A 57,671-nucleotide genomic window follows, 5' to 3' on the forward strand; every position below is an offset into this window, starting at 1 on the left:
TTGTGCCGTGGATGTTCCCAGTGGTCTTGATGGGACGACAGGACAGGCGCTTGGAATGGTGGCCAAAGCCGAATTAACTGTGACGTTTTTTCGTAAGAAGCCAGGTCATCTGATATGGCCTGGTCGCTTCTTATGTGGAGATTTACTGCTTTGTGATATAGGAATACCAGAGAGTGTGCTCAAGGGGCTAGCCATCAACATCATGGAAAACCAGGTTGATCTATGGCGACAAGACTATCCTTGGCCTCAGCAAAACGGTCATAAATTTCATCGCGGTCATGTTCTTATCTATGGTGGTCAATGGATAACAGGGGCCAGTCGCCTAAGTGCCCGAGCATCACAACGTGTCGGTGCGGGGCTGGTTTCCTTGGCCGTTCCAGAAATCAGTTGGCCAATCTATGCGGCTTCCATGTTGTCTGTAATGGTGAAGCCTCTGGGAAAAAATCAATCAGAACAAGCCTTTCATCAAGTGTTAAACGACTCTCGTTTTAATGTGGTGGTGATTGGCCCAGGAGCTGGGTTGGATGGAAAAGACAAAGACCGTGTCAAACAAGCTGTGTTAGGGACTCTAAAATGTGGTCGAGCTTGTGTGTTGGATGCGGATGCACTGACAGCCTTTTCTGAACAGCCAGAAGTATTGTTTAGCGCCATTCATGGTCCCTGTGTCCTGACGCCTCATGAAGGGGAGTTTGCGCGATTGTTCCCTCATTTGTCGGAACCATCTGGAAAAGATAAATTGAGTAGAGCAAAACAAGCAGCACATGAAACTGGTGCCGTCGTCTTGTTAAAAGGTGCGGACACCATCATTGCCTCACCGGATGGGCGGGCCATTATTAATACAAATGCCCCCGCTGAATTAGCCACAGGTGGGGCAGGGGATGTGCTAGCTGGATTCATTGCTGGTTTGTTAGCGCAGGGGATGACGCCGTTTTATGCTGCTGCCGCTGCCGCGTGGCTGCACGGTGAAGTGGCGAATGAGATAGGAGTGGGGTTAATTGCAGAGGATCTTGCCGATGCCTTACCGAATGTTTTGCAGCGGTTAAAGGCATACCAAGATTAAATTCAGCTCGCTTTTAACACTACACCGTAAATTTATGCGTATCTAGTCTCGTTTATTATGAGTAGGTATTAATAAGCGTATCCAGCATGGACGCGGCCGCGACCGAGAGACTCGATCTCGGTTGGCAAATAACGCCGACTCGCCACTGGATTCTCGGTTCACTGATGTTTCGACAAATAGAACCTTGTTCAATGGCCTGTTGTCGGCACAGTTCCGGTACGACGGCCACTCCCATACCTTCGCTGACCATGCGTCCGACAGTCGTCAGTTGGTGAGCATCAAATGCGACATTGAGCTCAATTCCTACCTTATTAAGGGAGCTTTCGATCTTGGCTCTGACACTTGAAGGGCGCTGTAGCGTAATAAAGTCGTGTTCCAAAAGAGCCCGCCAAGAGATGGTGTCGTATTTTTCCAATGGATGGTTTTGCGGAAGAATGGCAATGAATCTGTCTTCGTATAATGGATAGAAAGATACATCCACAAGATTGCTTGGTTCAAAAGCAATGCCCAACTCAACTTGGTTATTACGAACCATTTCTACCACAACGTCGGATAACACATCATTAATGGCAACCTGAATATTAGGGTAGCTAGCATGGTAGTTTTGAATGGCTTTTGGTAATAGGGACGCGGCAAAAGATGGCATGGAAGCAATGGTGATTTTACCCAGTTGTAAGGCAAAGCGTTGTTTCATTTCATCTTCCGCATTCTCCCATTGAGCCAATAATCGTCTGGCGATTGGTAGTAATGCTTTGCCTTCTGGTGTTAAGGCGATATGGCGAGTTGTTCGAGTGAGTAACTTTCCGCCTAAGTCACCTTCTAAGCTTTTAATCGACAGACTCAATGCGGGTTGTGATAAATGCAGCTGAGTCGCCGCACTGGCGAAACTCATGGATTGCGCGACGGCTAAGAAAGCTCGAACTTGCTTGATGTTCATCTTGGGTCTCTGAATGGGTTAAATGACGTTGGAGACTGTAGTTTCATTTAATAATCTTATTAATAAATAGAAAAAACAAATTTAATTAATTTATCGTGTTGGGTCAAACTGGACGGAATTCAAAAATAATAAGATAGGAGATGCATAATGGCCGGTTTCGATAAGGTTGTCGCTTCTTATGAAGAAGCGATGGCGGGTTTGAAAGACAATATGACAGTGCTAGCAGGCGGCTTTGGCCTCTGTGGTATTCCTGAGAATTTGATTGCTGAAATTAAACGAAAAGGCAGTAAAGGTTTGACGCTTGTATCAAACAATTGCGGCGTCGATGGTTTTGGTTTAGGTATTTTGCTAGAAGATAAGCAAATTCAAAAAATGGTCTCGTCATATGTTGGTGAAAACGCTCTGTTTGAAAAGCAACTATTGGATGGTGAGCTTGAGGTAGAGCTGACGCCTCAAGGTACTTTGGCAGAAAAAATGCGCGCTGGTGGTGCCGGAATTCCTGCATTTTATACGGCAACTGGTGTGGGTACCCCCGTAGCCGAAGGCAAAGAAATAAAACAATTCAATGGTCGTGAATACTTGTTGGAAGAAGCCATTGTGGGTGACTTTGCGATCGTAAAAGGTTGGAAAGCCGACCGATACGGTAATGTTGTCTACCGTCACACTGCTCAAAACTTCAATCCTTTGGCCGCAACCGCAGGCAAGATAACCGTCGTAGAAGTTGAAGAAATTGTCGAAGTCGGGGAATTAGATCCCGCGCATATTCATACGCCTGGTATTTATGTCGATCGAGTCGTGCTCGGCACCTTTGAAAAGCGCATCGAAAAACGAACCGTTACGCCAACAGAATAAAAAGAGGTTTCCTATGTCACTTACAAGAGAACAAATGGCACAACGTGTTGCTCAAGAGTTACAAGATGGCTTTTACGTGAATCTTGGGATAGGTATTCCTACCTTAGTCGCCAACTTCGTGCCTAAAAATATGAGCGTAATGCTGCAATCTGAAAATGGTTTACTTGGTATGGGCGAATTCCCAACCGAAGACACTATAGACGCGGACATGATTAATGCCGGCAAACAAACCGTCACGACAGTGGAAGGTGCTTCGATTTTTTCTTCTGCTGAATCCTTTGCCATGATCCGTGGTGGTCATGTGGATTTAACCGTATTAGGCGCATTCGAAGTGGATGTGCAGGGTAATATTGCATCTTGGATGATTCCAAATAAACTGATTAAAGGCATGGGAGGCGCGATGGATTTAGTGGCCGGTGCTGAAAACATCATAGTCACTATGACGCATGCGTCTAAAAATGGCGATTCAAAACTACTCTCTAACTGCTCTTTGCCATTAACTGGTAAAGCTTGTATCAAGAAAGTGCTGACGGATTTGGCTTGGTTAGAGATTGAAGAGGGTGCTTTTATCTTGAAAGAAAGAGCACCAGGTGTGTCAGTTGAAGAGATTATTGAAAAAACTCAAGGTAAATTGATCGTACCGGATAATGTACCGGAAATGACTTTTTCCTAGTGTTGAACCACAAATAAGAATTATAGGAGCTTCTATGAAAGCTGTTATCGTTGCTGCGGCAAGAACCCCAATTGGTGCGTTTAATGGGGCTTTATCTTCTTTGAGTGCGGTGCAATTAGGCACTCAGTTATTGTCTGGCATGTTAGCCAAGCAGCCTGTTTTAAAAGATCACATTGAAGAGGTCATTTTGGGCCAAGTTTTGGCGGCGGGTTGTGGTCAGAATCCAGCACGACAAACAGCATTGCAAGCCGGTTTGCCTAAGCATGTTGGTGCGATGACCATTAATAAGGTTTGTGGTTCCGGTTTGAAAGCGGTGCAGCTAGCAGCGCAATCTGTATTGAGTGGTGATTCTGCCATGGTGGTCGCTGGTGGCCAAGAAAGTATGAGTCAAGCGGCTCATGTTTTGCCAAATAGCCGCAATGGTAAAAAAATGGGCTCATGGGAATTACTGGATACCATGGTGATTGATGGACTTTGGGATGCTTTCAACGATTATCACATGGGACAAACCGCTGAAAACATTGCCGATCGTTGGCATATTAATCGTGACGAACAGGACGCGTTTGCTGTGCATTCTCAACAAAAAGCCGCTCAAGCTCAAACGTCAGGGCGTTTTGCCGAAGAAATCCTTCCTATTTCCATTCCTCAGCGTAAGGGCGAGCCTGTCATTGTCGAAGCGGATGAACAAATCCGTTCTGATACTAGCCTAGATTCACTGGCGAAACTTCGCCCAGCCTTTCTGAAAGAAGGCACGGTAACCGCTGGTAATGCATCGACTTTAAATGATGGTGCCGCTATGGTCGTTGTGACGTCTGATGAAGAAGCAAAACGTCTAGGTCTGCCTATTTTAGCAGTAATTGAAGCGGCTAGTGCGGCAGGCGTGGAGCCTGAGATCATGGGAACCGGTCCAATTGTCGCGACTCAAAAGACCCTTGAAAAAGTACATTGGCAGATATCTGATCTGGATTTAATTGAAGCCAATGAAGCGTTTGCCGTGCAAGCCCTATGCGTCAATAAAGAATTGGGTTTAGACCCAGAAAAAGTCAATGTTAATGGTGGCGCTATTGCACTTGGCCACCCTATCGGTGCTTCGGGCTGCCGAATATTGGTCAGTTTGGTTCATGAAATGCCTCGTCGAGATGCTCATAAAGGGCTGGCGACCTTGTGTATCGGCGGAGGTATGGGCGTCGCTATGCTGGTCTCTCGATAAGGGGAGGCTAATTAAGTAACCAATAAAACCATCTAGCAAGGAGAAGGGTCTTGGTTCTTCTGCTTGCTTTTTTGTTGTCCAAAAAAATATAAAAATAGGATAAAACCATGGATGTATTAGAGCAAAAAAAAACAGGCTTACAAAAAGTAAGTCAATTCTTTGTCACACTTCTACAGCGTTATCTACCTGATCCTTTTATTTTTGCCATTGTCTTAACGATTGTGGTGTTTTTGTCTGTTATGCCAAGTACAGGGCAAGGCCCGATGCAAGTGGTCAACGCTTGGGCTGGTGGTTTTTGGAACCTGCTGAGCTTTTCTATGCAGATGGCTATGGTGGTCGTAACTGGTCATGCGATGGCCAGTGCGCCTGCCTTTAAGCGTAAGTTAGCGATGTTGGCGGGGGCCGCGAAAACACCAGGACAAGCCATTATTCTGGTGACTGTTATCAGTGCGATGGCTTGTTGGGTTAACTGGGGCTTCGGCTTGGTTGTTGGGGCGATATTTGCACGGGAAATCGCCACCCGAGTGCAAGGCGTCGATTATCGTTTGCTGATTGCTTCGGCTTACAGTGGTTTCTTATTCTGGCATGGTGGATTATCGGGTTCTGTTCCTTTGTCTATTGCTGGCGGAAAAAATATTGAGACCGTCACAAATGGTGCTGTAACGGCAGCGATTCCAACTTCTGAGACCATTTTTTCCACGATGAATTTGGTCATTCTAGCGGTTATGCTTGTCACTATTCCGTTATTGAATCGTTTGATGCACCCAGCGTCTCAAGATACCGTCGTAATTGATGCTGAGTTGTTAGAAAAGACAGAAACAGCGACTATTGAAAAGGAAAATATGACGCCAGCCGAGCGACTGGAAAATAGCCGAGCCTTGTCATGGATTCTTGGTGTGATGGGGTTTGTTTACATTGTTTATTACTTTTTCACCAAAGGTTTTGCGCTCAATTTAAACATAGTTAACTTTACCTTCTTGTTTTCTGCCATCTTGCTACATGGCACACCTAAGAGTTTGCTTAATTCGATTTCTCATGGGGCGCGTAATTGCTCTGGCATTTTGCTGCAGTTCCCTTTCTATGCAGGCATCATGGGAATGATGACGGCAACGGGAGATTCGGGTGTCTCACTGGCTGGTGTTATTTCACAGGCCTTCGTGTCTATTTCCAATGAAACAACTTTCCCTCTGTTCACTTTCTTGAGTGCTGGCATTGTGAATTTCTTCGTTCCTTCTGGTGGCGGTCAATGGGCTGTTCAAGCGCCAATTATGATGCCCGCCGGGGCGGCGCTTGGAGTAGATGCCGCGAAAACGGCCATGGCCATAGCCTGGGGGGATGCTTGGACTAACATGATTCAGCCTTTTTGGGCATTGCCTGCACTAGCGATTGCTGGGCTCGGAGCGAAAGATGTGATGGGATACTGTTTAATGGCGCTGATTGGTTCTGGCGTTATTATTTCTTTAGGCTTCTTAATTTTCTAAAGGCCCATTAACTTTAATGACAACAAGGGAAGGTGCGAATAAGTCTTCTGAAAGACCCGAAAGGCGTGGGTTAAGCTCTCTTGATTCTTTGTTAAGCTTGCTGCCAATAGACTTATATTGGACGGCGAAACTTGCCTCGAATAAAAGAGCGTTATTCCCATGCTGAAGCCAGTGAACTTGTTCGTACCTTCCCCAGCCTTTTCATTGTAAAAGCCACTGCTTGGATTACGAAAGCAGTGGCTTTTTTATTTTAAATCATTATCTCAAATTACAAAAAATAGAGAGACGGTAAGTCATTTAATTCTGTCTAATCTCCTTTGGTTATAGATGTTATCCTGCAAGGTATTTCATGGCGCTTCGCTTTATAATTAGCAACTAATTTTTAGGTTTGAATGGTTAGCAAATGACAGCGAAGTTCAATGTTAGAAGTACGTTAAAAGGGATATGCGGTTTTAAAATAGGCTTAGTGAGTCTTTTTTTAATGTGTAGTATGCAAGTCAATGCTACTGAAAATTTTATCTCTGCAACACTTGATAATGATGTATTCGTTGGTAAAGACAACGGCTACACCAATGGTATTTATTTTTCTCTTTATAATGTGGGACGTTTAAGGCCTAGCTTTTTGGTGAGTCCTTTACTCTGGAGTATGCCAAATGGCCGTATTTACAATACGGTAAATATAAACAGCATAGGGCAAACATTAACGACTGCGGAAGACATTACGGAAGAAAATCCACCATCAACCTCCTTACCGTATTCAGGTTTACTCAAGTATACCAATGCTTATGTTACCGTTGGTCCATATTATGCTGATTGGATTAGTACATCATTAGGCATCGTTGGCCCTGCGGCAAAGGGGGAGCAGACGCAAAATGGTGTCCATAGAGCCATTGGTGTTAAACAAGCGCAAGGTTGGGATACTCAGTTAAAGAATGAAGTTGTGTTTGGCTTCTCTCGTGGTCGTGCTTGGCGAGTTCTTGCGACAGGTTCAGATACCATGGATTTACTCGTTGGTGGACAGGTCAGCCTCGGAACCATTAGGAGTGGGCTCAATACTGGAGTGATGCTGCGCATTGGCCAAAATCTTCAGGAATCTTATTCCACGGTTTTATTAGCAAGCTCTCGGGCGTCCAATCCTATAGCCGTCAATAATAGCTGGTTTGTTTATGCCGGTTTCGCTAGTAATTATGTTTACAATCAAATTTTTACCGATGGAAATACATTTCGCGATAGTCGTTCAATAGACTATGACCATAATTACACGACCTTTTCCGCAGGGATTACTTACTCTGTTGGTGGCGGTGGCGCGTTGACGTTCGCCTATAACTCTTCCGTAGCAAAAAACGAAACGGAGGTCAGTCGTCAAACTGAAAAACTGAGTCGCTATGGAACACTAACACTTGCTTGGCAAATTTAGATTGTTGAGCATCATGTTGTGGGGCTAAGGGGAGGTGTGATTCAGAAGACTTATTCGTACCTTCCCTAGAAGAGTCATTGTTATTACATAAAGTCCTCTTTTTTGAAGGTTATATTAAATCTCTTGTTTCACTTTCATATTGTTATATCTCTTGTTTAGCTTATGTTGCATTCATTAAACTTATAATAGCTGGTAATTTTGGTAACATAAGCTACGAATGAGTCTTCTGAATTTCGCTCTTATCAGAGACAACGACAATATGGGTTGGCAATGCAAACGATTAAAAAAGTAAGTCTGGATGTTAGCAATAGTGTGGTGGTTGAACATAAAATAGGGTCAATGAGAACGGCATTTTCAGTGCGACAATTGATTTTGTGTTTGTCTGTTTTGTGTGTAATTCCTGCTTATGCAAAGAATGATTGGATGTCAGCAACCTTGGACAATGATTTTTTTGTCAATGAAGACAATGGTTATACCAATGGTTTGTATGTGTCGTCATATGAAATTGATGATACGCCAAGTTTTGAACCCAATAATGATGTGTGGGTAAAACCATTCATGTGGAGTATGCCAAGTGACCCAGCTTTAACCAGGGTAAAGGTGGATAGTTTTAGCCAAACCTTAATGACACCAAATGATTTGACCCTTAGAAACCCACCAGAAAGCTCATTTCCTTACGCGGGGTTATTGAGTTATACCAATACCTATATCTCAGTGAGAGCGGATCATGCTGATAAAATTAGTACGACGATTGGGGTGGTTGGTCCTTTGGCTTTAGGGAAACAGACGCAGAAAACCATTCATAAAATCATCGGTGCACAAGACCCGAAAGGTTGGGATACCCAGCTGAAAAATGAACCCGTGTTTATGATCTCAAGAAGTCGAACTTGGCGAACTTGGGTATCGAAAAGTGGCAAGATGGACTTTTTAATGGGCGGCGGTGTGAATGTCGGAACCATTAAGAGTGGTGTCAATACGGGGATGATTTTGCGTTATGGGAACCGTATGGAAAACTCTTTTGCGAGTGTTTTATTATCCAGCTCTCGTATCTCAAATCCGATCGCCGTAGACCATGGTTGGTTTGTTTTTACAGGCGTTTTGTTTAATTACGACTTTAATCATATCTTTATGGATGGCAATACTTTTCGGGACAGTCGTTCGATTGATTACGACCACAGCACCAGTATCTTCTCTTCGGGGCTGAGTTATTCTTGGGGTGACGCGTCTCTAGCCTTTGCGATTAATACTCCCTTTTCCATCAATGGCGACGCTCGTGACAGTGAACTGGATAAATATTTCCGTTATGGCACCTTAACCTTTGCATGGGCATTATAGTGTCACCTCAGTGAGTAACATGAGCCCCAGAATGAAAGTTCTGTGACTGGGGGCTCGATAATCATAGTATTTTATTAAACTAAGGATGCTAAATACGTTTTCCACTCAGTAGGTTTACCATAGTAAGCGCTATGAGGCAGACGTATGAACTGACCATCTTTTTCGATGATTAAGGTAGGGAAACCGCTGACTTGTAACTGGCCCATTAGTGTATGACTCTGCTGAATGAGTTTGATCATAAAGGGTTTGGCTTTGGTCATGCGAGTTTGCCATTCTTTGCTATCCAAATTTAATGAAACCGCTAAAGTTTGCAGTACCTCAGGCTTATCAAGCTCTTTACCTTCTTGGTAATGGGTTTGTTGAATCGCTTTAAGCATAGTGTGTGCTTCGATCCCCATCTCTACTCCCACTAAAAATGCTTGGGTTGGCAAATAGGAGTCCAGAATCAATGTACCAGCACTGGTTATTCTGGCTTTATAAGCGTCACCAAAGTGTGCGTTTGTCATGGCCGCAATTTGAGCATCGGCATGCAAAATGTGCTGTCTGAATGATGGCTCAATCGCACGTTTTGGAATCATACCACCAGGGTGATAAGCGATTTCGAATTCGGACGAGTCGGCGAGGATTCTGATTAATTCCGTTGCGCCGTAACACCAGCCACACATAGGGTCGAAGAAATAATGCGTTTTTACCATGTGATTTCTCCTTTATGGGCTTTCTTGGCTGCATGCTGCGCATTCGCCTTTAAGAATCCCGTTTTAATGAGCATGGCTTCTGTTTCATTGTACAGCAGAGCAGAGGCGACCAATGTCATCCGTTTTTTCATTTTGTTCTCCATAGGGGAATGGTGAATGGATGTCACCATAATAGAGAATTGACATGATCAGAAAAACACACAAAAATGAACATGATTGTTTCTTAAATCGTTCTAATACTGAAAGGAATGAAAATGGATCGTGTCATCGCAGCTAAGGTGTTTATCGACGTGGCTCAGTCGTGTAGCTTTACTGTCACGGCTGAGCGTCTCAATATGTCTCGTCCTATGGTGACTCGTTATGTGGAAGCCATGGAGGATTGGCTGAAAACAAGGTTACTGCATCGAACGACCCGTAAAATATCCCTAACCACAGCAGGGGAGGCGTGTTTAAAGGATGTTGAGCTGTGGCTTGAGCAGGCTGAAAAAATTACCGCTTTGGCGAACTCTGGCAAAGAGTTGTCTGGATTAGTTCGGATGACGGCCAGTATGTCATTTGGTTTCTCCCAATTGATGCCAGCCATTCAAGACTTTATGGCACAGCATCCTAAGGTGCGAATTGACATCGATTTGGAAGATCAAGCAGCGGACTTAACCGAAAAAAGCATTGATCTCGCGATACGCATTGCCGCTAACCCAGATCCTTCTCTCATCGGCAAACCCATTGCCGTATGTGAATCCGTTCTTGTCGCTTCTCCTGACTACCTTAACATGGCACATCAAACCATTGGCAAGATTCAGCAGCCACAAGACTTGGTCAATCATCGCTGTTTGGGTTACAAGAATTTAGCACGACACAGTTGGCATCTGTCTCAAAATGACCAATTTGAATCGGTTTCTTTAGATTGTCATTTAAGTGTTAATGAAGCCACAGCATTGTTACACGGCACACTGAACGGGATGGGAGTGTGTTTACAACCTAGGTATTTAGCCAATCGCTATATTCAAACTGGCCAGCTTTGTCATGTGTTACCGGAATGGAAACCCAAAGACCTGATGATCTATGCCTTGTATTCATCCAGAAAACACCTATCACCCAAGGTGCGAGCCTTAATTGATCATTTAGAACAATACTTTGCCCAGCATCCTTGGTGAGTTAACGAGATAAATGAGTCGATTTGAATGGCTTAGTTGGCTCTAAACCATTCTGCCAGTTCCTGCCATTGCTGTTCTGATTGCGCAGCCAGCATTTCCCCATCCAACATACTTGGGCGGTATTCTTCGCCGCTGAGTAGACGACACACACCGCCCGTTTCCGTGAAGATCAACACCCCAGCTGCGTGATCCCAAGGCATCATTTTATAGGTTAGGCTAAAGTGAAAATGCCCGAGCGCCATCTGTCGGTAAGCAGGGCAAGAAGGCAGGTTGTTGATGCGAGCAAAGCGTGTGGCCTTGATGGCAAAGTCTTGTTTTCTGTCGCCGATATAGGAATGAATCGACATAATACCAGCGTGTTGTTCCAGCGGTGTATCCGCTTGAATATGCAATGCGACAGGCGCTTTTTCGGGAGCGGCATAGTGACCTCGCTCTGCCTGAGTGGTGGCTTGGTAATAAGCTCCTTGTCCTTTATTAGCATATACCCAATCATCGTTTACTGGGTCATAAAGCACACCAAAACGAGTAACGCCTTTGACGACGACGGCTAAAATGATGCCGAAGTCTGAAAGTCCGTGAGCGAAGTTCCAGGTACCGTCAATGGGATCAATGATGACGCAAGTGTCGGCCTGGTTAATTTTGTCCGTGGTTGATGGGTCGGCTGCGACGGCTTCTTCACCTACAATGGCCCAGTCGGGAAAGCATCGTTGAATTTCTTTGGTGATGAAGTCTTCACTGGCTTGATCGGCTATGGTCACCAAATCACTGCGACTGGTTTTTTCTTTAATATCTTGGCTTTCAAGTTGGCGGAAGTGAGGCATGACAATTTCTTGGCCAGTGCGACGTAAAATATTGATTAACGTGTCCTGTGTATTTTGGTCGAGGTTCATGCTTGGCCATTCCTTTTGTTTACTCTACAAGAGGAAGAAATTATACCTGATGAGTATGACAATTTGTGGTTGATTGCCTGGAAGTTGTTTTTGGGAATAAAAAAAGATCTAGCTAATCGCAAGTTAGACCTTTTTTATCCAGTATGTTGTCTCAAGACATGATCAGTCCGCCATCGATGTTGATGGCTTGTCCGGTAATATAAGCGGCATCAGGTCCTGCTAGGAAAGCGACTAATCCAGCGACTTCGTGAACCGTTCCTGCGCGTTTCATCGGGATGTTTTCTACCCACGAATCCATCAATTCGCCAGGTTTAAAATCCCCCATGAGCTGTCCCCAAACTCGGTCATTGTAATCCCACATGTCGGTATGAATGATGCCTGGGCAGATTGAATTGACGGTGATGCCATAGGTGGCGACTTCTTTTGCTAAGCTTTGCGTTAATCCCATTGCACCAAACTTGCTGGCGGCATAGTGAGGGGTATAGATAAAGCCTTCTCGTGCTTGACCTGACGCGGTATTGATCAAACGCCCACCCTTGCCAACCGCCTTCATATATCCTATGGCTTCTTTACAGCAGAAGAACATGCCTTTGGTGTTTACATCTAAGGTAATATCCCAATCATTTTCAGTGACTTCGTCTAACGTTGAAATTCGGATAACGCCTGCATTTTGTACTGAAACATCAATCGATCCTAACAGTTCAAATGCTTGTTTGTAAAAGTGCTTTATTGACTCTACCGAAGCCACATCACAATTTAAAAAGCTGACAATTTGGTTTGGATAGAGGGCTTTTAATTGATCAAGCGTCGAGCCATAGTCTGTATCGACCGTGCCAACCACTATGTTGTAGCCATCTTCTAAAAAACGTTCAGTGATGCCTAATCCTATGCCTTTGTTGCCGCCACAGACGACAAGGTTTTTGTATGCTCTAGTCATGATTGAACCTATTTTCGTTTTAGAATAAAAATTCACAATAGAATAATTAATCATTTTTAGTCAATAAGCCTTTATTATTTTTTAAAGATTAAGTGGGATAGATCATGAAACAGATTCAGCCAGCAGATGTAGGGGACTTTTCTTTGTGCTTTTCGGTCATCGAGCGCTTAACCATAACGCTAAATGATAGAGAGTCTTATGGAATTTTTTTTGAATCACTTGACAACTTAGAGAGAGTCTATCTAATATCTATTGAATAATTAAACGTGACCGAATAAATATTCATATCGTATAAATACAAAAATAGAAGAATTATTGTTGGAGTAGTGTTTATGTTGCGAAGCCGTCTTGGTGCATCGTTCTCATTGAGTGGTTCTACAGGCCCGTTAATTGGTTTGCTACTGCTTTGTGCTTTTCTTTCTTTTTCGACTGAGTCGTTCTTTTCAATACGCAATTTTGTCAACATTCTTGATCAAATAACGGTTTTAGGCATTCTTGCTGTCGGTATGACGTTTGTCATTCTGATTGGTGGCATCGATCTTTCGGTAGGTTCTGTTCTTGCATTATGCGGGATGGTTATGGGGTTTCTTGCTAAGGAACTCGGTTGGCCGATGGAGGCCGCTATTTTGACCGCATTAATTGCAGCAGGTTTGGCTGGGGTGGTTTCAGGAATACTGATCGCTTTTTTCCGAGTACCTGCGTTTATTGCGACTTTGGCCATGATGTCAGCAGCACGAGGTCTGGCAAATATGGTGAGTGATGGTCATCAAATTATCAGCTTTCCAATTTGGTTTAACCTAATGGCCGTTATTCGGTACGGCGGTGTCATCACCATCACGGTTGCCATTATGTTTACCGTTTTTGCCATTAGTTGGGCGTATCTTAAATTCACCTCTGGTGGGCGCAGTCTTTACGCCATTGGTGGTAACGCGGAAGTTGCACGACTTGCAGGCATTAAAGTCAAGTTACACACAGTGGGGGTCTATGTTTTCGCCGCAGTCCTATCCGGTATTGCTGGTATCTTGCTGGGCGCTAGATTGGATTCTGTGCAGCCGCAGGCGGGGGTTTCCTATGAGCTCGATGCGATTGCAGCGGTTGTTATTGGAGGAACAAGTTTATCTGGGGGAACAGGCAGCCTAGTCGGCACCATTATTGGTGTATTAATCATTGGTGTGCTACGAAACGGGCTTAACCTACTGGGCGTTTCTCCTTTTATGCAACAGGTTGTTATTGGTTTAGTGATCGCGTTGGCGGTATCCATTGAAGCATTAAAGAAGAAATAGAATGACGAGATAGTTTTAAGCCTCCAAGCGAAGTTAAAACGAAGTGGCAATATTAGTGGATGAATTTGTCATTGAATGGTCTTTTATTGAATTGATATTCCGAGCACTAACTGTCCGGTATTTTATCGGACATCCCTAGAAACCGTATATAAGCAACATGCGGAGTTTAATAAAAATAATATTTTATAAGGGTAAGAGACAATGAAAATCAAAAAACTGATAGTAATGTGTGCCTTCACCACTTCTGTTATTTCCGTAGGAGCGAGTGCCGCTGAAATCGAAAAAATTGGTTTGGCGGTACCGAACCTTTCGGCTAATTATTTTATTCAAATTAAAGAATCGGTTGAAGAATATGCCACAAAAAAGGGTATCAAGGTTATTACCGTTAATGCGAATGACGACAGTTCGACGCAAGTGAGTCAAGTGCAAGACTTGATGACGCAAAATATAGATGCTTTTTTATACATACCCGCTGGTGCCGCTGCTGCCACTGTGCCACCGCGATTGGCTCGTAGAGCAGGGATTCCTGTTGTGAATTTGGATCGCAATGCTGAAACAGAGCCAGGTGATACGTTTATTGCAGGGGAAGGCATTAAGTCCGCTTATAAAGTGTGTAACCACATCATTGACCTTGCTGGCGGTAAGGGCGAAATGATCATCATCCATGGTCAAAAAGGCGTCACGCCTGAAGTCAATCGTACCAAAGGTTGTGAACAAGCGATCGCTGAAAACCCAGGTGTGAAATTGGTTGCGAATCAATGGAGTGAACGTTGGTCGCAGGATGAGGGCTTCTCTATTGCGCAGAACTTGTTGCAGGCTTATCCAAAAGTGAATTTGATTTTTGGTCAGGCGGATGGCCTTGCTATGGGAGCCTCTAAAGCGGTTGCGGCTTCTGGCCTTAATCACCGAATTTTCGTTGGTGGTTATGATGGTGATACCGGTGCGTTACTGGCGATTAAAAAAGGTGTGTTTGATGTCACCGCGACTCAAAGTACGCGATCTATGGGGCGTTTGGCCGTTGACTCTGCGATTAAGCTTGCTGCTGGAGGTCAGGTTCCAAAAGAGCAGATTATCGATGCTGTTTTAACAACGTCTGCCAATGTGGATGCGTTTATTGCTGATCACCCTTAAGTCGCAAACTTTGGAGCAGAAAACATCATGACGATTGAACGAAAGCCGATACTGACTCTGCAAAATATTTGTAAAAGCTTCGGTCAGACAGAAGTCTTACACGGTATTGATCTGGAGGTTTACTCCGGAGAGGTTGTGGCATTGTTAGGTGAGAATGGCGCTGGTAAATCAACCACCTCCAATATCATTGCAGGCGGTTTTCACCAGAGTTCTGGCGACATGACATGGTTGGGCGAGTCATACTCGCCCAACAGCCCACGAGAAGCAATCAACTCAGGTCTTGTGCTTATTCATCAGGAACTGCGATTACTAGAGCACTTATCGATTGCGGAAAATGTGTTTATTGGTCGCTGGCCAAGCAAGTTGGGAATGATCAGTCGTAAAGAGATGGAGGCACGAGCCCAAGCCCAGATTAAACGGTTGGGGTTGAACATTCCTGCCTCTTCTTTGGTACGTGGACTCTCCACAGCAAATCAGCAGCTTATTGAAATTGCCAAAGCGTTAGCATTGGATGCAAAGCTATTGATCTTAGATGAGCCTACGGCAGCCCTTGGTGGTGCTGAGACAGAATTGTTATTCGAGCAAATTAAGCGGTTAAAAGAAGATGGTGTAGGGATCATTTATATTTCTCATCGTCTGGAAGAAATTCGTAAAGTGGCGGATCGTCTTGTGGTGATGCGCGACGGCAATACGGTTGAAAAATTTGACAGTGGTGATGTGCCGGTCAGAACGATTGTTGAAAGCATGGTCGGACGAGATCTTAACCAAATGTTCCCGCTTATCCCAGTACCGAAAGAGGAGACAGGCATAGAAGTGAAACATTTGTCTTCACCTAATGGCGCTTTTCAAGATATCAATTTCTCAGTGAAAAAAGGGGAAATATTCGGCATTGCAGGTCTTATTGGCGCAGGCCGAACGGAAATGGTTCGCGCGATAACGGGAGCGGACCCCATAGCAACAGGCCAAGTTTTCTTGAACGGTAAGGATGTGACCCCGAAAACGCCAACCCGCTCCATTGAGAATGGCGTAGTGTTGGTGCCGGAAGATAGAAAGCTTCAGGGCTTAGTGTTAGATCACTCTATTGAAGACAATATCGCCTATGCGAATTTATCGACTATTTCCAAGCTAGGCTTTATCAGTCCTAGTCGAATTAAAGATTACGCCAAGACCGCTATAGAACGTTTTGGTGTTAAGGGGGTCGGTGGGCAAAATGCTGATGAAATGTCAGGTGGCAACCAGCAGAAAGTCATTTTAGCAAAATGGTTGGCGAAGGACCCGAAAGTCGTGGTGTTAGATGAACCTACCCGAGGTATTGACGTAGGAGCTCGATCATCTATCTACGAAATTATTGTGGAGCTAGCGAACAAAGGTATTGCCGTCATTGTGGTGAGTTCGGATCTTGAAGAAGTGCTCGGCATTTCTAATCGCATCATGGTTATGGCTGAAGGCAAGATGACCGGCATCCTGGATCGTCAAAATGCGAATGATGTTTCCGTTATGGAATTGGCGACAGCGTTTGGTTAAATGCTGACACCATGACCATGACCATGAAGATAAAATAATTTTAATTAGATTAGGTAATCATGATGCGCGATTTCAACATGAATGCAGCCCAACTGTTTGATTTAACTGGACGTGTTGCAATGGTCACTGGAGCCGGTAGCGGAATAGGGCAATGCATTGCTCAAGCTCTTGCCAGCTCTGGTGCAAAACTAGTGTGTTTCGATCTTCAAGAAGAAGGTCTGACCGATACCGTGAACAGCATTAGAAGTATGAATGGTGAAGCCATTTTCTATACTGGTGACGTACGCGATCTTGAATCTCTTCGTGCTGCAGTTCAGTTAACGGAAGACACATTCGGTCGCCTTGATATTTCAGTGAACGCGGCGGGCATAGCCAATGCTAATCCTGCGTTGGCGATGCAAGCTGATCAATGGCAGCGAATGATCGATGTAAACCTGACAGGCATTTGGCATTCCTGTAAAGCTCAGGCGGAATTAATGGAAAAAACGGGTGGTTCCATTGTCAATATTGCTTCCATGTCTGGCGTGATTGTTAATCGTGGGCTTGAGCAAGCCCATTACAATACGTCTAAAGCAGGCGTGATCCATTTAACAAAAAGCCTAGCGATGGAATGGGTCGATAAAGGCATTCGGGTGAACTCTATTAGCCCGGGTTATACCGCTACGCCAATGAACACACGACCAGAAATGATTCATCAAACGAAAGAGTTTGAGCGTCAAACCCCCATGGGAAGAATGGCAAGAGTTGAAGAAATGGCAGGGCCTGCGATTTTCTTATCTTCTGATGCCGCATCATTTTGTACAGGGGTGGATTTGTTGGTCGATGGTGGTTTCGTTTGTTGGTAAATCTGCGCCTATATTTTTTACCTTGCAAGAATATATATTCGAATATGAAATTAAATTCATATAGAGATTGAAGTTTAAAAGTCTTATGTAATAGGAGATGGTATGAATCCTTTCCAACTTGATGTGGATGAGCTTGAGAAAAAAGCTCGATCGATTAGACGTAAAATAATTCGGCTGAATGCCGACAGCCCCGCCGGTGGGCACACTGGTGCTGATCTTTCTCAAGTTGAGATTGTGACGTCTTTGTATTTTCGTTTATTAAACTGTGCCCCTGATCGTGTTTCGGATGATGATCGTGATATTTATATCCAATCGAAAGGCCATGCGGCAGGTGGTTATTACTGCTGTCTTGCTGAGGCGGGCTATTTTCCTGAAGAGTGGTTGTCTAGCTATCAACACAATGATTCCCATTTGCCAGGTCATCCGGTGCGCCAGAAAACCCCTGGAGTGGAATTGAATACGGGGGCGTTGGGGCACGGTTTGCCTGTGGCCGTTGGTTTGGCGTTAGCCGCTAAGCGTGATGGCCGTTCGAGAAAGGTCTATGTGCTAACCGGAGACGGAGAATTAGCCGAAGGCAGTAATTGGGAGGCGGCTTTAGTGGCCTCCCATTATCAACTCGACAATCTTATCGTCATCAATGATAAGAATAGGCTGCAATTGGCTGGATCAACTGAGTCTATTATGAAAACCGATCCGTTGGATCAAAAATGGCAAGCGTTTGGCTTTTCTGTGACGCAATGTGATGGTAATGATGTTGCCTCAATCGTGAGAACGTTAGAGGCGCTAAAAGCCGAAGGCCAGCCAAATGTGGTGATTGCCAATACCACCAAAGGCGCAGGCGTGTCTTTTATTGCAGGTCGTCCAGAATGGCATCACAGGGTACCAAAAGGAGAAGAAATTGATCTTGCATTGAAGGAGCTAGCCGATGTCTAACAGCGAACATTTAGCCAATGTCATGGTGCAGTGTTTCATCGATGCGGTGAGTAACGGCGTCGATTTGGTGCCCGTGGTGGCGGATTCGACTTCCACGTCAAAAATTAAACCCTTTGTTGAGGCCTTTCCAGATCGCTTGGTCAATGTTGGCATAGCAGAGCAAGTTATGGTCGGAACGGCTGTTGGTCTAGCACTGTCTGGAAAAGTGGCCGCGACCTGTAACGCTGCGCCATTTTTGATTTCTCGAAGCAATGAGCAGGTTAAGGTGGATGTTTGTTATAACAACACTAACGTGAAATTATTTGGTTTGAATGCCGGCGCCAGCTATGGGCCGCTTGCAAGTACGCATCACTCAATTGATGACATAAGTATCATGCGTGGTTTTGGCAATATTCAAATTTTTGCCCCAGCATGCCCTGTTGAATGTAAGCAAATAATCGAATACGCGATACAGCATGATGGTCCAGTTTACATTCGCATGGACGGTAAAGCTTTACCTGTATTGCACGATTCTGAATTTCAATTTACACCGGGTGACCCCTCATTGCTAAGAGAGGGTAAACAAGTGGTAATTTGTGCACTGGGGTCGGTTGTTCATGAGGCCGTTGCGGCCGCAGATAGATTAAAAGACGGTGGAATAGAAGTCTCTGTGGTGAATGTGTCGTCTATTCGACCACTGAATCGACAAGGTTTAGCCAATCAGCTTAGTGGTACTGACTATGTGGTCAGTGTGGAAGAACACAATGTAAACGGTGGCTTAGGAAGTGTGGTGGCTGAAATCATGGCGGAGCAGGGAATAACAGCAAAGTTAGTGCGTTTGGGTGTCGAAGATGGTGGCTACGCGGCTGCAGGTGATCGACCCTATACTCGGAAAATGCTCTCCATCGACAGTGGCGGTATCGTGGCCGTCTGTCAGCAACTTGTTAATGAAACAACCGTGTAAAGTGAGGCTTGGATGCGCAGTGTAATTCTGGCGATAGATGAAGGCACAACAAATGTTAAAGCCTTGCTGTTGAATAAGCAGGGTGACGTGATTGGCAAGGGAACGGCATCTCTATCGATTCGTTTTCCTGCGGTGGGAGTGGTTGAGCAAGACCCGTTTGAAATCATTGAAAAGATGAAAGCATCAATAGCGCTCGCATTAGATTCCGTTGCGGAAAATGTGACGATTGAGGCGGTGGCCATCAGTAATCAGCGTGAATCCGTTGTGCTTTGGGAACGCAGTACAGGAAAGCCCTTAACGCAAGTGATGAGCTGGCAGTGTCGTCGTTCAGAGTCTCTGTGCGATACCTTGCGTCAAGATCAGGAGTTTAGTCGCTATGTGCAGGAATCAACAGGCTTGGTGCTTGATCCTATGTTTCCGGCCACCAAGGTGTCAATGGCGTTACAACAGATTCCAGATGGTCATGCCAGAGCTGAGAAGGGAGAAATTTGCGTCGGTACGATTAACACTTGGATGATATGGAATATAACTCAAAATGTGTTTGTCACAGACGCGTCTAATGCGGCTCGTACCCAGCTTTACAACATTGCTCAGCAAGTATGGGATGAGGGGATTTTGGCGCGCTTGGGCATTGCTTCTGAGACATTACCTGAGGTGGTTTCTTCTGCTCAGATTGTAGGGAGGACAAAGGCGTTTGGCGCACTTCCATCCGGCGTTCCGATTGCCTCTCAAATAGGGGATTCACATGCAGCGCTCTTTGGTCATGGTGGCTATAACGCCGGTGTGGTTAAAGCCACTTATGGAACAGGCAGTTCGGTGATGGCCGCCATGCCGAACTTACCAAGCATTCGTCATGAAATCAGCACCACGATTGCCTGGCAAGATACTCGGTTATTTTATGGACTTGAGGGCAACATCACTCATACCGGTTCGGCGATAGATTGGACCCGACGAATGCTCGGAGTGGAGAGTATCGAGGCTATGTGCCAGCTCGCAGGGCAAGCGGATCCTCATCATTCAGTCTTCTTTGTACCTGCCTTGTCTGGACTTGGTGCCCCGTATTGGGATTTAGAGGCAACCGGAATTTTTTGTGGATTAAAAAGCGCGACAGAAAGAGCGGACATAGCGCGGTCGGCGTTTGAATCGGTTCTTTTTCAAGTGGCGGATGTGTTTAATGTGATTTCTGATGAGTTGCCGGAAAAGATTGAATACTTGTGTGTGGATGGTGGGCCGACACAGAATGATTGGCTGATGCAGGCTCAAGCTGATTTATTAGGTGTTACGATCCGTCGTGGTGACGTGGCGGAAGTCTCGGCTGTCGGTGCGGGGTTGCTTGCAGGGTTGGCCATTGGCTGGTGGCAAACGAAAGACGAGCTTGCTCGATTGGAGAATAAATTCACTTTATTTCCCCCGCGAGACACAAAGCATGAATATTGGCAGGACCGTTATCAGTTGTGGTCTTTGGCAGTCAAAAAAGCACGCTTAGCGTTTTAATCTAACCAATTGCTTTTGAGGGACAGAGCGCTTACGGACACAGTGCTTAAGAGTCGTAATGGTTTCAGTGATGATGGTTTTACCCCATTAATGTGACATAACGAAAATGGATTTTTTTGGTTTCTAAAATGAAAAATCAGACAGTTAGATTTTTTACTCTGGTGATATAGACATCTCTTGAGGTGTTTATTACACTTTGAGTGCATAAATAACTAATATTGAATATATATTCAATAAAGGAGAATAATATGAATAAGAAAATCCTTGTTGCTACGTTGTTTGGTCTATCGGTTGCCTTCTCAAATATCGCCTCGGCGGATGGCTTGATCGCTATTATCACGCCATCTCATGATAATCCATTTTTCAAATCTGAAGCGATGGGCGCTAAGGAAAAAGCTGAGGCGCTAGGGTACAGCACGCTTGTGGCTTCCCACGATGATGATGCAAATAAACAAGATCAGCTAATTTCCACGGCCATTGCTCGTAATGCCAAAGCCATTATTTTGGACAATGCAGGGGCAGATGTAACCATTGGTGCACTGGAAAAAGCCAAAGCGGCTGGCGTGCCTGCCTTCCTAATTGACCGTGAAATTAACAAAACCGGTATCGCTATTTCCCAAATTGTTTCCAATAATTATCAAGGTGCGCAATTGGGGGCGGAGAAGTTTGTTGAGTTAATGGATGGTGAAGGTTCCTACGTCGAGTTGCTTGGTCGTGAATCGGATACCAATGCTCGTGTGCGTTCTCAGGGTTACCATGATGTTATTGATGATTACAGTGACCTAAAAATGGTGGCTCAACAAACGGCCAACTGGAGTCAAATTGAAGCCTTTAATCGAATGGAGTCCATTCTTCAAGCTTATCCAGATATTAAAGGCGTGATTGCCGGTAATGATACGATGGCACTTGGTGCGGAGGCCGCGTTAAAAGCAGCGGGTCGTAATGACGTTATCGTGGTGGGATTCGATGGCAGTGATTATGTTCGAGATTCTATTCTAGCGGGTTCAAACATTAAGGCGACGGTTTTACAGCCGGCTTGGGAGCAAGCTCAAATGGCGGTTATTCAAGCCCATCGATATATCGAAACGGGTTCGACTGGTGTGCCTGAAAAACAATTAATGGATTGTGTTTTGATTGATGAATCGAATGCTAACCAGCTTGATACGTTTGCTTTGAACTAAAGCTTAAGCAGAAGCAAAACTTGTTTTTGCTTCTGCTTTTTTGACGCCAAATAAGTATCAAGGGTAGCAATGATGTCTAACTATTCTGTATTAAAAATGCTCTTTTTGAGCCTTGCTTTGATGGGATTGATCGGCTGTCATGTGGTGGAGTTGGATGAAAATGGTGAACCCATTATTCCGATGTCTGAAGCGGACGCTGAGCTGCTGAAGAATATGACGCCGAATGCCATTGCTGACAAGCTTTGGCCATCTATAAATAAGGATGCACAAAATAATGCGGTGGCTTTGTCATCGATTGAGAAAGATTCAAGTGTGGTTTCTTTTGTGCGTTTTCAAGGCGTAGTGAATCGCTTTGACGAGTCCAAACTTAAAACCTCTCTGGTCGTAAAAGCGGCTGGTTATGATGTTGCATTGCAATTCGGGAAAATCATCAAAGGGAATTCCATTCGAGATGCTGCGTCGATGATCTCGTTTAATCAATTCAAGAATCAAATTCAATTCGCGCAATTATCCAAAGCCTTAAATAAAAAAGCCGTCGCTCAAGTGATGATGCCTGATAGTAGTTGGGTGAATCAGCAAGTAAGCGTGTTAGCGGCGGTGACAATAAAGGCCAATCAGGTGACTCATGCTGTGCCTCTAGAAATCAGTAAAGAGGAAATGTGATGCCTATTTCAGATGAAAACGTCATTTTACGTGCCGAAGACATTTGCATGGTGTTTCCTGGCACAAAAGCGCTCGATCAAGTGACTTATAAGGTTTATCAAGGTGCGGTGAACGTCATTATTGGGGAAAATGGCGCCGGTAAATCCACCTTAATGAAGATTATTTCAGGTGTGCAATCACCAACTGAAGGTCAGATTTATTTGAAAGGTGAGAGGGTTCATATCACCGGGCCTCGTTCCGCGGCTCAGCATGGTATTGGCATGGTGCATCAAGAGCTGAATCTATCTGAAAATTTGACAGTGGCCGAGAACCTGTTTTTAGGAAGAGAGCAACAAAAAGGCGTTTTACCGATAGATGAACGCCACCAAAATACCATTGCTAAACAGACAATGGCTCGATTGAAGCAGGACATTGCTCCGAATGAGATGGTCGCTAATTTAAAGGTTGGTCAGAAGCAATTGGTGGAGATCGCTAAGTCCTTAATTGCCGATGTCGATATTCTGATTTTGGACGAGCCAACATCGGCATTGAGTAAAAAAGAAGTGCAGATTCTGTTTGAGGTGATTAATGACTTAACGCGTCAGGGCGTGTCGATTGTTTATATCTCTCATCGACTTGAAGAGCTGATGGAGATAGGCCAATACATTACCATTTTACGGGATGGTAAGTTCCAATCAGAGGCCATGGTCAAAGACATTGATGTTGCTTGGATTGTCCGCGAAATGCTGGGTAGCGAACCTGTGACAAATTTCTTAAGCGCTGACCGCTCCTTTGGCGAGGTCGTGCTTCAGGCCAGCCACATTAATCTGGTAAATGAGGCGGAAGTGACGCTGGTGGACGATGTTTCGTTTTCATTAAGAGCCGGAGAAATCGTGGGGATTTATGGTTTGATGGGAGCGGGGCGAACCGAATTATTTGAGTGTTTACTGGGCAAGGTCAGCTTTTCTGGTGAATTTACGCTGGACAAGCAAACGGTCAATACCAAGATGAGTACTTCTGAGCGCATTAAGATGGGGCTAGGCTTGGTGCCTGAAGACAGGAAGCAGTCTGGTATTTTTCCGATTAGTTCTGTTTCCAATAACTTGTCTATGTCGAGCTTGTGGAAGCGCTTGAAAGGCTTAGCCATCAATGAGGTGACGGAAAAAGAAGCGATCACCAAAACGATTAATGAACTCTCCATAAAAGTCTCTTCTCCTCAGGTTGAAATACAAGCGCTAAGTGGTGGCAATCAACAGAAGGTGGTGATTGGTCGTGCTCTATTAACCGAGCCTAAAGTGCTGTTATTGGATGAGCCAACCCGAGGAATTGATATTGGTGCAAAAGGCGATGTATTTGAAATGATGGTTAAGTTGTCAGAGCAAGGTATCGGAATTTTGTTTTCTACGTCGGACCTAAAAGAAATTATGGCGGTTTCTGATCGAATATTGGTTATGTCTAATGGCAAGTTAACAGCGGATTTAATGAGAGATGAAGCCCATGAATCACAATTAGTTCATGCCAGCGCTCAAGGATTTTAATTATGAACAAAAACAATAATAACAATGTACTTCGCTCCGGCAATCTTGGGTTAATCCTTCTTAAAATGAGAACCTTCATTGCGCTCTTTATTATTTTAGGTTTTTTCTCGTTGACCGTAGATGGCTTTTTAGCCCCCACCAGTTTGATTATTATGATTAAACATATTTCCATTAATGCCTTTCTCGCACTGGGCATTACCTTTGTCATTATTACCGCGGGCATTGATTTATCCATCGGTGCAACACTCGGTTTTTGTGGCATGGTGGCAGGTTATTTGATTTCACATGGTTTAGTGATTGAGCCCTTGGGGATCGCTATTTTTCCGAGTGTTTGGGTCGTTGTCCCTCTTGTGGTGGTGATTGGTGGTCTAATAGGAGCGGTAAATGGCATTATCATTACTCGGTATAAGGTCGCGCCTTTTATTTGTACCTTAGGGACCATGTACATTATCCGAGGTGCGGCTATGTTGCTGTCTGGTGGGGAAACCTTCCCAGGCTTGCAAGGTAATCCTGAATTGGGAAATACGGGGTTTGATGCCATTGGGGCAGGCTATCTCTTTGGTCTTCCTATCGCCATTTGGTTGATGTTTATTATGGCCGGTATCATTGCTTACATAGCGAGAAAACTGCCTTTTGGTCGTCATGTTTATGCCATCGGGGATAACGAAAAAGCGGCCGAGTTGTCAGGTATTAAAGTCAATGATGTCAAAGTGTGGGTCTATACCATTGCCGGAATATGCGCCGCCATTGCAGGTATTGTGGTGACATCACAATTGGTGGCAAGTCACCCCGCTACCGGAACAACTTTTGAAATGAACGCGATTGCGGCGGTGGTTTTGGGGGGAACGTCATTGGCTGGTGGTCGAGGAACGGTCACTGGTACTTTAATCGGTGCCTTTGTGATTGGTATTTTAGCGGATGGCTTGGTGATGATGGGGGTCAGTGAATTTTGGCAGATGGTGATCAAAGGGGTGGTGATTATCATCGCGGTGATCATTGATCAGATGCAAAACAAAATGCAGTATAAGGCCGCCATAGGCTCTCAAAAAGCGCTTTCTTAATCGCTTGATGAGGACTGCCTAGCTTATTCATTCATCAGCTGTATGCGTTGAGTGGATGAGCTTATTAAAGGTGAATTGAGAAAGGCACTAGAATAAATTTAGCCATTTCTCTCACTTTTTAGTGTGTGTTTAAAATGGCTTCTGCTGTGACTCTATCTGTGATTAAGACATCAATGTAGTTGCCTGATAAAGCCCCTTTGATGGCGTCTACCTTGTCCAAACCGCCCGCAAGGGCAACAACCAATTCGCAGGTTTCAAGTTGCTCAAGTGACATGCCGATTACCGGGTCGTCTTCTGGCTTGATCACAGGACGGCCGTTTTCATCGTAATAATGCAAACAGATGTCACCGACGGCACCTTTATCGGCAAGTTCTTTTAAACGTTTTTTGTCGTAGTAATTGCCAGAGTTTCGTAACAGGTTTGATGGTTCCAGCATACCAATCCCGACAATGGCAAGATTGACCTTATTGAACATCTCCACTACGTCAGACACCTCAGCCGTGTCGAGCATTTTTAGCTTGTCTTTGAGTGAGTGTTCTATACTTTGTGCCGGTAACATAAAGGCATCACAGGAGAGAATATCGGCCATGGTTTGTGTCAGTATGGTCGCCTGGATATTACCGTTATGACCCACACCACCGAGGACTTGAATGACCCCTTTGGCTTTGATTTTTGTTGTGTGTAAGTGATCCACCATGGAACGAATGGTGTCGCTCCAAGAGGATATACCAATAAGATCACCGTCTCTGAGTGAGGTATCCAAATAGTGAGCCGCAGAAGAGCCAATGGCGCGTTTAATTTGTGCATCGGAAGGGTTATCTTGAATATCAACAACGATGACATTCGATACCCCAAAACGTTGCTGGATTTTGGTTTCTAATCCAATGAACACCGAAGGCGGCTGAACCACGCTGATTTTGACAATGCCTTCTTTAAGGCATCGAGTAATAGACCGAGAGACTTGAGACTGTGAAAGCCGGAGTGTTTTTGCAATATCGGCTTGTTTTAAGCCATCTTGATAATACAGTGTGGCGATTTTGAGTAACAATCGTTTTTCATCAATTTTTGACATTCTTTCGCGGTCTCTACACGGTCTTTTAGGCGTTATCATAATTTTAAAGGTCGTACCCTAAAATTACTATCCCTAATCTTGCTTCATGAATAAAGCCCGCTAGCCACAAGGTCTAAGCCAATCGTCTCTGTTGTGGGTTAGGTGTTTGGCTGAGTTGTAAATTCGCTACTGTGGTGGCGGCAATATGGTTCAAGGCTTCGTCTGTAAAGTAACCTTGATGACCGGTAACCACCACATTAGGAAAGGTCAGCATGAGTTGGAATACGCTATCTTGAATAATATGTGAGGACATGTCTTCAAAGAAAATTTTGTTTTCTTGCTCGTATACGTCTAATCCTAGATAGCCTATTTTTCCACTGTACAGCGCATCGATGGCTTCTTGAGCATGGACCAAGGCGCCGCGACTGGTGTTGATGATCATCACGCCGTCTTTCATTTTTTGTAGGCTCTGTTTATTAATCAGGTGATGCGTGGCGGTGTTTAACGGGCAATGTAAGCTGATAATGTCGCTTTTTTGATAGATGTCATCCAGTGGTTGGTACTGACAACCTTGATCAATGAGTTCTTGTGATGGGGATAAGTCGTAGCATAATACCTCACAGCCGAAGCCCTTCATGATATGACAAAAGGCGGCACCAATACGACCAGTGCCGATGCAGCCAACCGTTTTTCCCTGCAGGTTAAAGCCCAATAAACCTTCTAAAGCAAAATTGCCTTCTTTGACCCTGTGATAGGCACGATGTGTCTTGCGGTTTAGCGTCATAATCAGGGCGACAGCATGTTCAGCGACAGACGTTGGACTGTAGTCTGGAACATGAAATACCTTCATACCTTGTTGTTTCGCTGTGTCTAAATCTACGTTGTTAAAGCCTGCGCAGCGTAATGCAATGGTATTGACACCTTGTTGCTTTAATTGGCAAATCACCTCGCTGTTCACATCATCGTTAACAAAGCAAGAAACCGCGTCAAATCCCTGTACTAAGCTGATGGTTTCTTGACTCAAACGACTTTCGAAAAACGTCATTTCAAAATCTGTTCCTGAGATGTAATGGTTCAGCGTTCTTTTATCGTAAGGCTTGCAAGAGAAAACCGCGATTTTCATAACAAATGTCCTATTAATGTATGAAGGTAACAAAGGTTATAGCGTATATCTTTCTAAGAAAGTAATCTGCTTGGGCTTTTTTTGATATGCAGCAAGGTTTTATAAAATATTTTTATGAGATTTTTAAGGAAGGTGCGGCTTCTGGTTAATACAGATTTCTGTTTACAAAACTTAATAGTTAATTTGTATCTGGTAAGGAATTGTAATTTTTTATTTATATATCATCCAACAGGGTGAAGAGGGGGATGTGTTTCGACTAAACTAACTATATTGATTCACATTAACAACGGATGCCCCTACCTAGTGATCTAGCTTTCGTCATGCGCAAGGGGAGTTTTGCCTGGAGGCGAAAGTGTATTGGACCTCTTCAAATAATTTTGTCAATCGCTGGGTTATATTAACCTTAGTGCTCGGTTGCTTCCTATCCATTTATGTCACTTATCGTGTCCATACTTCCAATCAAGAGATTATCTATCAGTCGGCTGAACAGGCATCTGAGGAAGTGTTGCAGCAAGTCATGACTCGAATTCAGCTTTATCAATATGGTTTAAGAAGTGTTCGTGGGGTGGTGCTAACGGCAGGCGAAAAAACCATCATGCGTGATGACTTTTATCAATACAGTATTACCCGTGATATTGATGAAGAGTTTCCGGGAGCCAATGGTTTTGGCTTTATTCGTCGAGTACCACAAGAGTCGATGCCAGAGTATTTGTCTCATATTCAGGCATCAAGCTGGCCGAATTTTAAGGTTAAGGAATTATCCTCGAATTTCAGTGAACGCTATATCATTGAGTTTGTTGAACCGATTGGACGAAACCAGCAAGCAATTGGTTTGGATATTGCCTCTGAAGTCAATCGCAGGGAAGCCGCTTTGTCCGCTATCAATGATGGTGAAGTGCGCTTAACAGGACCCATTACGCTAGTACAGGCTTCTGGTAAGACATTGCAGTCTGCGCTCATCCTGATGCCAATTTATCGTAATGGTAAGATTCCGAAAGACATGCAATCACGCTACCGTGAGGGTTTTGGCTGGAGTTATGCCCCTCTGATTATGGAGGATGTGCTGATGGAGTTGGACATCGATCAGAGTAAGATTCATTTCGAGCTCTACGACATTACGGATTTAGATGATCAAGTTGGTTTTTATTCTAATGATAAAGAAGGCTCAATCGGGCAAATGCATGTTGCTGAAATGGACATTTATGGCCGTAAATGGCAAAACCGCTTGAGTGTAACCGACGCTTTTATTCACCAGTTACGACTTTCTGATCCCTATGTCTTTCTCTTTTTTGGTATTGCCATTAGCGGGTTAGCCGCCATTTTAGTTGCTGTCGTGCGGGTCAATATAGCTCGTCGGCAAGAGGTGATTGCCCATCAATCGCGGATTACGGCGGTGGTCGAAAGTTCGGCTGATGGCATTATTAGTTTGAATCTTGATGGCATCATCACAAGCTGGAACCGAGGTGCTGAGCAAATCTATGGCTATAAAAAACGTGAAGTGATTGGTCTTTCGGCGTTGCAGACCTTAGTGCCTAGCGAGCTGCAAAATGATGATAAGAAAATGTTTCAACGGGTTCGCCAGCAAAAACAAGCCTTGTCTATTGAAACTCGAATTCGAACTAAGTCCGGTGCTCAAGTACCAGTTTCCCTCACTATTTCACCTATCTTTGATGCCAACGAATACATTATTGGGGTGTCGCAAAGTGTGCGTGATATTTCCGAACGTAAAAAGTCGGAAGCAAAAATTCGCGAGCTTAACATCAGCTTAGAAGATCAAGTAAAAGCCCGCACTGCGGAGTTAGAAGATTTAAATTTACTGCTCAATGACGTACTGCAAGCTTCCTCTGAAATTTCCATCATTGCTACGGATGATAAGGGGTTGATTACCCTGTTCAATAAGGGTTCTGAGCGCATGCTGGGCTATCAAGCTGATGAGGTCTTAGGTAAAAGAACCCCAGTGGTGTTTTATACCACACCGGAAATTGATGAGCATCGTGCTGCCATTTTTGAAGAGTACGGAACCTATGTATCGGATCCGCTGGAGGTACTGATATACAAGGCCAAACTACAGGGTTATGACAGTCAAGAATGGACTTTTGTGCATAAGAGTGGCTCACGACACCCTGTGTCTTTGGTGATAACACCGATGAAAAATGCTCGAGGTGACATTATTGGCTATCTTGGCATGGCCATGGACATTTCAGAACAGAAGAAGAATCAGCAAGCCTTAGTCGCGGCTCGAGATCAGCTGCTCATTGCCGCGGAAGTTGCTCAATTAGGGGTTTGGAGCTGGGACCTTGAACAGGATGTCTTAGAGTGGAGCGATATGATGTATGACATTTATCACTACCCTAAGAACATTAATGAAGACGGTGTGACCTTATTCGACTGGCAAGCTAGATTGCATCCTGAGGATAAAGAGAAAACACTGAATCACTTTCAACAATCTGTTCGAGACAGCAAGTTGTACAGTGATGTATTCCGGATTATTTTACCAGATGGCCGTGTGCGATATATCCAAGCTGGGGCCTATATAGAAAAAAATTCGCAAGGTAATGCCTTGCGATTGACTGGGGTGAATCAAGACATTACCACAGAGCGAGAGCTTGAAACCTGGTTGCGACATGCTAAAGATGAAGCCGATGCGGCCAGTGCGGCTAAGTCGACCTTCTTAGCCAACATGAGCCATGAAATTCGTACGCCAATGAACGCTATTTTAGGCATGTTGCAGTTGGTAAAACGAACCGCTTTGTCAGATCAGCAGGATGACTATATTTCCAAAGCGCAAATTTCGGCCCAGTCCTTATTAGGTCTGATAAATGATGTTTTGGACTTTTCTAAGGTCGACGCGGGTAAGTTAGAGCTGGAGCAAGCGGCGTTTGATGTCGAAGCTTTGTTATGTGAATTGTCGACCGTATTGTCCGGCAGCCCAATTCGTGATCACGTAGAGTTAATTTTTGATGTTGATCCAGACCTTCCTAGTCATTTCATCGGAGATAAATTACGTCTTTTACAAATTCTTATTAACTTATTAAGCAATGCTATTAAGTTTACCTTAAAAGGTTGTATCACCCTTGAAATCAGATGCTTACATCAACAGCAAGGCATTGCTAAGTTGGCAATAGCGGTGAAAGACACAGGTATTGGCATTTCAAAAGAAAACATAGATTCCATCTTTGACGTTTTTTCTCAAGCCGAGTCTTCAACCACCAGACGCTTTGGTGGTACCGGGTTGGGTTTGGTAATCTGTCGACGTTTCGTTGAATTGATGGGGGGGCAGTTAAACGTTGATAGCCAATTTGGCGAGGGTAGTTGTTTCTATTTCAGTATTGATCTGCCTATTGCCGACCTTCCCTCGACTAAATCCATTCATCGACAGTCGATGAATCAAAAAGACATCAAGGTGTTGATTGCGGAAAGCCATTTAGCCTCTCAAATTATCTTAACTCGAATGGCGCAGAATCTTGGTTGGCAAACTGAAACCACTGATGATTTTGGTTTGATCAGTCATTTATTAGAACAGGCACATTCTGATAACAAGCCTTTTGATGTGTTGCTGATTGATGTGAAACTGTCTGATTTTCATGGGCAGCCCAGTCTTGATTTACTTTATCAGTCGCTTCCAAGTGAGATCCGTCTTCCTAAGAGCATTCTATTGCTCAACACGAGTAGCGATAATGCTCACGAGAATGCCTTACCCAATTTGGTTAAGTTATTTAAGCCCGTTACCTTGAGTCGTTTATCTGAATCCGTTTATCAAGTGTTGGCAGTAGAGCCAATCGTTGAGGATGTGTCGGCAATCGATCAGGAAGAGCATAAGTCGCTTCATGGTATTAACTTGCTGTTGGTGGAAGATAATGAATTTAACCGTCAGGTGGCCAGTGAGTTGTTGGCTATTGAAGGTGCAAATGTAGTGGTGGCAAGGGGTGGAAAAGAAGGGGTCTCAATGGTACTCAATCAAAAGACCCCTATGTTTGATTTAGTCTTAATGGACATGCAAATGCCGGATGTGGACGGTTTAGAGGCCACTCGAGAAATTCGTATGGATCAACGTTTTGTCGACTTACCGATTGTCGCGATGACAGCAAATGTGTCGATAGCGGACCGTCAAGCTTGTCTTGATGCTGGCATGAATGATCACTTGGGTAAGCCTTTAGACATTGAGCAAATCATCGCCTGTATTCTGCAGCTCATCCCAGAAAAAGCCATACTTATTTCCGCTGCGAATGAACAGCAAGCACCGCTTTCAAATACCTCGGTTGACCCTTCTGAAATGAATGTGGCTGAAGCAGAGAAGATAGCAATGATTGAAGAATCTCTGGATACAAAAGGCACAGTTGAGGCGGAAAAAATAGAAGATATTTTAGATCGCTTTGGTGGCAGTGTTGAACTATACCAAAGCTTGGTGAGTGGCTTTGAAACCGAAGCAAACACTTTAATTTCGCAGATTGAACTCGCCATTGAAAAGGACAATGTAGGGCAATTAATAGAAGCTTTGCACAGTCTAAAAGGCTCAGCATTAACCATGGGGCTAGTGATGCTTTCAGCGGCTGTTGGAAAATATGAGACGGAATTAAAAGCCGCTTCAGATCCTCATATTGTTTCAATGTGTGTGCAAGGTTTGAGTCAGTTGGATATTAGGGAAATGATGCAAAGTGAATTAGTTGACATCAGCGGCAGAGTAGAAGAATTCGCAGATTATTAATTTATTGTCTAAGCTCAATAGCTTAGTAGGTTGCTTCTAGCTGATTAGGTTGAACGATAATTATTGGAATCAGGAGAATAGGAATGTTTAACGCTAGTTTGAAAAACGATATAAAAGTGCTTAAGGAAAAGCTTTATTCACTTAATCAGGTAAGGGACAGCCTAGATAAAGAAATGCTAGTGATGAATTTAAGCCCAGATGGCGTCATTGTTAATGTGAATAATAAGCTGACGGCAGAATTAGAGAGTTCTGAAGCGTATTTTGTTGGTAAAACTTTGTCCGATTTGACGCCCCAACACGCTAAAGGCACACCACATTTTAACGCTCTGCACGATGCTATGAAAATGGTTAGTCATTGGGCTGGGGCAATTGAATTGATGCGTGAGAATGGCAAAGAGGCTTGGTTACGAGGGATTTTCCAACCGGTTCTTGATGCCAACGGTAAGGTGAAAGCTTTTTCGATTCATTGTAATGATCTGACTCGAACCATTACAAAATCTCGTGAGGATGAAAATATTATTGCGGCACTACAGCGTTCTACCGCCGTGATTGAATTTGATTTGTCTGGACATATTTTGACCGCAAACAACTTATTTCTGGAGGGGATGGGCTATTCTTTGGAGCAAATTAAAGGCCAGCATCACCGTATGTTTTGTGAAACAGAGGAATCAAACTCGGAAGAATACGTTAAATTTTGGGAGCGTCTGGGACAAGGGCAGTTCTCAACAGGCCGATTTAAACGAGTAGACAGTCGCGGTAATGTGGTTTGGCTAGAGGCTTCTTATAATCCCATTTCAGATGTGCATGGTAAGTTTTATAAGGTAGTGAAATTTGCTTCTATTATTACCGATATGGTGAATCGAGAAATGGCGGTGTCAGAAGCCGCGGATATCGCCTTTTCGACCTCCAAACAAACGGATGTGAGTGCTAAAAAAGGCAGCCGAGTTGTGAAAGACACTGTCGACGTGATGCATGGCCTTTCTGATCAAATGGCGGAAGCCGCGGATGGCATTTCTGAGTTGGATCAACAGTCTCAATTAGTGGGATCAATCATTCAAAGTATTCGAGGCATTGCTGACCAAACAAACTTATTGGCCCTAAACGCGGCCATTGAAGCCGCTCGGGCGGGTGAACAAGGGCGAGGTTTTGCCGTGGTAGCGGATGAAGTAAGACAATTAGCGTCTCGTACCAGTGAAGCCACTGAAGAAATTGTTGGGGTGGTGGAAAAGAATCAATTATTAGCCGAGAAAGCGGTTGCCTTAATCAATAAAGGAAAAGAGCAAGCCGAGCAAGGCTTGTCACTGTCAAACGAGGCTGGGGATGTCATCACTGAAATTCAAGAAGAGGCTCAGCGAGTCGTGGATGCTGTCGGTCAATTTGCTAATCAGTTTACGACAGATTAACGGGCGATTATTCGTGTCATTGAGTAAGAGTGCTGGTTTATGACCCGCACTCTTTTTTTGGAAATTAGTCTTTCGCTAATAAGTCTAACGCGTCCAGTAACCAATCCACTTCTTTATCGCTTTTCAAACGTTGAGCCATGGCTTTTTCATGCTCCATGACTCGATTACTCAGGGTGCTAAAGAACTGTTCGCCAGATTTGGTCATAAACAAGGCGTAAGAACGACGGTCATTTTTAGCGGCGCGGCGCTCAATAATGTCCATTTGCTCTAGTTTATCGACGGCCGCGACCATGGCGGATCGATCATTCCCTAAGGCTTGAGCTACGGCCGTTTGAGTTAAGCCTGGGTTACGGTCGACGATGGCAATAACGGCAAAGAGTCCAGGGCTAATGCCCAAATCTGAACATACTTCTGAAAATTTGCTGAAAAAATTCATTTGAGCACGGCGTAGTCGGTAGCCAAGTAAGCTATTGAGTATGCCAAAATCAACACAGCTATCGGTTTGTTTTGCTTCGTCAGACATTCAATTCTCTTTATATTCATTAGATTCAGACAATTGTAATATAAAGACCTATTGTTGTAACACTAAACTGTTTATGTTTTTTGATAGCCTGTTGGAATAAAACTCGGATAAAACAAAGCCGACACTGTGGTCGGCTTTTAAAGACATCGTCTCGTAAAAACAGCTTAGCTAATCAAATGCACCAAGCCGAGCGTAATGCCTGGGAAAAGAACTAAAAGTGCGACCCTGACAAAGTCAGAAATAAGGAAAGGAACAACGCCTTTGAAACACTCTTTTAGTTTTAGGCTGTCATCGAATGATTTAATGATAAAGACATTCATCCCGACGGGAGGGGTGATCAGACCCACTTCCACTACAATCAGAGCTAAGATGCCAAACCAAATGCCAGCGTCCGCTACGGGGATACCAAAATCCATGGCGACTATGATCGGGAAGTAAATTGGGATGGTTAGCAAGATCATCGCCAAGCTGTCTAGGAAACACCCCATGACCAAATACGTTAGTAGCATCAGAGTCAAAATAGTGTAAGGCGATAAACCTGAATTGGTAATCAGCTCTACCCCTACGTCTGGTAGCCTTGAGAGGGCGATGAAAACACTGAATAAGTCAGCACCTAACACGATGAAGAAAATCATCGCAGAGGAAACCGCCGTCTTCATTAAACATACTAACAAACCGTCCAAGCGCATTTTACCATGAGTGAACGCTAAGATAGCGGTTAGAATTACACCAACGGAAGCGGCTTCTGTTGGTGTAAAGAAGCCCAGATAAATACCACCTAATACGATGAGAAAGATAATGGTTATGTGCCAAACGTCTTTCGTGGATTTCAGTTTTTGTGCAAAGGTTGTTTTTTCGCCACGCGGGCCAGACTCCGGAAAGATGCGTACATAGATGGCGATGGCCAAAATATATCCACCGGCTGCCAAGAACCCAGGAACAAAGGCAGCGATAAACATCTTGGAGATGTTTTGCTCGGTTAATACCGCAAAGATAATCAGCACCATAGAAGGGGGAATTAAAATCCCTAACGTCCCGCCCGCAGCAAGGGCGCCAGCGGCTAGGCTGCCAGAGTATTTTAGACGCTTCATCTCAGGTAGCGCTACTTTCCCCATGGTCGAAGCTGTTGCAAGAGAGGAGCCACAGATGGCCCCAAACGCCGCACAACCTGCAATCGCGGCCATGGCGATGCCGCCTCGTTGACGACCAATCCAAATATTACAGGTACGGAACAACTCAGCGGTAATGCCTGAGCGAGTAGCCAGTTCACCCATTAATAAAAATAACGGAACAACGGATAAATCATAGCTGGAAAACTTAGAAACAGGTGCGCTGCCTAAATAGTCTAGTAAGGCGGGCATACCGCCAATCATGATATAACCAACGCCGCCACATACCATCATGGCTAATGCGATGGGGATTCGGATGCTCATTAGCACCATTAGGGCTGCCATCATTAAAAAGGCCAGCTCAATATTACTCATGGTTGCCTCCACGAAGTGTGGTGTACAGTCTATTCAGACCACAAATTCCGCAAAGCAACATGCAAATAACGCCAACAGTGAAAGTCCACCATGTGGGAAGTGCTAAAAGCATGGATTGCTCAAGGTACTCTTTTGCTTCGAAACCACTTAGGGTCATTCGATAAGCAAAGGTAAAAGATACAGCGGTAAACACAAGGTCGCTGATGATCGCTAACACACGTAAAGTGCTTGGTTGGCAATGTGCGGTAAAGAGGTCAACCACCACATGCCCTCGTTGCTGATAGCATTTAGGGAGGAAAAGAAAAATGGCCATTCCTAATCCCATTTCCGTAATCTCATAGTCACCGACGATAGACTGACCTATCGTGCTGCGACCGATAATGCTGGCAACCGTAACGATTGCCAGCATTAACATCATGAAACCACCTGTTAATGCGAATATGTTAGCAAGACGTTCTAGTAAGAGATGTCTTGCTGTCGCCGTAAGTTGCATCATGTTTAAATCACCCAACTAACGAGAACTTAAAAGTTCTCGTACTTCTTAATTAGAGTTTTCGCTTTGTCCAATAGACGATTAGCATCGTAGCCGTCGTCATTCATATCTTCAATCCATTTTTCGGTCACAGGTACCAAGGTTTCTTTCCAGCGATCGTATTCAGCACCTTCAATTAGGTTGAAGGTATTGCCATTATCTACGGCATCTTTACGAGCACCGATTTCATAAGCGTCAAATACATCTCCGACAAACCCAGCAAGTGGTACGCCAGAGTTATCGTCGATCACTTTTTTCAGGTCGTCTGGTAACTTGTTGTATGACTTTTTGTTCATTGAGAAAATGAAGAATTGAGTGTAGAAACCACGGTCACCTTTGAATTCAGTATGATGTGGCGCTAACTCATGAATTTTCATTGGTTTAACCACTTCGAATGGTAGGGCCGTTACATCAATTACCCCTTTAGAGAGCGCGCTTGGCATAGAGGGTACTGGCATGAATACCGTGTTAGCGTTAAGTATGTTGAGTGCATCCGCCATCATCTTATTTGGCGCACGAACTTTCATACCGTCTAGGTCTTCCAGTTTCTTAATATCTTTGGTACGTGAATGCAGAGAACCAGGAAAGTGGGTATGAAGCGTCAACAAGTGAACGTCTTTTAGTTCGTCTTGCATTTCTGTTTCAGCATACTCTTGCATGGCCATACTGGTAATGCGAGCGCTTAAAGGCATAAAAGGCAATTCAAACGCGGTGGCTTTTGGGAAGCGACCTGGTGTGTAGCCACCGACTGTCCATGACATATCGACGATGCCTTTACGGGTTTGGTCAAATAATTGTGGTGGCTTGCCGCCCAATTGCATTGCAGGGTATAAGTCAATGTGAATGCGGCCGTTAGATTCCGCCTCAACTTTGTCTGCCCAAGGTTGTAAAAAGTTTACTTGCGCATTCGAAACTGGCGGTAACATATGGTGAAGTTTGAATGTGTATTCAGCTTCTGCAAGAACCCCTGTCGATAGGGCTGTTCCGGCGACCAACGCCAGTGCTTTGAGTTTTAAATTTTTCATGATTTGCACCTTATTATTTTTGTCTTATCCAGTGTCAGTATAGTCAATGGTTTATATTGACGATCTCATGTGCCTAGTTGCTCCCGAGACTTAAAATCATTTTGGCCATAACCCTTTGCTAATTCAATCATATTGCGTATGACTTTTTTGCTTGGTGTATTCAAAAAAAGCAAGAAGGTGTAAAAAAACATTAAAATGTTTGCCAAATTAATTGTTGTGATGTACAACAAGTTTTTGATTTATTACATCGTTTAGAACATAACAATAATATGAGGTTACAAGATGAGTAAGGTGATTTCTCTGGATCAGGCAGCAGGACTAATTCAAGACGGTGCGTCAGTGGCTTGGTCTACGGTTGGTATGTCGTATTTCGCGGAAGCGGTTGCCAAAGCCGTAGAGCAACGTTTTGTGAATACCGGCCATCCACAGCAGCTTACTCTTATTCACGATTGTGGTTGCGGTGATGGGAAGGATGCCGGAATGTCTCATCTTGCCTACCCTAATTTGGTGAAGCGACTTATTTCAGGTCATACCGGACAAGCTCCCAAAATGGCTCAGATGATTACCGACGATGCAATAGAGGCTTATTTATTACCACAAGGTGTATTGACGACCATGTGGCGTCAGATTGCCGGCAATAAACCTGGTGTCATTACTAAAATTGGCATGGGAACCTATGTGGATCCTCTGGTCAGTGGCGGCAAAGTAACGGCTAAAACCAAAGAGGATTTGGTTAAGCGCATCAATATTGAAGATGAAGACTGGCTGCTGTTTAAGAAATTTCCGCTAGATGTGGTCATTATTCGGGCAACGACGGCAGACGAAGACGGCAATTTGTCGGTTGAAGAAGAAGCCATGTTGGCGGAAATTCTCCCCATGGCGCAAGCGGCTAAAAACAATGGCGGCATTGTGATTGCACAGGTGAAATACATTGCTGAACGTCACTCTATCCACCCAAAAGAAGTCAAAGTACCAGGTGTGCTGGTGGATTATGTCACCGTGGCACCGGCTGATGATCACAAGCAAACCATTGGCAGTGTTTATAATCCAGGTTTGGCGGGCAACTCACGAGTGCCTCTGAATGCGTTACCTGAAATGCCCTTTAGTGCTCGAAAAGTCATTGCACGTCGAGCGGCGATGGAGCTTGAAGCAAATGTGATGGTGAATCTGGGCATTGGTATGCCAGATGGTGTGGCGGCGATTGCGGCAGAGGAAAAAGTATCCCATCTCTTTACGTTAACCACGGAGCTTGGTACCTACGGTGGTATTCCCGCTTCTGGTGCAGATTTTGGGGCTGCTTGGAATGCGGATGCCATTATAGAACATGAAGCTCAGTTTGATTTCTATGATGGCGGTGGTTTGGATATTGCTTTTCTGGGGTTGGCACAGGCGGATTTAGCAGGCAACTTGAACGTCAGTAAATTTGGGCCAAAAGTGGTCGGACCGGGTGGTTTTATTAATATCTCTCAAAGTGCCAAGAAGGTAGTGTTTTGTGGCACTTTAGTGAATGGTGCGAAGTTAACGTTTGAAAATGGTCAGGTTTCCGTGATGGAAGAAGGCAAGGTGCAAAAGTTTGTCAACGCGGTAGATCATATTACCTTTAGTGGTGCGGTGGCACGTGCGAACCGTCAACCTGTGGTATTTGTTACAGAAAGATGTGTCCTTGAATTACGTCAAGAAGGCATGGTGTTAACGGAAATCGCACCGGGTCTGGATTTGGAAAAAGACGTACTGGCAGCGATGTCTTTCCGTCCCATTATTGCCAAAGATCTGAAAACCATGCCTGAGGCTATTTTTGCCGAAACGTGGGGCGGGTTACATGACATCATGATGTCGTCTGTTCAACAATAACAATAAGCTTTTGAGGAATCCCTATGTCTATTAACAATGTTGAAATCCCTTACGGTGCTTATTGGAGCACGCCTTTTACTAAATGGCAGGGTTCGTTACAGCATCTACATTCGATGAAGTTTGCCGCGCATGTGGCGAAGCAAGAATTGGCCAAACGCTCGATTGATCCAAGGGTGTTTGACTCGGGTGTGTTGGGTATGACCATTAATCAATACCAATCTTTTAATGGTGCGCCATGGCCGTTATACGATATTGGCGCCGTGAATACCGCGGGTCATGCGGTGAACCAAGTGTGCGCAACTGGCGCGAGGGGCTTATTTGCTGCGGCGTCGGAAATTGTCTGTGGCATGGCCAATGTGTCTTTATTAATGACCGCCGATCGCTGTTCGAATGGACCACACATCTATTATCCGAATGCCAAAGGGCCAGCGGGTGCATCTGAAGATCAGGTCACTTACAACATGATGAACGATTGTGTTGGTGGTCATTCTATGATGCAAACTGGGGAAAACGTGGCGCAGCGTTTTGACATTACCCGTGAAGAATTGGATGCGGTGACGTATCGTCGTTATGAACAATATCAGGCTGCTTTGGCGGATGACCAGGCTTTTCAAAAACGCTTTATGACCTTGCCTCTGTCTGTACCTACGGCGAACTTTAAGAAAGAAGATAAGGTGATTTATGGTGACGAAGGGGTGTTCCCAACGACGCCAGAAGGTTTGCAAAAATTGAAGCCCATTCAAGAGGGCGGCGTGATTACCTTTGGGAATCAGACGCACCCTGCGGATGGTAATGCGGCGGCGATTTTGTGTCGGTCTGAAGATGTGGCGAACTTAACTTCACGTCCTGAGATTAAAATTGAAGTGTTGGGCTTTGGTCAAGCTAGAGATGACCTTGCTTACATGCCTGCTGCACCGATTGAGGCCGCAAAGCGAGCGCTTGCTGTGGCTGGCGTTGATATTAAAGACATTAATGCCATCAAGACTCACAACCCGTTTGCCGTCAACGATGTGGCGTTAGCCAAAGCAATGGATTTGGATGTCATGGCAATGAATAACTATGGTTGTTCTCTTATTTGGGGGCACCCACAAGGGCCAACTGGTATGCGTGCGATCATTGAGCTGATTGAAGAGTTGGTTATCGCAGGTGGTGGCTATGGTCTCTTCACTGGTTGTGCAGCAGGTGATACTGGAATGGCAGTGGTCATTAAAGTGTCGGACCGATAATGAATGGTGTTATGGCCGTGGGCTTTGCCCGCGGTTTTTTTTACGCCAAAAATATAGTTATAAAACATAATAGTTTGTTTTGACATTTGTTTAGTAGCTAAACTATTATTGAATAAATGACGTTAATAATGCGTTTTAGTGTTGAGCTTGGCGCTTAGCCCATAAACATAAGAATAGAGGCTTCTAATGATGACTTACGAATTTATTAACTTTTCTGTCGAAAATGGCATTGGGCATTTAGAGCTGAATCGTCCAGAAAAGAAAAATGCAATCAATGACAACCTATGTCTTGAAATCGAACATGTCTTTTTAAATCTTACTGATGACGTCAATGTCATCGTTTTGTCTGGAAATGGTCCGGAATTTTGTTCTGGTCTTGATCTTCGTGAACACAAAGCGCGTGAACCATTTGAAGTCGTGAAGCACTCGCAAATGTGGCATCGAGTGTTTGGGCATATTCGCAATTCTGGTATTCCTGTTGTGGCGGCAATGCACGGCGCGGTGATTGGCGGTGGTCTAGAGTTGGCCATTTGTGCTCATGTTCGTGTCACAGAAGAAAACACCTTTTACCGTTTGCCTGAAGGCAAGCACGGTATTTTTGTTGGTGGCGGCGCGTCCGTCAATGTTTCCAATGTGATTGGTGCCAGTCGAATGACAGAAATGATGCTAACAGGCCGAGATGTGAATGCGGAAGAAGGTCACCGTATTGGTTTAGGCCATTATGTGGTGCCGACAGGTGCCGCCTTAGCAAAGGCATTTGAAATTGCGGCCGGTATTGGTAAAAACTCGAAATACTCTAACTGGGCGATGACCACTGGCCTGAGTCGAATTAGCAACATGGCCGAGCAAGAAGGTTTGTACGCTGAATCACTAATTTGCGGAATCACACAAACAAGTGAAGAAGTTAGGGCTCGTATTGATGCTTTCCTAAACCGCAAAAAATCCTAATAAGTGATTTCTTCTCAGAACAAAAACAAGATTCAGGAGCTGTAGTATGCAAATTCAAGGTAAACACTTTATTGTCACAGGATCAGCATCAGGTATTGGTGAAGCCGTTGCGCGTCGTTTACATGGTTTGGGGGCGAGCGTCACCTTGGCAGATGTGAATGAAACGGGTCTGGCTCGTGTGAAAGCGGATTTGGGCGAGCGAGTACAAGCTTGCATGACAGATATTGTTGATGAAGCCTCAGTGCAAGAAACGGTTGATCAAGCTGTTGCAGAATTTGGTGCCATTGATGGTTTGGTGAACTGCGCCGGTATTCCGGGAGCAGAGCGTGTGGTTGGACGAGAAGGTCCACATAAGTTGGCCAGTTTCCAACGTGCGGTTTCCGTTAATCTCATTGGTACTTTCAACATGATTCGCTTAGTTGCGGATAAAATGCAACATAATGAGCAGGCGGATAATCTAGAGCGTGGTGTGATCATTAACACCGCCTCGGTGGCCGCGTTTGATGGACAAATTGGTCAAGCAGGCTATGCAGCGTCGAAAGGCGGAGTGTGTGCGATGACCTTGCCAATCGCTCGTGAGTTAGCACGCTTTGGCATTCGTGTGATGACCATTGCCCCAGGTTTGTTTAAAACGCCAATGATGGATGTGCTACCAGAAGAGGTGCAGAAATCGTTAGGGGAAGCCGTGCCGTTCCCTCCTCGTTTAGGTGAGCCAGATGAATACGCTGGTTTAGCTCAGCACATTATTGAAAACAGTATGCTTAATGGCGAAGTGATTCGCTTGGACGGTGCTATTCGAATGGCGGCCAAATAATAGGCGACTCGGCTCAATGCTTAGGATCTGATATCACAAGCTTGAGCCATCGAGAGAATAACAATAATAGCATTAGTGACGAAGTCATTAATGACTCAAAAAAACAAAACTTAAGCCACACAAAAACAAGCAAAGTGGTTTTAGGAGCAGAACATGAGCGTTGGATTTCATCCTATTAAGGTAGTGGCCCATCCGATTGAGGTAATCAAACAGGATGATGGTGTGCAGATTATTAACAGTCAAAAGCCATTAGACGCCTTTGCTCGATGCTGGACGGATCAGCTTGAATATTGGGCAAAAGAAGCGCCAGATCGTGTGTTTGTCGCTCAACGAGATGAGCGCGGCGAATGGGATAAAATTACCTATTCCGAAGCGGTGACGCGTGCTCGTCGCATCGCGTCTTGGTTATTGACTCAGCCTGTCTCGACGGAACGTCCGATTGTCTTCTTGTGTGGTAACAGTGCAGAACATCTGATGCTGGCGTTGGCTGGCATGTATGTGGGTATTGCACATTCTCCTTTGTCACCTGCCTATTCGTTGATCGCAACGGACTACACCAAACTGCAAGGTATCATGGATATTTTGACACCTGGATTGATTGTAGTGGATGAACTGGCACCTTATGAAAACGCCATTAAAGCGGTTTGTCGTGATGAGCAGACGCCGGTTATGGTGATTAAGGGGGATATTCAGGCACAACAAATTGCAAACCCAATCATGTCTTATCAGACATGTTTAACCCTACCGATCTCTGAACAAGTCGATGTGGAAAATGCCAAGGTCAATGGTGACACCATCGCAAAGATCTTATTCACATCTGGCACCACAGGGATGCCAAAAGGGGTGATCAACACTCAGCGTATGATTTGTGCCAACCAAGTGATGATTCGTCAAGTGATGCAATTTCTGGCTGAACAGCCACCCATTATGGTGGATTGGCTGCCCTGGAACCATACCTTTGGTGGTAACCATAATATAGGCATTGCTCTGTATAACGGTGGCAGCTTGTATCTGGATGATGGTAAACCAACGGAAAAGCTGTTTGATAAAACCTTGAAAAACTTAGCTGAAATTTCACCGACTGTGTATTTCAATGTGCCAAAAGGTTTCGAATTATTAGTACAAAAACTGAAAGCGGATGATGAATTTGCGAAGAAATTTTTCTCTCGTTTGCAGTTTACTTTTTTTGCGGCGGCCGGCTTAGCGCAACATATTTGGGACGATCTGGATGCCTTGGCGATTCAGTACACAGGTAAGAAAATTCCCATGCTAACGGGTTTGGGGTGTACCGAAACGGCGCCTTCTGCGACCTTTGCTTCAGTAGAAGAGTCGACGTCAGGTGTGATTGGGGTTCCGGCGCCTGGTGTGTCTATTAAACTGGTGCCAAACGAAGGCAAGTTAGAAGCGCGAGTTAAGGCTGTTACTGTGATGCCGGGTTATTGGCGTCAACCAGAGCTGACCGCTAAGGCTTTTGATGAAGACGGATACTACTGCCTAGGGGATGCGTTTGCTTACCTCGATGAACAAGCACCACAGCGTGGTTTTCGATTTGATGGGCGAGTATCCGAAGATTTTAAATTGGACAGCGGAACCTGGGTCAGTGCAGGGACATTACGAGCCAAATTCATTAGTGCATTGGCGCCTTTTGCACAAGACGTTGTGTTGTGTGGTACCAATCGTGGTTATATCACCGCGATGGTGTTTCCTGATTGGGCTCACTGTAAGGCTATTTTGCCTCATGATGTGGTCGAATCGAATGAAGAAGTGATTGCTCATGATGCTGTTCGACAAGCCTTTAAAGACAAATTGGCAGAATGTGCTAAACACAATACTGGCAGCTCGACCTTAGTGAAACGAATCATTTTACAAGCGGCACCACCAAGCATCGACGCACACGAAGTCACAGATAAAGGCTCTTTGAATCAAAGGGCGGTGCAAGCGCATCGAGAAGACCAGATTGACTTGCTGTATCAAGAGCCTGTGACGGATCAAGTGATCAGCCTTTAGGAGCTTGAGATGTTTCAGAATCAGCGTCAAATACAGATTGAATGGGGCGACTGTGACCCAGCCGACATTGTATTTTACCCCCGTTATTTTGCCTTTTTTGATGCCTCTACGGGGGCATTATTTGAGGCCATGGGGTATTCTCTGAGGGACATTCGAGGGCAAGCCAATCAAGTTGGTTTTCCCATGATAGATACTCGTTCTCAATTCTATAAGCCCTCCAAGTACGGTGACATTGTGCTTATTGAAAGCCAAATTACCGAGGTAGGGGACGCCAGTTTTGACATTAAGCATCGCTTGTTCAATGACGAACAACTGGCGGTGGTGTGCTCTGAAAAACGGGTTTGGGCAGGTCTCAATGAGCAAGGTGAATTAAAGGCGCAAGTGATTCCGGATGACATACGTCAGCGCATGTTAGCCTAACCCTGACTGGTAAATAATCTGAGAGCTAAATAAAAGGCCAAATGAAATTTGGCCTTTTTATGTGTTTATTCTGAGCGAGTTTGGACGCACAATTCAATAATGCGTTTACTGCTGATTAATACAAAGCTTCCAATGGTAATGGCCAGTGCAGTCAGATGGAATACGTCGTTTAGTAAAAGCATATCCATATATTGCTCCTCAGTGAGTGTCATTATCAATAAAGCATACTTATACTCTTTCGTCCATATTTTATGCACTTTTTTATGTTTTTAACCCTTTAATTTGCTTAATTGATTTAAGCCTTTTGTAGAGTCCGTTTTGCGATTCCCTTATAGTTATTTAACACTCTATTGTCTTTGACCTCATTGCTTGGGGCTGTTGTCTAAATGATTCGTCCACTACTGATCTTACGCTTACTGGCTATGCCGTGTTTATGGATAAGCTTGGTGCAGTTTGTGTTTGCTGAGCTGTCGTTTATGTTGTTTAAAGACAGGGTTAGTGAGGCTTTTTTTGTACCGGCGTTGACGACCTTTGCGTTTGCATTTCCACTCTTGTTTGCTTTCAAGAAATACCCGTTACCCTCAGTCAATGTCAGAGAAGCCATGTTGTTTGCTTCATTAACTTGGTTGGTCGTTGGGGTCTTAGGAGCGATTCCAATTATCAAGGTGACTCATGTGTCTTTTACTGATGGGGTATTCGAATCCATTAGTGCTTTGACGACAACAGGCGCGACGATTTTATCCGGTCTGGATGATATGCCACCGAGCTTTTTGATGTATCGCCAATTTTTGCAGTGGATGGGGGGATTGGGTGTGGTGATCTTTGTGGTGGCCATTTTGCCTATGTTGAACATTGGTGGCATGCGTTTATTGAAAGCTGAGACACCAGGGCCTATTAAAGACGACAAGTTGTCTCCTAGAGTGTCAAGTACCACTCGTTATCTGTGGATGGTGTATTTGGCCATCACGGTATTGTGTGCCATCGCTTATTATCTGGCTGGTATGTCTTTATTTGATGCCATAGGGCACAGTTTTACGACGGTCTCGACGGGGGGCTTTTCAACTCATGATGCCAGTATGGGCTATTTCGATAGCCGCTTGATACTGTGGGTGTGTAACCTCTTTATGGTACTGGGCGCCATCAATTTTGCGTTGCATTATCGAGTCTATATCGCTCGCAGTATCAAACTGTATTGGCGAGATGAGGAAACCCATGGTTTTGTGTGGATCATTACGGTGGTGGCTTTATTATTGGGGTTATTTTTGCTGCAAAGTCGATCGGAAGAAGGATTTTGGAATGCGATCACTCAGGCTTTTTTTCACGTCATTTCCTTTATTACCAGCACAGGTTTTGCCGCCACTGACTTTGGCGCTTGGCCTGCGGTAACGTCAATTGTGCTTATTTTTGTTGGCTACATTGGCGGTTGCGCGGGGTCAACCGCGGGAGGTAACAAAGTTATTCGTAATATCATTTCGTTGAAGTCCATTAGTTTGGAAGTGAAGCGCCTAGTACACCCAAATGGCGTTTTTACTATGAAGTTTCAAGGGCGAATAATCAGTGATGATGTGCGTCATTCGATCATGGGATTCATGTGTGTGGCAGCCATTATTACTTTGGTGTTTACATTATTATTGATGGCGACGGGCATGAGTTTTATGGCGTCATTGAGTGCCACTGCCGCTTGTTTGAATGTATTGGGGCCAGGCTTCGCAGAATTGGGTCATAACTTTGCGCCTTTAAGCGACACAGGAACCTGGTTGATGAGCTTTGCCATGATTCTTGGTCGCTTAGAGTATTTCACTGTGCTGGTGTTGTTCTTACCCGTGCTGTGGCGTCATTAATGCATTAGCGTGCGGCACTATAGGTTGGTCACAGATAATTCACCGTTTCGCTTTGTGTCGCTCGGCTCAAGTTCGACAGCGATGCTCTTCGAGGTTGGTGTGTTGCTAAACTCACCATGACTGTCCAGCGGTACTAACGGGTTGGTTTCAGGGTAATAAGCGGCCAAGTTGCCAGCAGGGATACTGTAGGGAACGAGTTTGAAACCGTCTATTTTACGGACTATCCCGTCGTTCCATAGAGAACGAATGCTGACTTTCTGACCTTCTTGATAGCCTAAACGTTTTATGTCCGCAGGGTTGATGAACACCACTTTTCGCTCATTTTTAATGCCACGATAACGATCGTTTAAGCCGTAAATCGTCGTGTTGTATTGATCATGAGAGCGTAAGGTTTGCAGAATAAAGCTCTTCTCGGTCAACATGTCTTTTGCTTGCTTAGGCAAAATTGAATCTGGCAGAGGGTGGCTATGCAAAATGGCTTTACCCGCAGGTGTCTTCCAATTCCTTTCTCTGGCGCTGTTGCCCAGATAGAAACCACCATCTTGTAAAATGCGTTGGTTGAAGCCTGAGAAGCCCGGAACAACGGCGGCAATGTGTTCGCGAATGGTATCGTAATTTGCGATCAATGATGACCACTCAACAGGGTGGTTTCCAAGTGTGGCTTCTGCAATACCAGCGATGATGGCGGGTTCGGATTTTTGTAACTTGCTCATGGGTTCCAATACGCCACCAGAGGCGTGAATCATACTAAATGAATCTTCAACTGTGACTTTTTGCGCTCCATTGGCCTGATGGTCAATGTCAGTTCGACCAAGACAAGGCAGTATTAGAGCCTCTTTGCCGGTAATTAAATGAGACCGATTTAATTTGGTGCTGATTTGGACGGTTAGATCACATTTTTCTAGGGCCGCTGCGGTGGCTTGGGAATCGGGTGTCGCAGCGGCAAAGTTGCCACCTAAGGCGACAAAGACTTTTACCTTACCATCGCGCATGGCTCGAATGGTATCCACTACGGCGAGTCCCTCATGTTGTGGCGGGGTAAAGTGGAAGCGTTTTTCCATTGCGTCTAAAAAGGCACGAGAAGGACGTTCATTAATCCCCATAGTGCGATCGCCTTGAACATTGCTGTGGCCGCGTACCGGACAAGCCCCGGCTCCCGGTTTACCGAGATTGCCACGTAAGGCCAGTAAATTGACGATTTCATGAATCGTGGCCACAGAGTGGTGATGTTGAGTGATGCCCATGGCCCAAGTAATGATGACACTGTTGGCGTGTGCATAGACTTCGGCGGCTTGTTGTATTTCCTCTCGTGTTAAGCCTGCTTGGTTTAGAATGTCGTTCCAGGAGGTTTGCTTTACTCGTTCAAGATATGGCCCCATTCCCTGAGTATGCTGAGTAATAAAGTCATGATCAAAGACGGCTTTGCCTTCACGTTGAGCATTTTCTTCCATCTCAATCAAGACTTTTACCATGCCTCGAACGACTGCCATGTCACCGCCAATTTTGGGTGTGTAGTAGGCTGTATTGGTTGGTTTGGATGAATTGGTCAGCATTTCAATTGGATTTTGCGGGTTTTGGAAACGTTCTAAGCCCCGTTCTTTTAAGGTATTAAAGGTGAGTAATTGCGCCCCTCGTTGTACTACTTCTTTCAAGGTTTCCAACATGCGAGGGTGATTGGTACCGGGATTTTGGCCAAACACGAACACCGCATCAGCACGTTCAAAATCGTCTATTTCTATGGTGCCTTTGCCAATGCCGATACTGCTGGTTAAGCCATAGCCACTGGCTTCGTGACACATGTTAGAGCAATCTGGGAAGTTGTTTGTGCCGTAGGCACGAGCGAATAACTGATAGAGAAAGGCGGCTTCGTTACTGGCTCGCCCAGACGTATAAAAGGCTGCATTGTCTGGTGAATTCTGGCTATTTAGAGCGTTTGCAATTTGACTGAAAGCTTGAGTCCAAGAGATGGCTTCGTAGTGATCGGTTGCAGGGTTATAACGCATGGGCTCGGTTAAGCGCCCTTGATATTCTAAGAAGTAATCGCTTTGAGTATTTAACCAACTCACACTGTGCTGGGCCATAAACTCTGCGTCAACCTTACGAGACGTGGCTTCCCAGTTCACCGCCTTAGCCCCATTTTCACAAAAGCGGATTTTGGCTGGATCATGTTTTTCGCCCCAAGCACAGCCTGGACAATCGAAGCCTTGCGGTTGGTTGGTTTTCAATAGGGTGAAAATATTGCGTGTGGCGTTTTCACTTTTTAACCAATGTTGTGCTGTGCTTTTCAGCGCGCCCCAGCCGCCAGCGGGTCCTTTGTAAGGGGTATAAGTATGCGTTTTATTGGTCATGTTGTTTATCCTTTCGGGCGGTTGGAGCAAAGAATCTTGGTTTATCTTGTTTGGGAAGATGGATTAGGGTCAAGCCATATTGGTTAGCGAGTTCGGCCGCAAGGTGACTTGGTGAAGCAAGATGAATCAAATTGGACAATCCTGCTCTGACGGCTTTTTGAATCAATTCTGTGCTGCATCGACTGGACATAACAACACTGTGATTGTGCAATCTTATGCCTTGCTGTGCGGCGTACCCAATGATTTTATCTAGGCAATTATGTCGACCTATGTCTTCCATACAGACAATAGTGTCACCTTGTTCTGATAAGAGCAAAGCGGCATGCAAAGCTCCCGTTTTCTGGCCAAGCTGCTGCGCTTGATTGAGTTGCTTCCTTAGGGTGAAAAGGGTCTCTGACGGTAAGCACTTAGACTGGTCTAATGGTGTTAACGAAGGGAAGGCTTGATCAAGTGACTCAATACCACATAATCCGCAACCACTGGCCCCAAAGTGTATTTTACGTTTGCTTTTGAACTCGCTAAAGCGTCGACTGCTAATGATTAAATTGATTTGAATGCTCTCAATATTCAGAGGGCTTGTGTATGGCTGAATTTCAATGTCATGAACATCTTGATGCTGTTGGATGATGCCTTCGCTCAGGGCATAACCAAGAGCGAACTCCTCCACATTCACTGGTGTCATCATAATCACAGCGTAGGCAATGTCGTTGATGCTTAGACTCAATGGTACTTCTTCTACTAGGTCGGCATGAGCCTGTTCAAGAGAATCGGCTCTTTTTTCGAAGGCGGTACTGCGATAGCCATGAAACTTCAGTGAATTGAGCGACATAAGTGACCTTGTAGAATGATAAAAATCAAGTTTCATAGTACGTAGACAGAGGTTTGTCGTCCATGATTTTGTGGTGAAAAGACGGCGCATTTTTTGGTCTTGAGTGGCGGCCTGCCCGGTGGTAAAAGGATTACTTGGTATAGATGTTTATTTAAACAATGAAATGCCGTATTCTAGCGCCCCCAAATAAAATGACGTGTTTTTTGTATGCATTTTGTAAAAAATCTCTTAGATCAGGCATCAAGGGAGATTTTTACGCAACAAGAGTGGCAGTTAAGACAGACATACGACACAGTATGTTCGGGTTTTGTTTTACGTCCTGTTTAGCATAGAAAAAGTGTGTGACGTTGTGTTCAGTAAGTAGTTGGACTTTTGGGTAGTCCACATTTCCTTATGAGTTTTTATATGCCGTTTTTAAAACGCCTTTTTCGTTGGGTCTTAGAAGACCAACGAGCTTGGCTAGCCATGAACGTGGCTGTTTTTTTGCTATTTTTATGGGTTTATCGAGCGCTGGTTTCACCTTCAGAAGTCAATCCTAAAGACTATGTTCTGCCGACTCTCTCATCCAGCACCAGTATTCAAAAGCACTTTATCGAGCCTTCGAATAGTGACGATGTGACGTTTGAATCATTAGTGTCGACAGATCCATTAGAGGAAGTGGAGCAATCCAGTGTTGTTCCACCGAGCATTGATTATGTCATCAAACCAGGAGACACATTAGCGAAGATCTTCTCTCGCTTTGGTCTGTCTCGAAAATCCATGTACGCGGTGTTAGAGGCTGATCAAGAATATTTGGTGTTGGAACCCTTGCTGCCTAACAATCAGTTTACCTTTACGTTAGACAGTGAAGGTCAGCTGCAAACTCTGACGCGACGCATTGATATTAGTAAAAGTGTGTCTTACGTTCGTCATGGTCGTGGCGGTTTTACCTATCAGGAAGACATTAAACCCATTACTTATACGCACACCAGTATACACAGCAAGATAACCGGTAACTTCTATCTGTCAGCGAAAAAAATCGGCTTATCGGATAACAATATTTTAATCATTCATGATGTGCTAAAAGGTCGCGTGAACTTTCGCAAGGATTTGCGTGCGAATGATGAATTTGATCTGATCGTCAAGAACGGCAGCATTGACGGCGTCTCAGTTGGTGATACGCAAATTGAAGCTTTGCAGTTTCAAGTTCAGGGTAAAACGTACCGCGCTTTCTTGCATTCCGATGGACGTTTTTATGATCAAGATGGCAACAGTTTAACTCCTGCCTTATTACGCTGGCCCACGGCGAAACATTACCGCATTAGTTCGCCTTTCAATGCCAATCGACTTCATCCTATTACAGGGCATCCAGCGCCACACAATGGGGTAGATCTGGCAACGCCAGTTGGTACCAAGATCCTTGCTACTGGCGATGGGGTGGTAACACGAGTGGCAAAGCACAAATATGCGGGCAAATACATAGTGATTGATTACACTGGACCTTACGGCTCTCGCTTTTTGCATTTGAACAAAATATTAGTGAAAAAAGGTCAGAAGGTAAAACGAGGTCAAGTGATCGCCTTATCAGGGAACACCGGACGAACCACAGGAGCGCACTTGCATTACGAATTGCATATCAGAGGCCGCCCAGTGAACCCAATGACGGCAAAAATTCCAACGGCCAAATCTGTACCAGCAGATCAAAGGGACGAATACGATCGTAACGTCGCGCAGTGGATTGAAATGATGGCGAAAGATGAGTCGAGTACATAGAATACGTAAACTATTGTTGAGTGTTTCTGATGTGATTAAAAAAGCCTAGCTCTGTAGAACTAGGCTTTTTTGTTGATAAGGCTATACGCTATATGGCTTTTTTATAACTCCGATTTCCTAGAATAAAGAGCACTAGGAAAACCCCTAAGCCAATGGCTTGTAACCAAATGTCTAAATTAGGCCACAGCATCAAAACAGCGGCTGCCAGTGCCAAGACCCGAAATGGAATCGACAGTTTATCTTCTAGATAGCCTTCCATCGCCGCCACTAAAGCATACAACCCAAAGACGCCGAAGAAGCATAAACGCATGAGTGTTTCAGCATCACCGCCAATGAGCTGGGTATAGGCCATTAATAGCGGCACTATGTATAAACCTTTGGCCAATTTCCATGCCGTCATACCAGTCAACATGGGAGGCGTTTTGGCAATAGCGGCAGCAGCAAACGCGGTTAAACAAACAGGAGGTGTGACATTACTGTCCTGAGATAACCAGAAAATGATCATGTGCGCCGTGACCAAAATCATCGCTACATGTTGTGCCCCTAATGCTTGATCCATCAACATGCCTTTAAAATCATTCGGCACTTGAGCAACAAGAGCTTGAGCTTGATCCATCGGCATGCCTTGAGCAAGAGAGCCCATCACACCTGGGTCTACTAACATGAAAATGGCGTGAGCGGTTTCAGGTAGGGCACCGGAGGCAATCATTTCAACTAACTGGCTCTCCGCAATAAGATTAAATAAAGCCGGAGCCGATAAGGTGCCAAGTACGATATAAGACGCCGTCACAGGCAAGCCCATTCCTAAAATTAAGGACGCGATGGCAACGAGAACGATGGTGAAAAACAAGCTCCCGCCCGCCCAATCAGTAATTAACAAAGAAAAGGTGTTACCGACGCCGGTTGTGCTGATGACATTGACGACTAGACCTATGCCAATCAAAAGTACCGCGGTGGTCGACATGTTTTTCGCACCTTGTGCCATGGCATCTAAAATCGCTACTGGGCCCATTTTGTGTTTCTTGGAAAGAAACGAGGCCAAAATAACCGCGATGATACTTAAGCCTGCAGCATAGGTTGGGGTAAAACCTTGTACCAATAAGGTGACAAGCACAGCCAATGGCAAAATATGGTGCCAACCTTCTTTGAGTACTTGAGACACGACAATGTTGCTGTCATCTTCCGTCGCAATGACTTTACTGCGTTTGGCTTCGACACGAACAAAAAAGCCAACCGATAAGAAGTAAAGCAGAGCTGGAATGGCCGCGGCACCAATAATCGTAACGTAAGATACCTGGGTATAAGACGCCATAATGAAAGCACCAGCCCCCATCACAGGTGGCATTAATTGACCCCCAGTGGAAGCAGCGGCTTCAATACCCGCTGCAAAACGAGCAGGGAAGCCAGCGCGTCTCATTAAAGGAATCGTGATGACACCAGTGGAGACAGTATTGGCAACAGAAGATCCTGACACGGACCCCATGAGACCAGAGCCTAAAACGGCCACAAAGCCAGGTCCACCAATCATTTTACTGGCCAGAGCACGAGACAAATCAATGATGAAATCGCCAGCACCAGATTTCACTAAAAAGGCACCGAATAAGATAAACATGAAGACAAAGCTCCATGAGATTCTTGAAATTGAACCAAACATGCCGTCGGTACTAAAGAAACTGCGATACAGCAGGGTTTCCATGCTCAAGCCAGGGAAGGTAAACATGCCCCCTAACCATTGCCCCCACAAGACCACATAGCTTAAGGCGATGAGGATTAAAACAGGAATGAACCAACCGCTGGTTCGGCGGATCAATTCTAACGAAAGTAACACCGCTGCGCTGGACACGATCCAGTCGGCGGTATCGAAGGTAACCCCTCTGGCATAGAGGGCGTCTTCAAAGAAAATGATATAAAGCACCATGCCGGCTAATGCCAAGACAATGAGGCTGTCACACAGAAGAGCGAACTTACTCTGTTGCCATTTAGGATTGGCTGGAATCAGTAACGCACACAAGGCGCCAAAGCCAGCAAAATGAAAAGCAGACACCCATAATTCGGGCAAGGTTGCGATGGTGTTGATGTAAATATGAGCAACCGCTAAGAATATCGACAAAGTAAAGACAAAACGATTGATCCAAGGACTGGAGCGGTGCTTGGTTTCGAAGTCCTCAAGGTTGATTTCTTGGTCGTCTGTAGAGGGTGTTGGAGCAGTCATTAAGCTACCTTAGGAATACATATAGAACAAACAAAGCGCCACAGATAAAACCAAAAAATTATTGGTACTCTGTGGCGCTGCATTAAAAAGGCGAGTTATTCCGCTATCAAGTGTGCTGGAATATCAATGCCACGTTCACGATAGTAACGTGCTGCGCCAGGGTGAAGTGGTACCGGTAACCCTGCAATGGCTTTTTCAATCGCCATTACGGAAGTCGCTTTATGAATCGCGCTCAAGTAACTGAGGTTTTCATAAAGGGATTTGGTTAGCTGGTAAACATCGTCTTCTGAAAGATCCGCGCGGGTCGCCAAGAAGTTTGGTTGAGCCACTGTGTTGATGTTTTTGGTTTGACCTGGGTAAGTATTGGCTGGAATCACATAGCGAGTCCAGAGTTTGTAATTACCGTTGGCTTCTTTCATTTGCTCATCGGTGAAGTCCAGTACTTGTACCTTGTCGCCCATGGATGCATACAAACGTGTCACCGCACTCACAGGAACACCCGCAGGGGTATTCATGCCTTCGATATTGCCGTTTTGCATGGCGTCAGCGCTGGCACCGTAGCCCATGTAAGCCAAATTGAATTTGTCAGGATCAATGCCAAGACCTTTCAACTGCTGGCGACCAGACCCTTCTGTCCCTGAGTTTTTCTTACCGATGGAGAATTTATTGTTGGTTCCTTCTAAGTCTTTAAGATCGGCGACTGTGCCCGTTTTAGCCAAATCAGACTTCAATACGAAGTGTTCAACATTTTGCCAAAGCATGGAGACAGAGCGTAGCTCTGTTTGCTTGCCTGATTGCTTGAAAGGACCTTCACCTTCCCAAGCCCACGCACCATATAAGCCTTGTAAAATGGCAAATTGAGCTTGGTTTTCACGAAGGAGTTTAATGTTTTCACCGGAACCTGCAGAACTGATAGCGGAAACAGATAGACCGAATTTAGGTTCAAGTTTCACTTTACTCAAAGTCGCAATTGCCACGCCAACAGGGTAATAGGTGCCCCCAGTTGAAGCCGTAGCCAGAATGTAATTGCGTTTATCGTCTGCCGAAGCGGCACCAGATGATAGAGCGATTGCGGCGGCCGTGGCGCTGCTTAGAATGGCTTTGGTAACAAATCCCAATTTCATATTATTTTTCTCCTCATTATGGGGTGAGTCCAAGTTAACTATAGCGTTTTACTATAGCGAAATGCATACCAACTTTTTATCTTGTTGAAATATATGGCTTTTAATATTTTTTATTAGTCTGTCGTCTATTTTTTGCCTGAATTTGAGCGGATTCTTGCTGATACTAGAAAGTGATTGGTCGGCAAAAAATTGCTCACAGCGAAAGAGCGAAAAAGCCCTTTTTGTCCGTTCTTTTTACAAATAGATACCTTAGTATAAGCAATAATTTGCCGATGGAGCTGAAAACATAAAATGAAACAAGACCATAATATTCGTGTTGTAATGTTTGACTTGGGAAATGTTCTAGTGGATTTGGGAGACGTTGGGGAAATGCATGCTATGTTGAATACTCAAGGCGAAGAGTCTGAGGTATGGCGACAGTGGTTAGCATCTCCTGCTGTCGCGGCATTTGATGCGGGCCGAATTTCCTTTGATGCCTTTGCTGAAGCTTTACTGAAAGAAGTGGCAAGTGAAACCGACAAACACACTTTTATGCAAGCTTTTGAAGCTTGGCCAAGAGGTTTGTACGCTGGTGCCTTAGCCTTGGTGGATGAGGTTAAACCTGAATATCATCGTGCTATTTTGTCGAACACGAATGCCGCTCATTGGCCAAGACTGATGGATGAAATGGGGTTAGCTGGGCATTTTCATCATTATTTTGCTTCTCATCAACTAGGCTTGGTAAAGCCGGACCGTGCGGTTTATGAGGAAGTGCTGAAGCGCTTAGACGTAGCGCCACAAGAGATCTTGTTTATTGATGATAACCAAATAAACATCGATACCGCGACAACATTGGGGATTCATGCCCATAGAGTGAAAGGAATTGCAGAGGCTCGACAGGTTTTAAGCCAATATCAGGTATTAGAGCCATAAAGGCTGTCTAATCAAGATCAACACATGACTTAAGGAAGGTGCAAGGTGAATAACCCTAGGTGGACAATTTGAGGAGGTTAGATGAGAGGATTTGATGGGCTTAGCTCAAGTAACTACGCACGTACTCGGCCTTTGTATCCTGCTGAATTTTATTATTGGCTGTTTCAGCAGGTGAATGCTTCAAGTGTGGTGTGGGATTGTGCTTGTGGAACAGGACAAGCATCGGTTGATCTAGCGGCCTATTTTGATCAAGTTGAGGCGTCTGATATCAGTGAATCTCAAATTAATGCCGCCACCCCTCATCGTCGAGTGAATTACCAAGTATCACCGGCGGAAATAACTCACTACCCAGATCAGCATTTTGACTTAGTATGTGTTGCTCATGCTTTACACTGGTTCGATTTAGACGCTTTTTGGAAAGAATTAAAACGGGTGCTTAAACCCGGTGGTTTATTTGTCTGTTGGGGTTATAACCGATTGTTGGTAGGGGACGCAGAGGATCAGGCCATTACGCAGCATGTTATGCCTTTATTAGCGCCTTACTGGCCTCAACAAAGTCGGCTATTATGGAATGAGTATCGAGACATTGAATTCCCACTCGCCTTGATTGATGTGCCGGAGTTTGAGTTGATTTGTCACTGGACTGTGGCGCAAGTGAAAGATTTTATTTTTAGCTGGTCGGGGGCTCAAGAGTTTCTCGCCCAGCAGGGAGAAGAGGCTTTATTGACCAGCTTAGAGCCGTTGGAAAAAGCCTGGAGTAAGTTAAATCAAAAACAAGAAGTGAACTTACCGTTTTTTGTCAAAGCGGGTCGTTTTGCCTGATATAAAGTTTTGGTTGATCCTAATTTGCTTTTCGTAGTGAAGGTGAAACCAGAGATTAAGACTAAAGTGGAATAGCTAGGCATTAGCAGACCGCTATAGTAGTTCTGCATCCGAATAAAAAAATTAACAATGGAGCGGGTTATGAAATCATTATATAGCGCAATTTCAATTGAAGCGGAAAAGCAGGCCAATATCAGTCAGGCCGAGTTTGGAAAACGCTATCAAGAATCGATTGAAAACCCAGATGCATTTTGGGGCAGAGAAGGCTTGTGCTTAGACTGGTCTAAGCCATATACCAAGGTAAAAAATACCTCATTTGAGCGAGGTAACATCAGCATAAAATGGTTCGAAGATGGTGAGTTAAACGTGGCTCATAACTGCATCGATCGTCACCTTCCTCAACTGGCTGATAAAGTGGCTTATTACTGTGAAGGGGATTTAGAAAACGATGAAAAAGTTGCGATTACCTATCAAACTTTACACGATGAAGTAGGCCGATTGGCAAATGTGCTAAAGCGCCAAGGGGTTAAAAAAGGGGATCGTGTTGCCATTTATATGCCGATGATTCCCCAAGCCGTATACAGTATGTTGGCTTGTGCTCGCATTGGTGCTATTCACTCCGTTATTTTTGGTGGTTTTTCTGCCCATGCTATTGCCGATCGTTTAAACGATTGTGGTGTGAAATTGGTGATTACCGCCGATGAAGGTAAGCGCGCTGGTAACACTATTCCATTAAAACATAACGTCGATATGGCGTTAGACAATAATGCTTGTCCTTTGGTAGAAAAAGTCCTGGTATGTCGTTACACACAGAAAGACATTCCATGGGTCGCAGGTCGTGATTTGGATTGGGCACAAGAAACGGCCAACGAACCGACCTTCTGTCCTGCTGAACCTATGAACGCGGAAGACCCATTGTTCATTCTTTATACCTCAGGCTCAACAGGTAAACCAAAAGGGGTCGTTCACACAACTGGGGGGTATTTGGTCTATGTCTCGATTACTCACGGCCTTGTGTTTGATTTAAAAGCGGATGATGTTTATTGGTGTGCAGCGGATGTCGGCTGGATTACGGGCCATAGCTATATGGTATACGGGCCATTGGCGAATGGGGCAACCAGTCTTCTATTTGAAGGGGTGCCAACTTTCCCAGACTCTGGCCGTATTGGCCGTGTAGTTGACAAGTTTGGTGTCACTATCTTGTACACGGCACCAACGGCCATCCGAGCTTTGATGGCCAAAGGAGATGAGGCAACTCAATCCAGTGAGCGCAAATCTTTACGAATTTTGGGCAGTGTGGGTGAACCGATTAACCCAGAAGCTTGGTCTTGGTATTTTAGCGAAATCGGCAATAGTGCTTGTCCAATCGTCGACACCTGGTGGCAAACCGAAACGGGCGGCATGATGATGACCCCTAGAATTGGTCAAGGGGACATTAAACCGGGTTTCTGTACTGGTCCTTTGTATGGCATAAAACCTGCTTTGGTTGATGCTCAAGGTGTG

The 57,671-nt window shown here is 44.8% G+C and carries 48 protein-coding genes (2 of these 48 running past the window's edge); 32 read left to right on the forward strand and 16 right to left on the reverse strand.

Translation table 11 applies throughout. The annotated features are described in order from the left end of the window. Positions 1-1,060, forward strand: the 3' portion of a protein-coding gene (locus MAR181_RS05145) for an NAD(P)H-hydrate dehydratase (protein ID WP_144011208.1). 485 nt of this gene lie to the left of the window's left edge; the window shows 1,060 of its 1,545 coding nt (coding positions 486-1,545); its start codon lies beyond the left edge, outside the window; the stop codon is at positions 1,058-1,060. A 55-nt stretch (positions 1,061-1,115) separates the two neighbouring features. On the opposite strand, the gene MAR181_RS05150 is transcribed toward MAR181_RS05145, so the two are convergent. Continuing rightward, complete coding sequence (locus MAR181_RS05150; protein WP_013795533.1) at positions 1,116-1,997, reverse strand: LysR family transcriptional regulator; 882 nt, start codon at positions 1,995-1,997, stop codon at positions 1,116-1,118. A 147-nt stretch (positions 1,998-2,144) separates the two neighbouring features. Between MAR181_RS05150 and MAR181_RS05155 the strand changes: the two genes are divergently transcribed. From MAR181_RS05155 to MAR181_RS05180, 6 genes are all read left to right on the forward strand, one after another. Continuing rightward, a complete protein-coding gene (locus MAR181_RS05155; protein ID WP_013795534.1) occupies positions 2,145-2,849 on the forward strand; it encodes a CoA transferase subunit A in 705 nt (234 codons plus the stop codon). A gap of 13 nt (positions 2,850-2,862) precedes the next feature. Continuing rightward, complete coding sequence (locus MAR181_RS05160) at positions 2,863-3,522, forward strand: 3-oxoacid CoA-transferase subunit B (RefSeq protein ID WP_013795535.1); 660 nt, start codon at positions 2,863-2,865, stop codon at positions 3,520-3,522. Positions 3,523-3,556: 34 nt separating this feature from the next. Beyond that, positions 3,557-4,732 (forward strand): acetyl-CoA C-acetyltransferase, encoded by a 1,176-nt coding sequence (locus tag MAR181_RS05165; protein WP_013795536.1) that lies wholly within the window; start codon positions 3,557-3,559, stop codon positions 4,730-4,732. Positions 4,733-4,839: 107 nt separating this feature from the next. Continuing rightward, a complete protein-coding gene (locus tag MAR181_RS05170) occupies positions 4,840-6,213 on the forward strand; it encodes a short-chain fatty acid transporter (protein WP_013795537.1) in 1,374 nt (457 codons plus the stop codon). Positions 6,214-6,616: 403 nt separating this feature from the next. Then, entirely contained in the window at positions 6,617-7,630 is a 1,014-nt protein-coding gene (locus tag MAR181_RS05175) for a lipid A deacylase LpxR family protein (protein ID WP_144011209.1), read from the forward strand. Between the two features lie 270 nt (positions 7,631-7,900). Then, positions 7,901-8,965 carry a lipid A deacylase LpxR family protein gene (locus MAR181_RS05180; RefSeq protein WP_013795539.1) on the forward strand — a complete coding sequence of 355 codons (1,065 nt, stop codon included), beginning with the start codon at positions 7,901-7,903 and terminating at the stop codon, positions 8,963-8,965. Positions 8,966-9,039: 74 nt separating this feature from the next. Here MAR181_RS05180 and MAR181_RS05185 read toward each other — a convergent pair whose 3' ends face one another. Both MAR181_RS05185 and MAR181_RS18450 read right to left on the reverse strand, forming a co-directional pair. Beyond that, the gene (locus MAR181_RS05185; RefSeq protein ID WP_013795540.1) at positions 9,040-9,660 is read right to left on the reverse strand and encodes a DsbA family protein; all 621 of its coding nucleotides are present in this window, start codon (positions 9,658-9,660) and stop codon (positions 9,040-9,042) included. After that, a complete protein-coding gene (locus MAR181_RS18450) occupies positions 9,654-9,791 on the reverse strand; it encodes a hypothetical protein (protein ID WP_013795541.1) in 138 nt (45 codons plus the stop codon). Before MAR181_RS18450 ends, MAR181_RS05185 begins: the two co-directional genes overlap by 7 nt. Before the next feature lie 123 nt (positions 9,792-9,914). On the opposite strand from MAR181_RS18450, the gene MAR181_RS05190 reads away from it, so the two are divergent. Then, entirely contained in the window at positions 9,915-10,814 is a 900-nt protein-coding gene (locus MAR181_RS05190; RefSeq protein ID WP_013795542.1) for a LysR family transcriptional regulator, read from the forward strand. A gap of 32 nt (positions 10,815-10,846) precedes the next feature. On the opposite strand, the gene MAR181_RS05195 is transcribed toward MAR181_RS05190, so the two are convergent. Further along, a complete protein-coding gene (locus MAR181_RS05195) occupies positions 10,847-11,704 on the reverse strand; it encodes an inositol monophosphatase family protein (protein WP_013795543.1) in 858 nt (285 codons plus the stop codon). Positions 11,705-11,855: 151 nt separating this feature from the next. After that, entirely contained in the window at positions 11,856-12,641 is a 786-nt protein-coding gene (locus MAR181_RS05200; RefSeq protein ID WP_013795544.1) for an SDR family oxidoreductase, read from the reverse strand. 332 nt (positions 12,642-12,973) lie between these two features. Here MAR181_RS05200 and MAR181_RS05205 point away from each other — a divergent pair, with 332 nt between their 5' ends. From MAR181_RS05205 to MAR181_RS05255, 11 genes are all read left to right on the forward strand, one after another. Then, positions 12,974-13,924, forward strand: a complete 951-nt coding sequence (locus MAR181_RS05205) for an ABC transporter permease (RefSeq protein WP_013795546.1) — start codon at positions 12,974-12,976, stop codon at positions 13,922-13,924. Between the two features lie 201 nt (positions 13,925-14,125). Next, entirely contained in the window at positions 14,126-15,055 is a 930-nt protein-coding gene (locus MAR181_RS05210) for a sugar ABC transporter substrate-binding protein (RefSeq protein ID WP_013795547.1), read from the forward strand. 27 nt (positions 15,056-15,082) lie between these two features. Further along, positions 15,083-16,579: a sugar ABC transporter ATP-binding protein gene (locus tag MAR181_RS05215; protein WP_013795548.1), complete on the forward strand. Its 1,497-nt coding sequence runs from the start codon at positions 15,083-15,085 to the stop codon at positions 16,577-16,579. A gap of 59 nt (positions 16,580-16,638) precedes the next feature. Continuing rightward, on the forward strand, positions 16,639-17,424 hold the full coding sequence (locus MAR181_RS05220) for an SDR family oxidoreductase (RefSeq protein ID WP_013795549.1): 786 nt from the start codon (positions 16,639-16,641) through the stop codon (positions 17,422-17,424). 102 nt (positions 17,425-17,526) lie between these two features. Further along, a complete protein-coding gene (locus MAR181_RS05225) occupies positions 17,527-18,357 on the forward strand; it encodes a transketolase (RefSeq protein ID WP_013795550.1) in 831 nt (276 codons plus the stop codon). Next, positions 18,350-19,300, forward strand: a complete 951-nt coding sequence (locus MAR181_RS05230; RefSeq protein WP_013795551.1) for a transketolase family protein — start codon at positions 18,350-18,352, stop codon at positions 19,298-19,300. Before MAR181_RS05225 ends, MAR181_RS05230 begins: the two co-directional genes overlap by 8 nt. Before the next feature lie 12 nt (positions 19,301-19,312). Further along, the gene (locus MAR181_RS05235) at positions 19,313-20,794 is read left to right on the forward strand and encodes an FGGY family carbohydrate kinase (protein ID WP_013795552.1); all 1,482 of its coding nucleotides are present in this window, start codon (positions 19,313-19,315) and stop codon (positions 20,792-20,794) included. Between the two features lie 248 nt (positions 20,795-21,042). Next, positions 21,043-21,975 (forward strand): D-ribose ABC transporter substrate-binding protein, encoded by a 933-nt coding sequence (locus MAR181_RS05240; protein WP_013795553.1) that lies wholly within the window; start codon positions 21,043-21,045, stop codon positions 21,973-21,975. Positions 21,976-22,044: 69 nt separating this feature from the next. After that, positions 22,045-22,638, forward strand: a complete 594-nt coding sequence (locus tag MAR181_RS05245) for a DUF2291 family protein (protein WP_013795554.1) — start codon at positions 22,045-22,047, stop codon at positions 22,636-22,638. Further along, entirely contained in the window at positions 22,638-24,155 is a 1,518-nt protein-coding gene (locus tag MAR181_RS05250; RefSeq protein ID WP_013795555.1) for a sugar ABC transporter ATP-binding protein, read from the forward strand. The genes MAR181_RS05245 and MAR181_RS05250 overlap by 1 nt, the downstream gene beginning before the upstream one ends. Positions 24,156-24,157: 2 nt before the next feature. Then, positions 24,158-25,216 (forward strand): ABC transporter permease, encoded by a 1,059-nt coding sequence (locus MAR181_RS05255; RefSeq protein WP_013795556.1) that lies wholly within the window; start codon positions 24,158-24,160, stop codon positions 25,214-25,216. Positions 25,217-25,334: 118 nt separating this feature from the next. Here MAR181_RS05255 and MAR181_RS05260 read toward each other — a convergent pair whose 3' ends face one another. After that, a complete protein-coding gene (locus tag MAR181_RS05260) occupies positions 25,335-26,288 on the reverse strand; it encodes a sugar-binding transcriptional regulator (RefSeq protein WP_013795557.1) in 954 nt (317 codons plus the stop codon). A gap of 112 nt (positions 26,289-26,400) precedes the next feature. Continuing rightward, positions 26,401-27,390 (reverse strand): 2-hydroxyacid dehydrogenase, encoded by a 990-nt coding sequence (locus MAR181_RS05265; RefSeq protein ID WP_013795558.1) that lies wholly within the window; start codon positions 27,388-27,390, stop codon positions 26,401-26,403. A 352-nt stretch (positions 27,391-27,742) separates the two neighbouring features. Here MAR181_RS05265 and MAR181_RS05270 point away from each other — a divergent pair, with 352 nt between their 5' ends. Beyond that, positions 27,743-32,095 carry a PAS domain-containing hybrid sensor histidine kinase/response regulator gene (locus MAR181_RS05270; RefSeq protein ID WP_013795559.1) on the forward strand — a complete coding sequence of 1,451 codons (4,353 nt, stop codon included), beginning with the start codon at positions 27,743-27,745 and terminating at the stop codon, positions 32,093-32,095. An 83-nt stretch (positions 32,096-32,178) separates the two neighbouring features. Beyond that, positions 32,179-33,498, forward strand: coding sequence for a methyl-accepting chemotaxis protein (locus tag MAR181_RS05275; protein WP_013795560.1), 1,320 nt, complete (start codon positions 32,179-32,181; stop codon positions 33,496-33,498). 64 nt (positions 33,499-33,562) lie between these two features. On the opposite strand, the gene MAR181_RS05280 is transcribed toward MAR181_RS05275, so the two are convergent. The 4 genes from MAR181_RS05280 to MAR181_RS05295 all read right to left on the reverse strand — a co-directional run bounded on the left by MAR181_RS05280 (position 33,563) and on the right by MAR181_RS05295 (position 37,062). Next, a complete protein-coding gene (locus tag MAR181_RS05280) occupies positions 33,563-34,021 on the reverse strand; it encodes a MarR family winged helix-turn-helix transcriptional regulator (protein ID WP_013795561.1) in 459 nt (152 codons plus the stop codon). A 164-nt stretch (positions 34,022-34,185) separates the two neighbouring features. Further along, a complete protein-coding gene (locus MAR181_RS05285; protein WP_013795562.1) occupies positions 34,186-35,505 on the reverse strand; it encodes a TRAP transporter large permease in 1,320 nt (439 codons plus the stop codon). After that, entirely contained in the window at positions 35,498-36,001 is a 504-nt protein-coding gene (locus MAR181_RS05290) for a TRAP transporter small permease (protein WP_144011211.1), read from the reverse strand. Before MAR181_RS05290 ends, MAR181_RS05285 begins: the two co-directional genes overlap by 8 nt. 26 nt (positions 36,002-36,027) lie before the next feature. Then, complete coding sequence (locus MAR181_RS05295; protein WP_013795564.1) at positions 36,028-37,062, reverse strand: TRAP transporter substrate-binding protein; 1,035 nt, start codon at positions 37,060-37,062, stop codon at positions 36,028-36,030. Between the two features lie 282 nt (positions 37,063-37,344). Here MAR181_RS05295 and MAR181_RS05300 point away from each other — a divergent pair, with 282 nt between their 5' ends. The 6 genes from MAR181_RS05300 to MAR181_RS05325 all read left to right on the forward strand — a co-directional run bounded on the left by MAR181_RS05300 (position 37,345) and on the right by MAR181_RS05325 (position 44,328). Next, positions 37,345-38,913, forward strand: coding sequence for an acyl CoA:acetate/3-ketoacid CoA transferase (locus MAR181_RS05300; RefSeq protein WP_013795565.1), 1,569 nt, complete (start codon positions 37,345-37,347; stop codon positions 38,911-38,913). Between the two features lie 23 nt (positions 38,914-38,936). Next, positions 38,937-40,139 (forward strand): thiolase family protein, encoded by a 1,203-nt coding sequence (locus MAR181_RS05305; protein ID WP_013795566.1) that lies wholly within the window; start codon positions 38,937-38,939, stop codon positions 40,137-40,139. A 186-nt stretch (positions 40,140-40,325) separates the two neighbouring features. Beyond that, on the forward strand, positions 40,326-41,087 hold the full coding sequence (locus MAR181_RS05310) for a crotonase/enoyl-CoA hydratase family protein (protein ID WP_013795567.1): 762 nt from the start codon (positions 40,326-40,328) through the stop codon (positions 41,085-41,087). A gap of 46 nt (positions 41,088-41,133) precedes the next feature. Next, positions 41,134-41,901, forward strand: a complete 768-nt coding sequence (locus tag MAR181_RS05315; RefSeq protein ID WP_013795568.1) for an SDR family NAD(P)-dependent oxidoreductase — start codon at positions 41,134-41,136, stop codon at positions 41,899-41,901. A 153-nt stretch (positions 41,902-42,054) separates the two neighbouring features. Next, a complete protein-coding gene (locus tag MAR181_RS05320; protein WP_013795569.1) occupies positions 42,055-43,908 on the forward strand; it encodes a feruloyl-CoA synthase in 1,854 nt (617 codons plus the stop codon). A 9-nt stretch (positions 43,909-43,917) separates the two neighbouring features. After that, the gene (locus MAR181_RS05325; RefSeq protein WP_013795570.1) at positions 43,918-44,328 is read left to right on the forward strand and encodes an acyl-CoA thioesterase; all 411 of its coding nucleotides are present in this window, start codon (positions 43,918-43,920) and stop codon (positions 44,326-44,328) included. Positions 44,329-44,393: 65 nt separating this feature from the next. Here MAR181_RS05325 and MAR181_RS18670 read toward each other — a convergent pair whose 3' ends face one another. Next, the gene (locus MAR181_RS18670; RefSeq protein WP_013795571.1) at positions 44,394-44,516 is read right to left on the reverse strand and encodes a hypothetical protein; all 123 of its coding nucleotides are present in this window, start codon (positions 44,514-44,516) and stop codon (positions 44,394-44,396) included. Positions 44,517-44,714: 198 nt separating this feature from the next. Here MAR181_RS18670 and MAR181_RS05330 point away from each other — a divergent pair, with 198 nt between their 5' ends. Beyond that, positions 44,715-46,169: a TrkH family potassium uptake protein gene (locus MAR181_RS05330; RefSeq protein ID WP_013795572.1), complete on the forward strand. Its 1,455-nt coding sequence runs from the start codon at positions 44,715-44,717 to the stop codon at positions 46,167-46,169. A gap of 17 nt (positions 46,170-46,186) precedes the next feature. Here MAR181_RS05330 and MAR181_RS05335 read toward each other — a convergent pair whose 3' ends face one another. Both MAR181_RS05335 and fdhD read right to left on the reverse strand, forming a co-directional pair. Then, positions 46,187-48,517 carry an FdhF/YdeP family oxidoreductase gene (locus MAR181_RS05335; protein ID WP_013795573.1) on the reverse strand — a complete coding sequence of 777 codons (2,331 nt, stop codon included), beginning with the start codon at positions 48,515-48,517 and terminating at the stop codon, positions 46,187-46,189. Continuing rightward, a complete protein-coding gene (gene fdhD, locus MAR181_RS05340; RefSeq protein ID WP_013795574.1) occupies positions 48,507-49,346 on the reverse strand; it encodes a formate dehydrogenase accessory sulfurtransferase FdhD in 840 nt (279 codons plus the stop codon). Before fdhD ends, MAR181_RS05335 begins: the two co-directional genes overlap by 11 nt. A gap of 405 nt (positions 49,347-49,751) precedes the next feature. On the opposite strand from fdhD, the gene MAR181_RS05345 reads away from it, so the two are divergent. Continuing rightward, on the forward strand, positions 49,752-51,098 hold the full coding sequence (locus tag MAR181_RS05345) for a peptidoglycan DD-metalloendopeptidase family protein (protein WP_013795575.1): 1,347 nt from the start codon (positions 49,752-49,754) through the stop codon (positions 51,096-51,098). An 88-nt stretch (positions 51,099-51,186) separates the two neighbouring features. Here the strand turns inward: MAR181_RS05345 and MAR181_RS05350 are convergent, their stop codons facing one another. Beyond that, positions 51,187-53,310, reverse strand: a complete 2,124-nt coding sequence (locus MAR181_RS05350; protein WP_013795576.1) for a TRAP transporter permease — start codon at positions 53,308-53,310, stop codon at positions 51,187-51,189. Positions 53,311-53,405: 95 nt separating this feature from the next. After that, positions 53,406-54,434, reverse strand: coding sequence for a TAXI family TRAP transporter solute-binding subunit (locus MAR181_RS05355; protein WP_013795577.1), 1,029 nt, complete (start codon positions 54,432-54,434; stop codon positions 53,406-53,408). 291 nt (positions 54,435-54,725) lie between these two features. On the opposite strand from MAR181_RS05355, the gene MAR181_RS05360 reads away from it, so the two are divergent. The 3 genes from MAR181_RS05360 to acs form a co-directional block, all read left to right on the forward strand. Further along, entirely contained in the window at positions 54,726-55,346 is a 621-nt protein-coding gene (locus tag MAR181_RS05360) for an HAD family hydrolase (RefSeq protein WP_013795578.1), read from the forward strand. 81 nt (positions 55,347-55,427) lie between these two features. Continuing rightward, complete coding sequence (locus MAR181_RS05365; RefSeq protein WP_013795579.1) at positions 55,428-56,168, forward strand: class I SAM-dependent methyltransferase; 741 nt, start codon at positions 55,428-55,430, stop codon at positions 56,166-56,168. Positions 56,169-56,309: 141 nt separating this feature from the next. Continuing rightward, positions 56,310-57,671, forward strand: the 5' portion of a protein-coding gene (acs, locus tag MAR181_RS05370) for an acetate--CoA ligase (protein WP_013795580.1). The gene runs 597 nt beyond the window's last position; the window shows 1,362 of its 1,959 coding nt (coding positions 1-1,362); it begins with the start codon at positions 56,310-56,312; the stop codon falls past the right edge of the window.

The sequence above is a fragment of the Marinomonas posidonica IVIA-Po-181 genome, from assembly GCF_000214215.1.
GTDB lineage: Bacteria > Pseudomonadota > Gammaproteobacteria > Pseudomonadales > Marinomonadaceae > Marinomonas > Marinomonas posidonica.

Bases quoted from the DNA above. Each gene is read 5' to 3' on its own strand.
- MAR181_RS05290 (WP_144011211.1), bottom strand. From the start codon at position 36,001: ATGATGCAACTTACGGCGACAGCAAGACATCTCTTACTAGAACGTCTT.
- MAR181_RS05180 (WP_013795539.1), top strand. From the start codon at position 7,901: ATGCAAACGATTAAAAAAGTAAGTCTGGATGTTAGCAATAGTGTGGTG.
- MAR181_RS05260 (WP_013795557.1), bottom strand. From the start codon at position 26,288: ATGTCAAAAATTGATGAAAAACGATTGTTACTCAAAATCGCCACACTG.
- MAR181_RS05245 (WP_013795554.1), top strand. From the start codon at position 22,045: ATGATGTCTAACTATTCTGTATTAAAAATGCTCTTTTTGAGCCTTGCT.
- MAR181_RS05295 (WP_013795564.1), bottom strand. From the start codon at position 37,062: ATGAAAAATTTAAAACTCAAAGCACTGGCGTTGGTCGCCGGAACAGCC.
- MAR181_RS05175 (WP_144011209.1), top strand. From the start codon at position 6,617: ATGACAGCGAAGTTCAATGTTAGAAGTACGTTAAAAGGGATATGCGGT.
- MAR181_RS05170 (WP_013795537.1), top strand. From the start codon at position 4,840: ATGGATGTATTAGAGCAAAAAAAAACAGGCTTACAAAAAGTAAGTCAA.
- MAR181_RS05325 (WP_013795570.1), top strand. From the start codon at position 43,918: ATGTTTCAGAATCAGCGTCAAATACAGATTGAATGGGGCGACTGTGAC.
- MAR181_RS05215 (WP_013795548.1), top strand. From the start codon at position 15,083: ATGACGATTGAACGAAAGCCGATACTGACTCTGCAAAATATTTGTAAA.
- MAR181_RS05205 (WP_013795546.1), top strand. From the start codon at position 12,974: ATGTTGCGAAGCCGTCTTGGTGCATCGTTCTCATTGAGTGGTTCTACA.
- MAR181_RS05315 (WP_013795568.1), top strand. From the start codon at position 41,134: ATGCAAATTCAAGGTAAACACTTTATTGTCACAGGATCAGCATCAGGT.
- MAR181_RS05350 (WP_013795576.1), bottom strand. From the start codon at position 53,310: ATGACTGCTCCAACACCCTCTACAGACGACCAAGAAATCAACCTTGAG.
- MAR181_RS05220 (WP_013795549.1), top strand. From the start codon at position 16,639: ATGATGCGCGATTTCAACATGAATGCAGCCCAACTGTTTGATTTAACT.
- MAR181_RS05210 (WP_013795547.1), top strand. From the start codon at position 14,126: ATGAAAATCAAAAAACTGATAGTAATGTGTGCCTTCACCACTTCTGTT.
- MAR181_RS05345 (WP_013795575.1), top strand. From the start codon at position 49,752: ATGCCGTTTTTAAAACGCCTTTTTCGTTGGGTCTTAGAAGACCAACGA.
- MAR181_RS05195 (WP_013795543.1), bottom strand. From the start codon at position 11,704: ATGAACCTCGACCAAAATACACAGGACACGTTAATCAATATTTTACGT.
- MAR181_RS05255 (WP_013795556.1), top strand. From the start codon at position 24,158: ATGAACAAAAACAATAATAACAATGTACTTCGCTCCGGCAATCTTGGG.
- MAR181_RS05305 (WP_013795566.1), top strand. From the start codon at position 38,937: ATGTCTATTAACAATGTTGAAATCCCTTACGGTGCTTATTGGAGCACG.
- MAR181_RS05185 (WP_013795540.1), bottom strand. From the start codon at position 9,660: ATGGTAAAAACGCATTATTTCTTCGACCCTATGTGTGGCTGGTGTTAC.
- MAR181_RS05330 (WP_013795572.1), top strand. From the start codon at position 44,715: ATGATTCGTCCACTACTGATCTTACGCTTACTGGCTATGCCGTGTTTA.
- fdhD (WP_013795574.1), bottom strand. From the start codon at position 49,346: ATGTCGCTCAATTCACTGAAGTTTCATGGCTATCGCAGTACCGCCTTC.
- MAR181_RS05235 (WP_013795552.1), top strand. From the start codon at position 19,313: ATGCGCAGTGTAATTCTGGCGATAGATGAAGGCACAACAAATGTTAAA.
- MAR181_RS05275 (WP_013795560.1), top strand. From the start codon at position 32,179: ATGTTTAACGCTAGTTTGAAAAACGATATAAAAGTGCTTAAGGAAAAG.
- MAR181_RS05240 (WP_013795553.1), top strand. From the start codon at position 21,043: ATGAATAAGAAAATCCTTGTTGCTACGTTGTTTGGTCTATCGGTTGCC.
- MAR181_RS05230 (WP_013795551.1), top strand. From the start codon at position 18,350: ATGTCTAACAGCGAACATTTAGCCAATGTCATGGTGCAGTGTTTCATC.
- MAR181_RS05160 (WP_013795535.1), top strand. From the start codon at position 2,863: ATGTCACTTACAAGAGAACAAATGGCACAACGTGTTGCTCAAGAGTTA.
- MAR181_RS05335 (WP_013795573.1), bottom strand. From the start codon at position 48,517: ATGACCAATAAAACGCATACTTATACCCCTTACAAAGGACCCGCTGGC.
- MAR181_RS18450 (WP_013795541.1), bottom strand. From the start codon at position 9,791: ATGAAAAAACGGATGACATTGGTCGCCTCTGCTCTGCTGTACAATGAA.
- MAR181_RS05165 (WP_013795536.1), top strand. From the start codon at position 3,557: ATGAAAGCTGTTATCGTTGCTGCGGCAAGAACCCCAATTGGTGCGTTT.
- MAR181_RS05200 (WP_013795544.1), bottom strand. From the start codon at position 12,641: ATGACTAGAGCATACAAAAACCTTGTCGTCTGTGGCGGCAACAAAGGC.
- MAR181_RS05300 (WP_013795565.1), top strand. From the start codon at position 37,345: ATGAGTAAGGTGATTTCTCTGGATCAGGCAGCAGGACTAATTCAAGAC.
- MAR181_RS05360 (WP_013795578.1), top strand. From the start codon at position 54,726: ATGAAACAAGACCATAATATTCGTGTTGTAATGTTTGACTTGGGAAAT.
- MAR181_RS05150 (WP_013795533.1), bottom strand. From the start codon at position 1,997: ATGAACATCAAGCAAGTTCGAGCTTTCTTAGCCGTCGCGCAATCCATG.
- MAR181_RS05280 (WP_013795561.1), bottom strand. From the start codon at position 34,021: ATGTCTGACGAAGCAAAACAAACCGATAGCTGTGTTGATTTTGGCATA.
- MAR181_RS05365 (WP_013795579.1), top strand. From the start codon at position 55,428: ATGAGAGGATTTGATGGGCTTAGCTCAAGTAACTACGCACGTACTCGG.
- MAR181_RS05225 (WP_013795550.1), top strand. From the start codon at position 17,527: ATGAATCCTTTCCAACTTGATGTGGATGAGCTTGAGAAAAAAGCTCGA.
- MAR181_RS05250 (WP_013795555.1), top strand. From the start codon at position 22,638: ATGCCTATTTCAGATGAAAACGTCATTTTACGTGCCGAAGACATTTGC.
- MAR181_RS05155 (WP_013795534.1), top strand. From the start codon at position 2,145: ATGGCCGGTTTCGATAAGGTTGTCGCTTCTTATGAAGAAGCGATGGCG.
- MAR181_RS05265 (WP_013795558.1), bottom strand. From the start codon at position 27,390: ATGAAAATCGCGGTTTTCTCTTGCAAGCCTTACGATAAAAGAACGCTG.
- MAR181_RS18670 (WP_013795571.1), bottom strand. From the start codon at position 44,516: ATGGATATGCTTTTACTAAACGACGTATTCCATCTGACTGCACTGGCC.
- MAR181_RS05320 (WP_013795569.1), top strand. From the start codon at position 42,055: ATGAGCGTTGGATTTCATCCTATTAAGGTAGTGGCCCATCCGATTGAG.
- MAR181_RS05355 (WP_013795577.1), bottom strand. From the start codon at position 54,434: ATGAAATTGGGATTTGTTACCAAAGCCATTCTAAGCAGCGCCACGGCC.
- MAR181_RS05190 (WP_013795542.1), top strand. From the start codon at position 9,915: ATGGATCGTGTCATCGCAGCTAAGGTGTTTATCGACGTGGCTCAGTCG.
- MAR181_RS05310 (WP_013795567.1), top strand. From the start codon at position 40,326: ATGATGACTTACGAATTTATTAACTTTTCTGTCGAAAATGGCATTGGG.
- MAR181_RS05285 (WP_013795562.1), bottom strand. From the start codon at position 35,505: ATGAGTAATATTGAGCTGGCCTTTTTAATGATGGCAGCCCTAATGGTG.